This is a genomic window from Roseateles asaccharophilus (assembly GCF_004362405.1).
GTDB classification, from domain to species: Bacteria; Pseudomonadota; Gammaproteobacteria; order Burkholderiales; family Burkholderiaceae_C; genus Kinneretia; species Kinneretia asaccharophila.
Genome location: NZ_SNXE01000014.1, coordinates 1 through 55,793, shown reverse-complemented (window position 1 = coordinate 55,793; position 55,793 = coordinate 1). Strand labels below are relative to the sequence as shown.

Below are 55,793 nucleotides of genomic sequence, written 5' to 3'. Positions count from 1 at the left end.
GTGGGGCCGCCCAGGTCGGAGATGACGCCGGTGAAGCCCTTGACCTTGTCGCGGATCTCCTCGATCTCGCGGATCACGCTGTCTTCCGAGCGGCTCTGGATGATGCGGCCCTCGTGCTCGGTGATGGAGCAGAAGGTGCAGCCGCCGAAGCAGCCGCGCATGATGTTCACGCTGAAGCGGATCATCTCCCAGGCCGGGATCTTGGTGGCGCCGTCGTGGCTGCCCTGCGCGTCCGCATAGCTGGGGTGCGGCGAGCGGGCATAGGGCAGGTCGAACACATGGTCCATCTCGTTCGTGGAGAGCGGGATGGGCGGCGGGTTGACCCAGAGGTCGCGGTCGCCATGGGCCTGGACCAGGGCGCGGGCATTGCCGGGGTTGGTCTCCAGATGCAGCACGCGGTTGGCGTGGGCATAGAGCACCGGGTCGCTCTTGACCTGCTCATAGGACGGCAGGCGCAGCACGGTCTTCTCGCGCGGTGGCAGCGTGAGCTTGGCGCGCGGATGCAGGGTGATGGGCTTGGGCGCATCAGGCGCGGCAGGCTTCTCGCCCGCGGCGCAGCTGGCGCCTTTGTCGGCCGCGGTTTCCTCCACGGTCTGGTAGGGGCTGATCAGCTCGTCGATGCGACCCGGCGTGTCCACCGTCGTGGAGTCCATCTGGAACCATTCGTCCAGGCCGGTGTGGTCGTCGCGGCGCATGAAGGCGGTGCCGCGCACATCGGTGATCTGGGTCACGGGCTCGCGGCGCGCCAGGCGGTGGGCGATCTCCACGATGGCGCGCTCGGCATTGCCATAGACCAGCAGGTCGGCCTTGGCGTCCACCAGGATGGAGCGACGCACCTTGTCCTGCCAGTAGTCGTAGTGGGCGATGCGGCGCAGCGAGGCCTCGATGCCACCGATGATGACCGGCACATCGCTCCAGGCTTCCTTGCAGCGCTGGGTGTAGACCAGGGTGGCGCGATCGGGCCGCTTGCCGCCTTCGCCGCCGGGCGTGTAGGCATCGTCCGAGCGGATCTTCCGGTCGGCCGTGTAGCGGTTGATCATCGAATCCATATTGCCGGCCGCCACGCCGAAGAACAGATTGGGCTTGCCCAGGGCCTTGAAGGCCTCGGCGCTCTGCCAGTTAGGCTGGGCGATGATGCCCACGCGGAATCCCTGCGCCTCCAGGGTGCGCCCGATCACCGCCATGCCGAAGCTGGGGTGGTCCACATAGGCGTCACCGGTGACGATGATGATGTCGCAGCTGTCCCAGCCCAGCTGCTCCATCTCCTTGCGGCTCATGGGCAGGAAGGGCGCCGGGCCGAAGCGCTTGGCCCAGAAGGGCTTGTAGCCGGTCAGGGTCTTGGCGGGCTTGGGCGGGACGATGGTGGCGTGGGCGGACATGGGCGGGCTCGGGTGGCAATGCCTGGCGGGCAACCCGGTATTGTCCCTTGACCTGGGGCAAACCCGGGCTTTTTGCGTGCATGCCCGCGGTTCAAGCCGGGCTTTTTCCGCTGGACTGGCCGGGACAGAGCGGCAGCTGGCCCAGACGGGCCCGGTCGGCTGCGCTCATGGGGGGCAGGGTGTGGCCGGCGGGCATGAGGCTGTCCAGAAAGCCCTGAACCGCGGCCTGGCCCACGGCCAGCAGGTCAAAGGCCTCGGGCTCGGTGATCCATTGGTGCAGCAGGCCGTCCACCAGGCTGACCAGGGCCACGGCGGCGGTGGCCACATCCACCTGGGCTTCGAGCTGGCCCTGTTCCTGGGCATGACGCAGGCAGCGCAGGGTGAGCTCGCGCCAATCGCGGTGGGCACTGGCCTTGCGTTCGCGCAGGCCTTCCAGCTCGCCCGCGTACTCCACCTTGTGCATGGAGATCTCGAAGGCGCGATGCGTGCGCTCCTGGTTCACGGTGAGAAAGAAGATGTTCACCAGGCCCCAGCGCAGCTCGGAAAGATCCCGGGGGGCGGTGTCTTGGCTGCCCATGCCTTGCTCCATGGGCATGGTGGCGCGCTCCATGATGGCGTCGAAGAGCTGGCTCTTGTCCTCGAAGTGCCAGTAGATGGCGCCCCGGGTCAGCCCCGCCGCATCCGCGATCTGCTGCAGCGACGTGCGCGAGACACCCTGCCGCAGAAACAGGGTTTCTGCGGTGTCCAGGATCCGGTGGCGCGTTTCCTGCGCCTCTTGCTTGGTTCTGCGTACCATGACCCCACGATTTTAAGCTTTAATTTGCTTTACATACATCCATGTATGTATGTGTATATACTTCCGGCCAACCCTAGCTTCCGGCTCCATGGCCTGTGGCGACCTCCTTGTGATGAGGCGCTGTGGCGGTAGCCGTTTCTCAGAAAGGCTTCACACGTGATCTGCTCCGCAAAGGCTCATCAAGACGAATCCCCCGATACCGCAGCGCTCGGAATGGGCGCGCGGCTGTTGTACTTGGGGCCCCTGGCCGTGGCTCTGGCGGCTGTGCTGGCGGGCTGCTCCAAGGACGGCGCCGCGCCGGCCGGTCCGGCCGGTGGCGGCATGCCGCCTGCCCCTGTGGGCGTGGTGACGGTGGCCGAGCAGGCCGTGCCCCTGCAGACCGAGCTGCCGGGCCGCGTGGAGGCCCTGCGCACCGCCCAGGTCCGTGCCCGCGTCAACGGCGTGGTGCTGCAGCGCCTGTTCACCGAGGGCGCCGAGGTCAAGGCCGGACAGGCCCTGTTCCAGATCGACCCCGCGCCCTACCAGGCCCAGTTCGACAGCGCCCAGGCCACCCTGGCCAAGGCCCAGGCCAATCTGAGCCAGGCCGCGGCCCTGGCCGAGCGCAACAAGCCCCTGGTCGAGGCCAAGGCCATCAGCCAGCAGGAATACCTGCTGAGCGTGGCCAGCGCCAAGCAGGCCGAGGCCGATGTGGCCGCCGCCAAGGCCGCCATTGCCAGCGCCAAGCTGAATCTGGATTACGCCCGCGTCAGCGCGCCTATCTCGGGCCGCGTCGGTCGCGCCCTGGTGACCGAAGGCGCCCTGGTCAGCGCGGCCGAGGCCACCCAGCTGGCCCTGATCCAGCAGACCTCCAGCGTCTATGTGAACTTCACCCAGTCGGCCAACGAGGTGCAGCAGCTGCGCCGCGCCCTGGCCCAGGGCCAGATGCGCAGCGCCGGCAACAACGCCGCCCAGGTTCAGGTGCTGCTGGACGACGGCAGCAGCAAGCCGGGCAAGCTGCTCTTCACCGATCTGACGGTGGATGCCAGCTCGGGCCAGGTGGCCCTGCGCGCTGAGGTGCCCAATGCCGATGGTGCCCTGCTGCCGGGCCAGTATGTGCGCGTGCGCCTGGCCCAGGCCGAGCTGCCGGCCGCCATGCTGCTGCCTCAGCAAGCCGTGACCCGCGGCAGCGCCGGTGACACGGTGCTGGTGGTGGGCCCCGACAACAAGCCCCAGCCCCGCAAGATCAAGATCGGCGGCGCCCAGGGCAATCAGTGGGTGGTGCTGGAGGGTCTGAAGCCGGGCGAGCAGGTGATTGCCGACGGCTTCCAGAAGATGTTCGTGCCGGGGGCGCCGGTCAAGCCGGTGCCCTTTGTGGCCGGTGCCGCCAGCGCCGCCGCTGCGGGCGGCGCGCCGGCCTCGGCCCCGCAAGCCCCGGCCTCGGCCGCCAGCCGCTAAGCGCGAGAGGTCCGAGCCATGGCACGTTTCTTCATTGATCGACCCATCTTCGCGTGGGTGATCGCACTCTTCATCCTGGTGTTCGGTGGGGTGGCCGTCACCCAGCTGCCGGTGGCCCAGTACCCCACGGTGGCGCCGCCCTCGCTGTCCATCAACGTCGCCTACCCCGGCGCCTCGGCCAAGACCCTGGACGAGGCGGTGATCTCCGTCATCGAGCAGGAGCTCAATGGCGCGCCGGGACTGGCCTATATGGAATCGGTCAGCCAGGCCAATGGCACCGGAGCCATCACCGTGACCTTCGAGTCCGGCACCAATATCGACCTGGCCCAGGTCGAGGTGCAGAACCGCCTCTCGCGCGCCAGCCCGCGCCTGCCGGCGGCGGTGACACAGCAGGGCGTGCGCGTGGACAAGGCGCGCAACAACTTCCTGCTCTTCGTGATCCTGTCGTCCAAGGACGGCTCCATGGACCCGATCGCGCTGGGTGACTATGCGGCCCGCAATGTCGTGCCCGAGATCCAGCGCATTCCCGGCGTGGGTCAGGCCCAGCTCTTTGGTACCGAGCGCGCCATGCGCATCTGGCTGGATCCGGCCAAGATGCTGTCCTTCAACATCAGCCCGGCCGAGGTCAATGCCGCCATCGCGGCGCAGAACGCCCTGGTGCCCGCAGGCACGATGGGCGAACTGCCGAATCTCTCCAGCCAGACTATGTCGGCCACCGTGGTGGTCAAAGGCCAACTCGAGAACGTGGAGCAGTTCGGCCGGGTCGTGCTGCGCGCCAACCCGGACGGCTCCACCGTGCGCCTGAAGGACGTGGCCCGCCTTGAGCTGGGTGGCCAGAACTACGGCACCTACGCGCGCCTGAATGGCCAGCCCTCCACCGGCATCGGCGTGCAACTCTCCCCCAGCGGCAATGCCCTGGGTACGGCGACGGCGGTGAAGGAGCGGATGGCGCAGCTCCAGCAGTATTTCCCGGCCGGTGTCGAGTACAGCGTTCCCTACGACTCCTCCAAGTTCGTCAAGATCTCCATCACCCAGGTGGTCCACACCCTGATCGAGGCCGTGATCCTGGTGTTCCTGGTGATGTTCCTGTTCCTGCAGAACTGGCGCTACACCCTGATTCCTACCTTGGTGGTGCCGGTGGCCCTGCTGGGCACCTTTGCCATCATGCTGGGCCTGGGCTTCTCCATCAATGTGCTGACCCTGTTCGGCATGGTGCTGGCCATCGGCATCCTGGTGGACGATGCCATCGTGGTGGTGGAGAACGTCGAGCGCATCATGAGCGAGGAGGGGCTCTCGCCGCGTGAAGCTACGCGTAAGGCCATGGGCCAGATCTCGGGCGCCATCATCGGCATCACCCTGGTTCTGATCGCGGTGTTCGTGCCCATGGCCTTCTTCGCCGGCTCGGTGGGCAATATCTACCGGCAGTTCTCCCTGGCCATGGTGGCCTCGATGGCGCTCTCGGCCCTGATGGCCCTGACCCTGACCCCGGCTCTGTGCGCCACCCTGCTCAAGCCGGTGCAAGCCGGCCACCACCACGAGAAGCGCGGCTTCTTCGGCTGGTTCAACCGCGGTTTCGCCCGCACGGCCAAGGGCTACGAGGGCTGGGTCGCCAAGCTGCTCAAGCGCAGCCCCAGCATGATGGTGGCCTTCCTGGCCATCGTCGTGGCCGTGGGCTGGCTCTATGTGCGCATGCCCACCTCCTTCCTGCCCAATGAGGACCAGGGCTATCTGATCGTCAATGTGCAGCTGCCCCCGGGCGCCACGACCAACCGCACCGAAGCCGCGGTCAAGGCGGTCGAGGACTTCATGCACAAGCAGCCCGAGGTGGCCGACACCGTGGGCGTGATCGGCTTCTCCTTCTCGGGCCAGGGCCAGAACGCCGCCCTGGTGTTCGTGCCGCTCAAGCCCTGGGACGAGCGCAAGGGCCCCGAGCACAGCGCCGAGGCGCTGGCCAAGCGCACCATGGGCGCCATGATGTTTGGCGTGCGCGATGCCTTCATCTTCCCGCTCTCGCCCCCGCCCATTCCCGAGCTGGGCAATGCCACCGGCTTCGCCCTGCGCTTGCAGGACCGCGCTGGACTGGGCCATGAGGCCTTGCTGGCCGCCCGCAACCAGCTCATGGGCATGGCACGCGAGAGCAAGCTGATCACCGGCATGCGCCCGGACGGCCTGGAAGATGCGCCGCAGCTGCAGATCGATATCGACCGCGACAAGGCGCTGGCCCTGGGCGTGAACTTCGATGTGCTGGCGCGCGTGCTGGGCACCCAGCTGGGCTCGGCCTATGTGAATGATTTTCCGAGCAGCGGCCGCATGCAGCGCGTGGTGGTGCAGGCCGATGCCGTGGCCCGCATGACGCCGCAGGATCTGCTGGCCCTGAACGTCACCAACAATGTGGGCAAGAGCGTGCCGCTCTCGGCCTTTGCAAGCACGCGCTGGATCACGGGCCAGATGCAGGCCACGCGCTACAACGGCTATCCGGCCATGCGCCTGGCTGGCGATGCCGCCCCTGGCGCCTCCACCGGTGCGGCCATGGCCGAGCTGGAGTCCATGATGGCCAAGCTGCCCGCGGGCATTGGCTATGAATGGACGGGCCTGTCGCGCGAGGAAAAGCTCTCTGGCTCGCAGGCCACCATCCTGCTGGCCTTCTCGCTGTTGGCTGTGTTCCTGTGCCTGGCCGCGCTGTACGAGAGCTGGTCCATCCCGCTGTCGGTGATGCTGGTGGTGCCCCTGGGCCTGCTGGGTGCGCTGCTGGGCGCCACCTTCCGCGGCATGCCCAATGACGTGTACTTCAAGGTGGGCCTGATCACCATCATCGGCCTGTCGGCGAAGAACGCCATCCTGATCATCGAGTTCGCCAAGGATCTGCAGGCCCAGGGCAAGGGCCTGGTGGAGGCCATCCTCGAAGCGGCGCATCTGCGCTTCCGCCCGATCATCATGACCTCGATGGCCTTCATCCTGGGTGTGATGCCGCTGTTCTTCGCCTCGGGGGCGGGTTCGGCCAGCCAGCGTGCCATTGGCACCGGCGTGCTGTCCGGCATGATCACCGCTACCGTGCTGGCCGTGCTCTTCGTGCCGGTGTTCTTCCTGGTGGTGCGCCGCATCTTCAAGGGCAGCGAACGCCAGCGCAAGATGTATGCGCATGAGCTGGAAGCCAATCCGGTGCGTGACGCCGAAGGGGTTTGATCCATGAACAAGAGCTACAAGACCTTCTCCTCCCTGAGCGCCCTGGCCGCGGCCCTGCTGCTGGCCGGCTGCGCCAACCTCGCGCCCGATTACCAGCGCCCCGCCGCCCCGGTGGCGGGCGACTGGCCCAGCGCCGCCAAGCCGGCCGAGACCGCCCAGGCGCCCCAGGCCGCCGAGCTGCCCTGGCAGCAGTTCTATGCGGGCGACGCCCGTGTGCGGGCGCTCATCGAGCTGGCCCTGCTGAACAACCGCGATCTGCGCGTGGCCCTGCTGAATGTGGACAAGGCGCGCGCCCAGTACCGCATCAGCGATGCCGCGCGCTGGCCCACGGTCAGCGCCGGCCTGTCCGGGCAGCGCTCGCCCGCCAGCAATGGCAGCGGCACGATCAACAGCGTCTACCAGGCCGGTCTGCAGGTCACGGCCTATGAGCTGGACCTCTTCGGCAAGCTGAAGAACAACAGCGAGTCGGCGCTGGCCAGCTATCTGGCCACGGCCGAGGGCCAGCGCGCCGCCCGCCTGAGCCTGGTGGCCGGCGTGGCCGCGGCCCAGCTGAATCTGCAGGCCGCCGAAGAGCTGCTGACGCTCAGCCGCCAGACCCTGGCCACGCGCGAGGACAGCCTCAGGCTCAGCCGCACCAAGTTCGAGGTGGGCGCGGCCTCGCAGCTGGATCTCTCCAGCGCCGAGTCCGCGGCCGGTGCGGCCCGGGCCAGCCTGGCCGCCGCCCAGCGCGCGCGCGACGAGGCCGAGAACGCCCTGGTGCTGCTGGTGGGCCAGCCCCTGCCGGCCGGCCTGCCCGCGGCCCAGCCGCTGCAGGCCCTTCAGCTGCCGCGCGTGCCGGCGGGCCTGCCTTCCGAGGTGCTGGTCAGCCGTCCCGATGTGCTGCAGGCCGAGCAGCAGCTGCGCGCGGCCAACGCCAATATCGGCGCGGCGCGGGCGGCGGTCTTCCCGAGCATCACGCTCACCGCCAGTGCCGGCACGGCCAGCACCCAGCTCTCGGACCTGTTCCGCAACAGTGCCTGGAGCTTTGCCTCGCAGATCCTGATGCCCATCTTCGATGCGGGCCGCAACCAGGCCAATATCGAGGTGGCCAAGGCCAATCAGGGCATCGCCCTGGCGCAGTACGAGAAGACGGTGCAGACCGCCTTCCGCGAGGTGGCTGACGCCCTGGCCGGCCTGGCCACGCTGGACGAACAGCTCAGCGGCCAGGAGCAGCAGGCCCGCGCCGAGGCCCAGCGCCTGGCCCTGGTGGAGCTGCGCTTCGGCAACGGCGTGTCCAACTCCCTGGAGCTGCTGGATGCGCAGCGCGCCAGCTATGCGGCCCAGCAGGCCCTGCTGCAGGTGCGCCTGGCCAAGGCCCTGAACCGCGTGCAGCTCTACAAGGTGCTGGGCGGCGGCGCGGCCGACACGGCCAAGTCCTCCTGATCGAGCCCGGCGGCGTCTGCCGCCCATGAAAAAGGCGCCCCGCGGGGCGCCTTTGCTTTTGGGGTGATGGCCGCAGCCGGCTTCAGTGGGCCTGGACCCAGGCCAGGCCTTCGGCCTTGGCATAGCGCAGGGCGGCGCCCTGGCTGTCGAAGCGCGGCACGAAGCGCATGACGCGGTCATGGCTGGCCATGCCCCGGCCGGAGCGGATGGAGACCGCGGCGCTGAAGCCGCCGTCGGCATGAGGTTTGATCATCGGTGAGACAAGGTAACGCCCCACCTCAATGCTGTTTTTGTTACGCATGATGTGTTTGAGGTGTGCGCCTTGATCGGTGGCAACCGTCTTGGCGCGGTTCGGTAATTCGGCCCCCAGGGAGCGGGTCGGGTGGCCGGTCTGTGTGGCTGCTGATCTTCCGGGCATGAGGATGCCCGCGGTTCGCGCTGCTTCTTGTGGATGTGCTTCTTGCAGCGGGACGGCCGTATGTGCAGCGGCCTGTAGGACGAGAGGCAGGGTTGGGAACCTCTGCGCGGCAAGCCCTGTTGGCACAAGGCTACGGTTCGTCGTAAGTGGCGGATTATAGCGCAAGTCGGACCTGCCCCATTTTCCGGGGACGACGTCGACTCCGGCGCTGGGGCATGCTGCGCCCCTTGCCCCGTCACCACTGCGGTTCTGTGAAAGCTGTCGTCGCGCTCGCCCTGACCCTGCTGCCCTGGCTGGGCATGGCCGCGCCTGACGAGGACAGGCTGGGGCGGGCGTTGGGCTATCCCGTGGGCACGGCACACAACTGGTTCTGGCAGGAATCCGTGCGGGTGGGCTCCTTCACCCACCAGGCCGAGATCCGAGGGCTGGTGCGGGGCAAGCCCAATGCCATGGCGCCCGCGCCCATGCCCTTGGCCCTGCCGCGCGCGGCGCAGGAGCCGGCTTTCCGCTGGCGCATCGATGGCCAGGAGCTGGGCGTGGAGGACTATCTGGCCCGTCAGCGGGTGATGGGCTTGCTGGTGCTCAAGGACGGCGAGATCCAGCTGGAGCGCTATCAGTACGAGCGCGGCCCTGAGCACCGCTTCCTGTCCAACTCCATGTCCAAGTCCCTGGTGTCCCTGGCCGTGGGCCTGGCCTTGCAGGAAGGCTATCTGCGCTCACTGGATGACCGGGCCGACAGCTATGCGCCGCGCCTGGCGGGCACCTTGTACGGTGAGACCACCGTGCGCAATCTGCTGCGCATGGCCTCGGGGGCCCGCTTCGAGGAGCGCTACGACGGCCAGGACGATCTGGCGCGCTTTGGCGCGGCGGTACACCGCGGCGATCTGGAGAGCGCGGCGGCGGTGGTCAGCGAGCGAGTGGCCCCGCAGGGCCAGCGCTTCAACTACGCCAGCGCCGAGACGCCTATGCTGGCAGCGGTGCTTCGCGGTGCCACGGGACTGTCTCTGAGCGAGTATCTGCAGAGCCGGCTCTGGCAGCCCATGGGGGCGGAGAGCACGGCCTACTGGTGGAGTGACCGCAGCGGCCTGGAGGCCGCGGGGGGGAACTTCAACGCCACCTTGCGCGACTACGCCCGCCTGGGCTGGCTGCTGGCGAATGACGGGCGGCGCCCCGATACCGGGGTGCAGGTCCTGCCGCGGGACTATCTCCTGGAGGCGACCGATTGGCGGCGGCATCCGCTGGTTTTTCAGCCCGGACGCGCCACGCCTTACTTTGGCTATGGCTATCAGTTCTGGACCTTTCCCGGTCAGGCCCGGCGCTTTGCCTTGCTGGGTGTCTTTGGGCAGATGATCTTCGTGGACCCGCAGCTGCGTCTGGTGATGGTGCACACCGCCGTCAATGCCACGCCGCGCGCCGGACAGACCAGCATGGGCCGTGAGGCCGACGCGCTCTGGCGCGGCCTGGTGTCGCACTACGGCGGGCGCTGGGACCGTTAGGGGCTCAGGGCGCAGGCCCCTGCTGGCGCTGCAGATAGGCCAGCAGATCCGCGATCTTGCGCTCGTCGTAGCCGAAGCCCATGAAGCGCATCTTGGTGCCGGGGACGGTGCCGCTGGGGTCCTTGATGTACTTGTACAGGGTGGCCGCATCCCAGACCAGGCCCGACTTCCGCATGGCCTCGGAATAGGCATAGTCGCCAAGGCTTCCCGCACGCCGGCCCTGCAACTGGTTGAGGTGGGGACCGAAGCCATGGCGCGCCGCCGGCCCCACGGCATGGCAGCGGACGCAGGGGCCAAACGCCGCCCGGCCGGCCACGGGATCGCCCGCGGGCTGGCCCGCCGCCAGCAGGGGCTGGAGCAGGGCGACGACCCCGAGTAAGCGCTTGAGCAGGAGCTGAGACATCGCTGCGGATTGTGCGCTCCGTTCACCCTCCGCATGGTCGCAGGGGGCTCTTCATGGCTGCTTCATGGCTGCATGTCGACACTGCGCTCATCGTCACCAGAGCAGGGAGAAAGATGATGCGAACAAGCCAGCCCCCGATCCAGATCCACCGGCGTTTGGCCCTGGCCCACCTCGCCGGCCTGGGTCTGCTGCTCACGGGCTGCGGCGGGGGCAGCGATGAGGGCAATGTCTACAAGCTCGATGGTGTGCGGGTCAAGGCCACGGTGGACAAGCGCGGCAGCTATGACATCGAAGTCACCGGCGTGGACTGCGAGCTGACCGTGGCCTCGGACAACCGGGTGGGCCGCCTGCTGATCACCGGCGTCAGCAATCGGGTGGTGGTGCGCGAGGGCGTGACCCTCGATCTGATCGACTTCGCCGGCAACAGCAACCGGGTCGAGGTGCCCAAGGGGCTCAAGGTGCGGGTGGTGGACAGCGGGTCCGGCAACCGGGTGAATGAGCGCTGAGCGGCCTGGGCTTGAGCTCGCGCGGCGACAGACCATAGCGGCGCCTGAAGGCCGTCGCAAAATTGGCTGGGTTGTCATAGCCGGCCAGGGCAGCCGCGTCGATGACACGGCTGCCGCAGAGCAGGGCCGCATGGGCCCGCTCCAGCTTCAGCCCACGCAGGTACTGGCCGATGCTTTGGGCGTGGCGTTCGCGGAAGGCGCGCTGCAGCGTGGTGGTGTTGCTCGCAAGATGGCGAGCCATGCGCGCCACCGTCCAGTCATCCACGGCGCCTGCGTGCAGGAGCTCGGTCAGGGCTTCGATCTTGCCCGCTTGCGGGCCCGCCTCCATCGCCTGCGCGCAGCCGAGTGCGGGCAGGGCTTCAAGAATCAGCTGCAGTGCCAGCGCCTCGCGCTGCAATCTCTGGAAGGGCCGGGTGGCTTGGCAATGCGCCATCAGCGAGCGCCCCAAGGCCGTGGCGCGCCGGCCGTCGGGCAAGAGGGTCAGCGCCGCATGACGCTGGCAAAAGGTCTCGATCTGGCTGAAACCCGGCAGCTGATCCAGTCCTCCTTCTGAAAACCAGCGGGGGCCGATGTCCAGCACCAGCTGTTGCAGCGGACCGCTGCGGGGAATGCGTCGCCGCAGCCGCACCGGCTCACGCAGGGAGAGCAGCACGCATTGCGGCTTCTCCCCCGCCAGACGCTGCTCGAAGCCCTGGCCGGCAATTTCCATCTGCCCTTGCAGCATCACGATCAGCTTGAGCCCCGGCTCGATCAGCGAGCTCTGATCCGTGGCTCGAAGCACCTGCAACTCCGCGCCGTGAAGGCTCAGGCTGCCGCGTAGTGATTCGTGCAGGAAATGGCCGCGCAGGGCCAGTCTCTGCTCCTCGGGCACGGGGATGCGGATGTCAGGGGTGGGCGTTTCGCAAAGCATTTGTTGCGCGTCGCAAAGGACGGGCGGCTGGAGTGCAAAGATAATTAATGATAACGATTCGTATTCGTGAATCTGCCTTTGCAGTCCCCATTGCTCCACCGACCATGAAACGCTTGCCCCCGTTCCGCCTGAATCTTCTGCTGAGTCTGCTGCCTTTGTGTGCGTTGGTGCATGCCAAGGAGTCTCCCGCCCAGTTGCCCGTCGTCAAGGTCACGGCCCGCACCGCTACCCAAGACGACACCGTGACGCGCTCGCAGCTGGAGCTGCGCCAGGCGCGCGACCTGAGCGATGTCTACCGCGCCGATGCCGAAATCGCCGTGGGCGGTGGTGGCAGCGCCTTCGCGCAAAAGGTCTACATCCGGGGCATGGAGGAGTCCATGCTGAGCCTGAGCATCGACGGGGCCCAGCAAAACGGCAAGGTCTATCACCACCAGACCGCGCTGGTGATCGATCCGCAACTGATCCGCGCCATCGAGATCGAAAAGGGCACGGCTGCCGCCAGCGCCGGCCCCGGCGCCCTGGGCGGCGCCATCCGCCTCTACACCGTGGACGCGGCCGACTTGCTACGCCCCGGCCAGTCCTGGGGTGCCAGCGGCAGCGCCGGCGCCTACAACAACAAGGGCTGGCGCGGCAGCTTGAACGCCTATGGCCGAACCGAACAGCTGGACCTGCTGTTCGCCGCCAGCCGGGTGACGACCAAGAACTACCGCGATGGCCAGGGGCAGGTGGTGGCCGACTCCGCCAGCGAGCGCGAGCATTACCTGGGCAAGCTGGGTCTTGCACTCTCAGACAAGAGCCGTGTCGTGGCCAGCTGGCAGCGCAGCGTTGACGACGGTGTGCGCAATGCCCGCGCCAATATGGTGGCCTTCGCCCACCCGGTGGTGCCCAATGACCCCATCCCCCAAGAACTGGCGCGCGACACCGCCTCGCTGCGCTTTGAATCGGCCGACTGGTACGGCTTGGGCGCGCTGGAAACCCAGTTCTACCGCACCGAGGTGGGTACCGATCGCACGACAAAGGCCGGTCGCAACTACGGCGAGCGCCTGGACACCCAGGGCTTTGATCTGGGGCTCAAGCGTGGCTTTGGCCGACATGAGCTGAAGTACGGCCTCAACTGGCGCACCGACGAGACCGAAGCGCTCAAGATCCAAGACCGTTTCAAGAACACCGGCAGCGGGCGTGAGCGCTCGCACGTGGCGGGGGGCTATGCCGAAGGCTCCTTGGACCTGGGGCAGGTGGATGTGTCGGCCGGCGTTCGCTATGACAAGTACAGCTATACCGACAACCACAACCAGTCCTACCGCAGCAGCGGCCTGAGCCCGAGTGCCTCGCTGCGCTGGGAAGTGACGCAGGGCCTGGTGCTGAAGGCCGGCCACGCGCGGGCCCTGCGCGGCGTGGGCCTGAAGGAAGCCTTCATGCTGGATATCGCGCGCTGGAAGAACGCGGCCGAGATCAGTCCCGAGCGCGCCGCCAACAGCGAGGTCGGCTTCGAATACGGTGCTGCCGGATGGAACTTCAGCGGCAATGTCTATCGGCAGCAGATCCGGAACTTCATCACCACCTTCTCCTGCGACGCGCCAGGCGGCTGCCGTGGCAACGCCGGTACCGCCCATGTCAAGGGCTATGAACTGGCCTTGGGCTATGGCCGAGGGGTCTGGAGGGGCCGCGCGTCGGTGGCTGAGGCCAAGCCCGATTTGGAGGGGCGCGCACTGGGCGACGGTGACTTGGGCCTGGGTGTGCGCACCGGCCGTACCTGGACCGGGGCGCTGAACTACCGCATGCCGCAGCAGGGCCTGGAGCTGGGCTGGCAGGCTCGCCGGGTCGAGGCCCTGAGCTATCTGCCCACGGGCTCAGAGCAGATGGGGTTTAAGCCGGGCTATGTCGTGCATGACCTGCAGCTGGCTTGGCGTCCGATGCGCGACGAGCGCTTGCGCGTCAACGTCGCGCTGCGCAATCTCTTCGACAAGTTCTACTACGACCAGGCCACCTATGCCTTCAATGGCTGGCAGAACAAGACCCTGGGCTTTGCTGAGCCGGGCCGCGATCTGCGGGTGGAACTGAACTGGCGCTACTGAGCATGGGCATCCGCATGAGCTTCTTGTGGCGGGCTGCGGCCCTGGCGCTTGCCGTGGTGCTGGTGCCCGCGCAGGCTGCGATCACCGTGGTGGACCTGGCGGGTCGCAGCGTGACCCTGCCCGACAAGGTAGAGCGCATCATCCTCGGCGAGGGGCGCATGCTCTCGGCCCTGGCGGTTCTTGAGGGAAGTGCCTTGCCGGGTCGTGTGGTGGGCATGCTGGAGGACTTTGAGCGCCTGGATCCCACAGGCTACGAGCTCTATCGCCAGCGCTTTCCGGCCCTGCAGCAGGTTGCGCGCCTGGGGCGCGGTGGTGCGAGCTTCAGCGTGGAAGAGGCCATCAGCCTCAAGCCCGATGTGGCCATCTTCAGCCTGCGCGGCCATGGGCCCGACGTCAACGACGCGGCAACGCTGGGGCGGCTGCAGGCCGCGGGCATCAGCGTTGTCTACGTGGACTTCACCAAGAACCCGCTGGAAGACACGGCGCGCAGCATCGAGCTTCTGGGGCGTGTGCTGGGCCGCGAGGCTCAGGCCAAGGCCTATCTGGGCTGGCATCGCCTGGAGATGGACAAGGTGCAGAGCCGCCTTGCCCGGGTCAAGCAACGCCCCACGGTCTTTCTTGAAAGCCGGGTCGGCCTGGTGCCGGGCTGCTGCGAAACACTCACCCACGGCATGATGGGGCTGTTCGTGGAAGCAGCAGGCGGGCGCAATATCGCGGCCTCCCTGGTGCCGGGCGTGCATGGCACGGTGTCGCTGGAGTTCCTGCTCAAGGAACAGCCCGAGGTCTATATCGGCACCGGCATCGGCAACCCGGCCTCGCTGGCCAAGGGGGCTGCCAGCATTGCACTCGGCGCCGGTGTGGATGCCAGCGCCGCGGCAGACAGCCTGGCGCGCAGCCTGCGCCGTACCGGCATGGCCCAGTTGCAAGCCGTGCGTTCCGGGCGGGCTCATGCGGTGTGGCATCACTTCAACTACCTGGCCAGCAACCCGGCGGCCCTGCAGGCCATGGCCAAGTGGCTGCACCCGGCCCTGTTTGCGGATGTTGATCCCCAAGCCACCCTGGCCGACTTCTACCGCCGCTTTCAGCCCATACCGCTGACGGGCACTTACTGGACTTCGCTGCCGTGAGGGCGTCCGTGAGTGCGCCCCCGCTGGCCCTGCAGTACCGCCGACAGAACCAGCGCCGCTTGCTGCTCATCGTGCTGCTGCTGGCCGGCCTGCTGCTGAGCCTGTGTGCCGATATCGCCACCGGTCCGGCCGATCTGGGCCTTATGCAGGTGCTGCAGGGCCTGATGTGGCCCGAGACCCTGTCGCAGGGCGAGCAGGTCATCGTCTTCGATGTGCGCCTGCCCTATGCGCTGATGGCCCTGGCCGTGGGTGGTGCGCTGGGGCTGGGCGGGGCGCAGATGCAGACCGTGCTGAACAATCCGCTGGCCAGCCCCTTCACCCTGGGCTTGGCGGCGGCAGCCACTCTGGGCGCCTCCATCGGCATCGTGCTGCAGCCGCAGCTGCCGGGTTTGCCGACCCTGGCCACCGTGCCCCTGCTGGCCTTTGCCTGCGCCCTGTTGGTGACCTCGCTGACCCTGCTGCTGGCCCGCTGGCATGGCGGCGGTGGTCAGACCCTGGTGCTGTTCGGCATTGCCATGTTGTTTGCGCTGGAGGCCCTGGTCTGGTTGATGCAGTTCTTGGCCGACGCCAACACCCTGGATCAGCTGGTGTTCTGGTCCATGGGCAGCCTGAACCGCGCCAACTGGTGGCATGTGGGCCTGGTCAGCGCCGCCGCGCTGCTCGGCCTGCTTGCGGCCATGCGCCATGCCTGGGCCCTGACCTTGCTGCGCGGTGGCGAGGCGCATGCGGCCAGCCTGGGGGTGCAGGTCGAATCCCTGCGCTGGCGCGTGATGGTGGAGGTCAGCCTGCTCAGCGCACTGGCCCTGTGCTTTGTCGGCACCATCGGCTTTGTCGGCCTGGTCGGACCCCATATCGCGCGCCTGCTGGTCGGTGAGCAACATCGCTTCTTGCTGCCGGCCAGCATGCTGGCCGGGGCGTTGATGCTCTCGCTGGCCTCCATTGCCAGCAAGGCCATTGTGCCGGGCCTGGTCATTCCCATCGGTATCGTCACCGCCCTGGTCGGTGTGCCGGTGTTCATGGCGCTGCTGCTGCGCCAGCGGAGCTCCGCATGAGTTTGAAGATTCAAGCCCTGGCGGTGCGCCGTGGCGGGCGCACCATCATTGCCGGCTTGGACGCAGTGCCCTTCGAGCCCGGTAGCCTGACCGCCGTGCTGGGTCCCAATGGCGCCGGCAAGTCCACCCTGATTCAAGCCCTGGCCGGCTTGCTGGCTTCGAAAGGGAGCGTCGAGCTAGACGGGCAGAACCTGAATACCCTGGCGCCGCTGCATCGCAGCCACAAGGTCGGCCTGCTGCCGCAGAGCCTGCCCGAAGCCACCGGGCTAGTAGCCTATGAGCTGCTGCTGGGTGGTGTGCTGGCCAGCGGCGCGAGCCGCGCCGAGGCCGAACAGCGCATCGAGGAGGTGCTGGACCGTCTGGACCTCCGGGCCTTGGCAATGGCGCGGCTGGACACTCTCTCCGGCGGTCAGCGCCAGATGATGGCTCTGGCCCAGGTGCTGGCGCGGCGGCCGCGCCTGATGCTGCTGGACGAACCCACCAGCGCGCTGGACCTGTACTGGCAGCTGGCGGTGCTGGAGGCCGTGCGCGAGGACGCACGCCGGCGCGGCAGCATGGTGCTCATGGCCCTCCATGACCTGGACCTGGCCCTGCGGCATTGCGATCGGGTGCTGGTTCTCGCCAGCGGCGCGAAGCTGGTGGATGGCGCACCCAGGGAGGTGCTGACCCCGGATCTGCTGGCCCGTGTTTACGGCATCGACGCCCGGGTCGAAACCTGTTCCCACGGCAGGCCGCGTTTGCTGGTCGACGGTCTGCTCAACCCTTTGCAAGCCAAGCGGCCAGCCCCACAGCATTTCAATCCTGCCTAGCCCATGTTCACAGCCCAAAGCCATATCAGCACCGAGCGCGCCGACGCCTTCTTGTTCAAACTCTGCAAGCATTTTGGTCGCAAGGTACCGGTGCAGTTCGACGCCAGCCAGGGCGAGGTGCAGTTCGATGCCGGCCTGTGCCGCATGCAAAGCCAAGACGGTAGGCTGCTGTTCACCTGCAGCGCCACAGACCGGGACAGCGCGCTGATGCTGACCCGCATCATCGACGGCCATATGGCCATGCTGATGAAACAGCCCGATCTGAGCTTGGACTGGCAGTGGGGCAGCACCGACTCGCCAGCGGCGGCGGGCGCTTTCGTCCCGCGCTAAGGCGGTTTCGTCCGCCCGGGAGCAGCTTCGTCCCAAGCCCGCACCGGGCACGAGGTGGCTCGGGATACTGCGGCCCGCAGCCGGTCGCGGACCGGCCTCACCGGAGATCTGCGTGCCCCGTTATCTGCTGAACGTGAACGCCCGAGCTCGGGCGGTGGATGCGCCAGCCGACATGCCCTTGCTCTGGGCGCTGCGCGATGAGCTGCAGCTGTGTGGCACTAAGTACGGCTGTGGCAAGGGCCTGTGCGGCGCCTGTACCGTGCATGTGGACGGTCAGGCCGTGCGCAGCTGCCAGCAGCCGGTGTCCGGCGTGGCGGGGCGCAAGATCACCACCATCGAGGGCCTGGACCCGCAGGGGCGGCACCCGCTGCAACGTGCCTGGGTCAAGCTGGATGTGTCGCAGTGCGGTTACTGCCAGGCGGGCCAGATCATGCAGGCGGCGGCCCTGCTCAAGCAGCAGCCCCGCCCCAGCGCCGAGCAGATCGACGCGGCCATGGCCGGCAATCTCTGCCGTTGCGGCAGCTACATCCGCATTCGCGCGGCCATTGCCGAAGCAGCTTCCAAGGGAGGCGCAGCATGAGCGGTGCACTGAACCGGCGCGGATTTCTGCGCGTTACGGCGGTGGCCGGTGGCGGGTTCTTGATCGGCCTGGAGGCTTCGGCCAAGGCAGGGGCTTATCACTTCCAACCCCATCCGCTGATCCTGCTGGAGGCCAGCGGCCGGGTGCGCCTGCTGGCCAAGAACCCGGACATGGGCCAGGGCGTCAAGACCTCGCTGCCCATGCTGATCGCCGAGGAGATGGATCTGGAGCTGTCTCAGGTGCACATTGAGCAGGCAGGTGCTGATCCCAGGCTGGGGCCGCAGGGGGCAGGCGGCAGCCGCTCGGTGGGTTCTTCCTTTGAACCCCTGCGCCAAGCCGGGGCTACGGCACGCGCGATGCTGCTCACGGCCGCGTCCCAGCGCATGCAAGTGCCTCAGGCCGAACTGCGCACCGAGCGCGGCGAGGTGATTCACGAGGCCAGCGGACGCCGCCTGCGCTATGGCGAGTTGGCGGCCGCTGCGGCCCTGCTACCCATGCCGCCGGCGGACAGTGTCAAGCCGAAAGCCCGCAGCGAATGGCGGCTGCTGGGCCGCCGCCAGACCCAGGTAGATGCCGAGGCCTTCACCCGCGGGTCGCCGCTGTTCTGCCTGGATCACCAGCGCCCCGGCCAGGTCTATGCGATGGTGGAGAAGGCGCCCGAGTTCGGCATGGCGCCGCTCAAGACCAATGTGGAGGAAATTCGGCGCCTGCCCGGCATCGTGGATGCCTTCGTGATCGACGGCACGGTGGATGCGCTGCGCCGGCACCACAACTATCTGACCGGCTACTGCCCGGGTGTGGCCGTGGTGGGCCGCAACAGCTGGGCGGTCATACAGGCGCGGCGCCGTCTCAAGGTGGAGTGGGCACGCGGTGCGCATGCGCAGGAGCGCAGCGAAGATTGGCCAGCCAAGGCCGAGGCCTTGCTGGCAGCGCCCGGGGCGCAGGTCTGGCGCCAGGACGGCGACGCGCCGGCCGCCTTGCGTGGCGCTGCCCAGGTGTTGGAGGCGAGCTACGCTCTGCCCGTGCTGGCGCACATGACCATGGAGCCCATGAGCTGCTTGGCCGAGCCTCTGCCGGATGGCGGCCTGCGCCTGCTCACGCCCAGCCAGTTTCCGCAGGACATTCCGCAGGTCTTGGATCGGGTCTTGGGCATCCCTGCCCACAAAGTGCAGGTCCATATCCCGCGTCTGGGCGGCGGTTTCGGGCGTCGCTACGAGAACGACTTTGTGCTGGAGGCTGCCGTGATCGCCCAGCGCTTGCAGCGCCCGGTCAAGCTCTTCTACAGCCGCGAGGACGACACCCGGCACGATTACTACCGCCCCTTCGCCTGGTACCGATTGAGCGCTGGGCTGGATGCGAAAGGCCGCATCAGCGCATGGAAAGAACACCGCGTGGAGCATTCGCTTCGCAGCAGTCAGACGCCCAAGGAAGCGGCGTTTCAGTTCCCGGCCCGGCTGCTGGACCATTACTTGGTCGAGGCGACGGTGCTTGAGAGTGGCTTGCCGGAAGGGCCGTACCGAGCGCCTGGCGCCAACCAACGCGCCTTCGCGGTTGAGAGCTTCGTGGATGAGTTGGCGCATGCCGCGGGACAGGACCCGCTGGCGTTTCGCCTGAACTTGCTGGGCGAGGATCGGGAGCTTCAGAGGCCGGATTTCAGCACTGCCCGCATGAAGGCCGTGCTGCGCCTGGCGGCCGAACAGTCGGGCTGGGGGCAAGCCTTGCGTCAAGACCCGGGCGTGCGCAGGGCGCGCGGCATTGCGGGCTACTTCAGCTACCGGGGCTATGCCGCCCATGTGGTCGAGGTGGAGATCAGCCAGCGGGGCGAGCTGCGGGTGTTGAGCGTAACTTCGGCCGTCGATGCGGGCCCCATCATCAACCGCTCCGGCGCCGAGGCCCAGGTTCATAGCTGCGTGATCGACGCCCTGTCGTCCACCTTGTACCAGCGCATCACGCTACAGGACGGTGCGGTGGTGGAGGGCAGCTTCGACGATGTGCCGCATCTGCGCATCACCGAGGTGCCGACCCGCATCGATGTGCACTTCATCGAGCGCGATATCGCGCCCAGCGGCCTGGGCGAGCCGCCGCTACCTCCGGTGCCGCCGGCCCTGTGCAATGCCATCTTCGCGGCCTGCGGCAAGCGCATCCGCAGCCTGCCCGTGCGTCTGCACGATTTGTCCTGGAGCTGAACCCCCATGAAAGCCATCACCCTCTCGGCCGGCCTGCTGCTGGCGCTCGCCCTCTTGTCGGCACCCGTCCGTGCCGAGGAGCCCCTGCTGCCGCGGGGCTTCAAGCTGCCGGCGCCCCTGATCACCGAGCGCTTCGTGCTGCGCCCCCTGCAACTCGTCGACAGCGCGCTGGACCATGATCTGATCGCGAGCAGCGTGCGGCATCTGGATCAGGAGGTCTATCCCGGCGGCAGGTGGGCCGCCTCGATGACACCCTTGCGCGCTCAGGTCGAGGCCGGCTACTACCAGTTCCAGTTCGAGGGGCGGCGTGGCTTTGCCTATATGGTGATGGATCCGGCACAGCAGCGCTCCTTGGGTCGTGTCTACGTCTGGAAGTCCGAGAAACGTGGCCATGACGCCATGCTCAACTACTTCGTGCGTGAAAGCGAGCTGCCAGGCGGCCTGGCCGCCGAGCTGGATCGTGCGCTGCGCGACTGGCTGGCGCGCGACTGGCCTTTCAAGCAGGTGCTGCACTATCGCGAGCTGGGCAGCGCCGCCTACCGCGCGCTGCCGAACAAGCAGTGGGTCGAGCGGGCGCCGGAATCTTCAACGGCGCAGCCTTGATCAAGGGCGGGCTGGCTTCTGCCCGCCCATCTCACATCTGCTTGAACAGATGGGCGTAGCTTTCCGCCACCAGCAAGGTGTCCTCATGCTGCTTGAGCTTGACCTGCAGGCGGCCGCGGAAGTCGCGCACCACGCCGGCCACGGCCCCGGCATTGACCAGGGTGGAGCGATGGATCTGCCAGAACTGCTGCGGATCCAGTTCCTCCACCAGCTCCTTGAGCGGTTTGCGGATCAGGGCCTCGCCCTCGCGGGTGGCGACCCGGGTGTACTTGTTGTCGGACTGGAAGTACAGCACCTCGTCCACCGTGATCAGCTTCAGCGTCTGCCCCACCGAGGCATTGATCCAGCGCAGAAAGCCCTGGCCCGCCGAGCCGGCAGACGCGGCGGGCCGCTGGCCCAGCTGACCCAGCACCGTGCCCAGCTCTGCCGGCGGGCCCGCCAGGCGCTGCTTGATGCGGCCTATGGCGGTAAACAGGCGCGAGGCCTGCAGCGGCTTGAGCAGATAGTCCACCGCACCCTGATCAAAGGCGGCCACGGCATGCTGGTCATAGGCCGTGACGAAGACCACATGGGCGCGCCCGGCGACTTGCTGCGCCACCTCCAGGCCGGTGGCGCCGGGCATCTGGATGTCCAGAAAGAGCACATCGGGGCGGTGCCGATCCAGCAGGCGCAGCGCCTCGATGCCGTCCGCCGCTTCGCCCACGACGGACAGCTCGGGCCAGAGCCGGTTCAGATGTTCGACCAGCTCCTGGCGCAGGGTGGCCTCGTCCTCGGCCACCACGGCGGTCGGCGCGCTCAGGCTTCTCATGAAGTCAACTCCAGGGTGAAGAGGGTGGCATCCTCGCTGCTGCGGCAACGCAGCTCGGCAGGGCCACCGACCAGGGCGCGCAGGCGCTCGGCCAGGGCTTGCAGCTCGGCATCGTCGCCGCACAGCCCCGGTAGGTCCAGGGCCAGCAGCAGGCGCAGGCCTCGGCCGTCCTCCAGCGTTTCCAGCGTGAAGCTGCAGTGCCGCGGCAGGCGCGGGGTGGCCTTGCGCAGGGCGCGCTGCAGCAGGGGCAAAAGCAGCATGGGGGGCAGGGGCGTGTCGCGCAGGGACTCGGGGCAGTGGTGGCTGAACTGCAGCGCCTGCTGCTGGCGCCCGGCCAGCACGGCCAGATAGCTGTGCAGCAGCTCGGCCTCATGGGCCGGGCTCACATGGGGCTCGCGCAGGCGGGGCAGGGCCACGCGCAGATGGTGGATCAGGCGCTCCATCTGCGGCGCGGCCTCGGGCCGGCCCTGGGCATAGGCCTGCTCGATCTCTACCAGGGTGTCGAAGAGGAACTGCGGCTCCACCTGGGCCTGCAGGGCCGCCAAGCGGTTGGCCAGGGCACGGCGTGCCAGCTGCTGCTGCTCATGCTGCAGCCGGGCCAGGCTGGCCTCGGCGCGGCGGCGGCGGCGCTGCCACTCGATCAGGCCGACCGCCAGCATGGCCAGAATGAAGATCTGCAGGGTTTGCCCCAGAAAGCCCAGGGTTGGCGAGGTCGGACGCTTGGCCTTGCCTTTTTGCGCGTTCAGCAGTTCGTCCACCGAGGGCCAGTCCAGCACACCGACCAGGCCACGCAATGCCAGCTGAGTCAGCAGGGTACCGATCAGCGTGGCCAGGGCCAGGCGCAGCAGCCGCTGCGGGTGATCCGGCTGGCGGTTCAGGGGGGGCAGCACGCACAACATCATCAGCAGGGTGACGATCACCGGCAGAAAGAGCTGGCGGCACAGGGCGGCCAGCCAGTGGGGATCCTCGCCGATGTCGATATAGCCGCCCAGATCCACCAGTGCGCTGAGGTCGATCAGGCCAAAGCCCAGGGCCAGAAGCATCAGCCCCATGAACTCGCTGCGGCTCAGGGAACGCCAGTCGCGCCAGAGCCGGCGCAAGGGTGCGGCCAGACCGGCGACCGCGCCCGCTGCTGCGCCGGCTTCGGCGCTCATCTGCCGGCTCATGTCGCGGCCCCGCTCACGGGCTTGGGCGCCGGCAGAGGCAGGCGCAGGCGCGCCACCACGCCGCGTGGCTGGGCGGCCTCCAGCTCCAGGCTGGCGCGGTCGCCGAACAGGGCCGCCAGCCTCGCCCGGGTGTTGGCCAGCCCGACGCCCGAGCCGCCGCTGGCGGCAAAGCCCTGGCCGTTGTCATGGACCTCCAGCAGCAGGCCAGCCTCGTGGTGGCGTGCCCGGATGTGGATGGTGCCGCCCTCGGGCAGGGGCGAGAGCCCGTGCTTGATCGCGTTTTCCACCAGGGTGGGCAGGACCATGGGTGGCAGGCTGGTGTCCATCAGCTGGGGCTCGGCCTCGATCTCGAAGCGCAGGCGCGCGCCCATGCGCATCTGCAGGATGCTCAGGTAGTTGCGCACCAGCTCCAGCTCCTGGCCCAGGGTGGACTCGCCGCGGCGCATGCTGGGCAGGGCTGCACGCAGATAGGCGATCAGGCTCAGCAGCATGTCGCGGCCGCGTTCGGGCGCGGTCTCGTACAGGCGCTTCACATTGGCCAGGGTGTTGAAGAGGAAGTGGGGCTCGATCTGCGCATTCAGGGCTGAGAGCTGGGCCTGCAGCTGCTGGGCTTGCAGGGCCTCCTGGCTGCGGGCGGCCTCTTGCAGCTGCTGGCGGGCCAGGCGCTCGGCGCGGGCGGCCTGCCAGAGGCTGTAGGCCACGCCGCCCAGCAGGGTCCAGAGCAGGCAGGTGGAGAGGGCCCAGCCCCATTTCCAGTGCACATTGCCCTCGCTCAGGCGCACCAGCAGATGGCGGGCGACCGTGCCGAACGCGGCCCCCAGAAACAGGGCCAGGGCGCGCAGCAGGGCGTGCCGGCCCGGCGAGGCGCCCGGCCGGGCCAGCCAGGCCTCCACCAGGGCCACGGCCGCCAGCAGGCTCATGCCGGTGATCAGGCTTTGGCGGGTGAAGCGCACGGTCGTGTACAGCCACTCCGACAGCGGGGCCCCGGGCACATACCAGCCCAGGGCGCGCGACAGGGCCATGCCCAGGCAGAGGTAGAAGACGAGGGCGATGGTCCGCAGATTGAAGATCTGCACCAGGGCCAGGCGGGAGGAGGGTGGCATGGCGCGGATTCTCGCGTGCCGGACCGTTGCGGGGTGGGGCATGCGACGGACCCGGTTTACAGGGCGACGAAACCCGTCTGCGGGCAACCCGGTCTGGCCGATACTTGCCGGCTGGTCAGCAGGAGTCTGGGAAATGAGGATTGATATCGGCGGCGGTGTGCGCCTCTTTGTGGATGTGCAGGGGCCGGGCCTGGTGCCCGACGGGGTGCGGATGCGCGAGAAGCCCACCCTGATCTGCATGCATGGCGGCCCGGGTTTTGACCACAGCGCCTTCAAGCCCGGCTTTGACGCCCTGGCCGACATCGCCCAGATCGTCTACTACGACCACCGCGGCCATGGCCGCAGCGATGCCCGCCCGAGCGAGGAATGGACCCTGGACACCTGGGCCGACGACATCGTGCGCCTCAGCGATGCCCTGGGCATCGAGAAGCCCATCGTGCTGGGCCAGAGTTTTGGCGGCTTTGTGGCCCAGCGCTACATCGCCCGCCACCCCGGACATGCGGCCAAGGTCATCCTCTCCAGCACCTCCCACCATATGGGGCTGGAGCGCAAGCTGGACTGGTTTGGTCGGCTGGGTGGCCCCGAGGCCCGCGCCGCGGCCGAGGCCTTCTGGAGCCGGCCCGACCCGCAGACCTGGGCGGCCTACTGGAGCCGCTGCCGCAGCCTCTACAACACCCAGCCGCCGCTGGATCCGCAGGCCGGTGAGCGCACCCTGGCGCGCACCGAAATCCTGCTGCACTTCGTGGCGCATGAGAAGCAGGGCCTGGACCTGCTGCCGGGCCTGGCGCGTGCGGCCTGCCCGGTGCTGGTGCTGACGGGCGACCAGGATCCTGTCTGCCCCATCGAGGACGCGCGCGAGATCGCCGCTGCCCTGCCCGAGCGCTGGCGCCATTTCGCCTGCGTGCAGGGCGCCGGTCACGGCACCTGGCGCGATAAGCCGCAGGAGGCTTACGCCGTCCTGCGGAACTTTCTGCTGGCCTGAGGCCGGCAGCGGCTTACTTCTTGTCCTGTTCGCGGCGGCGCTTGGCCGCCCAGAGCAGGGCCAGGCCGGCCGTCATCAGGGCATAGGTCTCGGGCTCGGGCACGGCGGCCAGGGCGGCCACGCCGGTGGCGGTGAAGTCGGTGAAGACACCGTCCACGCCCAGCTTCAGATAGGCCTCGATCTCGGACTTGCCATCGGAAAAGCCCAGCAGGCCGCCGTCATCACGCATGGTCCAGGTGTGGACGAAGAGGCCGTTCTTGTGGGCGGCCTCGATCACACCGGTGCTGCCGACCACCAGGCGGTCCTTGCCGTTGACCACGCCGTCGCCGTTGCGGTCCACGCCATCGGCCACGGTCTTGAGCAGATAGGGCTTCCAGGGGCCAATGCCGTCGGCATAGGTCTTGACGAAGGACAAGCCAACATTGCTCACCAGGTCTGCAAAGCTCAGCAGGCCGCCATTGGCCTTCACATCGGCGGGTTGGTCATAAGGAGCGGCCAGGGACAGGGAGCCGTCGGGCTTCACGTCATCGGCATCCACCAGCTGCACCAGCTTGATGTCGGTGCGTGTGTTGAGGTACTGCAGATTGCCCACCTCGAAGCTCTGGATGAAGACCGGCGCATTGCGGTCATTGCCATAGGCGGCGTGCAGGGTGGAGACCAGCTTGTCCTCGAAGTAGGTCTTGGAGAAGCCTAGGCCCTGGGACACGCCCTGCATATAGGTGGAGTGCTTGAGCTCGGGATAGATGCCGATGGTGCGGCCGGTCTCCAGGCTCTTTTGCTTGGCCAGGGCGATCACCTCGTCCAGCGTGGGAACCTGGAACTGACCGTTGTACTGCTGCGGGCGGTTGGCACGGGGCTGCACCGCGCGCAGGGTCTTGAGTTCGGCCAGGGTGAAGTCTTCGACATACCAGTCGCTGCTGGTGACCCCGTCCACGGTCTTGATTCTCTTGCGGTCGGCAAAGGCGGCGATGCTGGCCACATTGGTGGTGGCACCGATGGTGGGTTCGTGGCGGGCCACCAGCACGCCGTCCTTGGTCATGACCAGGTCGGGCTCGATGTAGTTGGCGCCCAGCTCGATGGCCTTGGCATAGGCCTCCAGCGTGTGCTCGGGCAAAAGGCCCGAGGCGCCGCGGTGGGCGATGATCAGCGGCGCCTTGCCGTCCAGGGTATTCCAGGCCAGGGCGGCGGGCGCCGCGGCAGACAGCAGCAGTGCGGCTGCCAGTGCCGGCAGGGTCAGGGTACGTTGCATGAGGACTCCTCCTGAGTGTTGTCAGGAATCATCGAAGGCTTACATGAAGCTTCGATGTTCCGGGAGGAGTTTTTGTAGTCCGTTCGGCCTAAGGTCGAACCTGGGGCAAGACCTGCCCCTAGTTTGAAGCGATCAAGGCCTTGAGCTCCCGCTCCAGCAGATGCGCGTCACCCAGATTGATCTCCAGCAGGCGCCGCAGATGGGTGATGCTCTCGATGTCGATGCTGCGGCACAGCATGCCCACGCGCTTGCCGTCCAGCTCCATATGCGCCACCTCGCCGGCCATGGAGATGCCGGCTTCCAGCTCGGCCAGTTCCACCGAGAGCAGGCAGGGATCACCCGGTTTGAGCGAGGCGCGCTCGGGCAGCTGCAGGAGCGCGCCCTTCAGGGAAAGATCAATCACCCTGACGGCCAGCCGCTCGCTGGTGGTGGTCAGATGGGCCTTGGCGTCAAAGGCGACGCGGGCGAATTGACGGCGTTCGGTGCTGATGGCGATCTCCCGGTGGCGCGCCCTGATGCTAGCACCGCGCCGCGGCGCGCGGGAGCCCCGCAGCGCGGCGCGGGACGCGCTCAGAAGTCTTCGTGGGCGTAGATGGTGCTCAGCTCGATGGCATCCCGCAGGCGCATGGGGGCGGCACCCTCCAGGCCTATGGATTCCAGCAGATAGAAGCAGGCGCGCAGAAAGGCCTCGGTTTCCTGCCGTGCCTTGTCGTGGGCCAGGCCGCTGAGTTCGCCGGCCCGGCTCAAGGCCGCATGGCCTTGACGGGCTTGCACATGCCCCGAGACCTCGTGGCGCGGCGCGGCGTAGCGTTCGGCCAAGCGCTGCAGCAGGCCCTGCAGCTCGTCACCGGGCTCCTGCTCGCCCAGCATACGGCAGAGGTCGCCCAGCAGGCGCTCCGCAGCGGCGGCCAGCAGGCGGGCTGCGTGGTCGCTGCCGCCCGCCAGATACAGCGCCGCACCCATGTCCACATATTCCAGGGCCAGGGCCAGACGGGGCAGATCGCTGTCCTTCTTGTTCGTCATGGGTGAATGAGGGGCGTCGAGATGTGAGGCTGGGGTATCCGGCTGTCGCGCCTGGGGCTGCGCCGGTGAGTCTGGCCCGAGTGTAGGGGCAGCTGGCATCGAGCCACAGGGGCTTCACCCTTTGGTGGGTGGGGCGGGAGCCTGGTTTTCTCTTTGTTACCTTGGGGCGAGGGTGGGCGGCATGCGCCTGCCGCTTGCGGTCAAAATCCGTGAACTACCGTGCAGCGCCAGGAGCCATGTCATGAATGAGAACGCCCACCCCGATCGACGCGAGCTGCTGCTGCGCCTGGGCGCCGCGGGTCTGGGACTCGCGCCGCTGGGGCTGCAGGCCAAGGAAGACGGCAAGAACACCTATGACGAAGAGTCCATCCTCAAGGCTGCCACGGACTTCTTCGGCAACACCACCGAAGGTCTGGCCAAGGTGATCGAGAAGGCCTTCAAGGAACAGGGGCGTCCCAACGCCTATATCAAGGGCGAGGAGGCCAGCGCGGCCCTGACCATAGGCCTGCGCTATGGCGAGGGCCAGCTGGTGATGAAGGGCGGTGGCGGTGCCCGCGTGTTCTGGGCCGGTCCGTCCATAGGCTTCGATGCCGGCGCCAATGCCTCCAAGGTCTTCACCCTGGTCTACCGACTGCCCAATAGCGCCGCCATCTACCAGCGCTTTCCGGCCGTGGATGGCAGTGCCTACTACGTCGGCGGGGCGGGCATCAACTACCAGCGCCTGGACAACATCACCCTGGCGCCCATACGCCTGGGCGTGGGCCTGCGTGCGGGCGTCAGCCTGGGCTATGTGCACTACCGGCGCGAGAAGAGCTTCAACCCCTTCTGAGTCGGGGGCGGGCCGGGCTCGGCGGCCGCCAGGCGCGTAGTCCAAACGGCAGGGTTGGCTCCACGAGGCCGACATCGGCGCTCCAGAGAATGCAGGCGTGCTGCGGAAATCGCAGCGGCCCGCCATCTGTGGAGTGACCATGAGCCAGCCCCTTGCCCCTCTCAAAGACTTTTCCCCCTCGCGTCGCGGCCTGCTGCGCAGCGCCTCAGCCGCGGCAGCCCTGCCCTTTGTCGCCAGCTTGGGCGCCCTGCAGGCCCGGCAGGCCCATGCCGCCGGCACCTCGTCCCTGGTGCTGGGCCCCTATGGCCCCATCGCCCCGGTCAATGACCTGAGCACCGGCCTGCCGCTGCTGCAGCTGCCCGCGGGCTTCAGCTACAAGAGCTATGGCTGGTCCGGCGACGCCATGAGCAATGGCAAGCCCACGCCGCGCGCCCACGACGGCATGGCCGTGGTGCAGAGCCGCCGCGTCGGCCGCAGCACCGAGCTGGTCCTGATCCGCAATCACGAGGTCTCGACCGGCCCCGACGCCAGCTACTTCGGCGCCCCCGCCGTCTACGACACCGGCATGTCCGGCAGCAGCTACTTCAACGGCGGCACCACCAATCTGGTCTTCCGCGACGGCAACTGGATCCGTACCGACGCCAATCTGGGCGGCACCCGGACCAACTGCGCCGGCGGCCCCACCCCCTGGGGCACCTGGCTGAGCTGCGAGGAAGTCAGCTCCGACAGCGTCAGCACCCAGGGCAAGAAGCACGGCTATGTGTTCGAGTGCGCGGCCGACCCCAGCCAGACCACCGGCCAGCCCATCGTGGGCATGGGCCGCTTCGGCCATGAGGCGGTGGCCATCGACCCCGCCTCGGGCATTGCCTATCTGACCGAAGACCTGTCCGGCAAATCGGGCTTCTACCGCTACATCCCCGATGTGCTGCCGGGTCGACTGGGCAGCTTGGCCCAGGGCGGCAAGCTGCAGATGGCCAAGGTCAAGGGACAGAACAACGTCAATATCGCTCCGGCCGAGCTGGACCAGACCTATGAGCTGGAGTGGGTGGACATTGCCAACCCCGATCAGGACCGCGGCACGGCCGTGGCCGTCAACGGCTCGACCATCAGCAATTGCGCCGGTCCCTTTGTGCAGGGCTGGGCCCAGGGCGCGCTGCGCATGAACCGGGGCGAAGGCATCTGGTACCACGCCGGCAAGGTCTATGTGATGGACACCGCGGGCGGTCCGGTCAGCCGCGGCGCCATCTGGGAGCTGGACCTGGCCAGCCAGGAGATGCTGTGCATCTTTGCCAGCGGCTCCGAGCTCTCGGGCGACAACGGCGACAACCTCTGCGTCAGCCCGCGCGGCGGCATCGTGATCTGCGAGGACGGCGGCGGTGCTACCGACGGCTATGGCTTCGGCACCCGTCTCATGGGCCTGAGTGCCGAGGGCGAGACCTTCATCTTTGCCAAGAACAACGTCAACCTCAGCGCTGCCCAGCTCAGTGCCGCGGGCAAGCTCAGCAGCCTGGCCGGCGATCGCCGCAGCGCCGAATTCTGCGGCGCCTGTTTCGACCCCACGGGGCGCTACCTCTTCGTCAATATCCAGACGCCCGGCATCACCTTCGCGATCAGCGGCCCCTGGGCCAAGGGCCCGTTCTGAGCCCCGCCCCCTCGTCGCATCGCCCTCAGTCTGCAAGGAATCCCGTCATGAAATTCAGCAAGACCCTGATCTGCGCCGCCCTGCTGGGCCTGGGCGCCCAAGCCCAGGCCGCCCAGTATCTGGGCGCCACCGGCACCGGCGTGACCGTTGCCGACCTCTCCAGCCCCGGCCTGCTGGGCTTTGACCTCGACTTTGCCCAGCGCAGCCAGGTGAGCCTGAGCTTTGCCATCGAGGCGCAAGATCTGGCCCCGGGCGCCCTGAGCTTCAACGCCCTGGTGCGCAACCTCAGCGGCCTGGGCTTCGAGGGCGTGAGCCTGCGCCTGGACGGCGCGCGTTTTGCCCTGCCCGCCGGCAGCCTGGCCACCGACGGCTTCCAGGCCGTGGCGCAAAGCGGCCATGGTGTCGACCGCCTCTGGGCCAAGTTCAGCGAGCCTGGACTCACCACTGAGTTCTACATCGGCAACCCTCTGGCCAGCGTGGGTGCCCGTGACTGGACCCTGGACCTGTCCGGCCAGCAGGTCGGTGACACCTTCCGCATCACCGTGGCCGTGCCCGAGCCCGGCACCTATGCCCTGATGCTGGCCGGCCTGGCCGCCGTGGGCTTTGTGGCGCGTCGCCGCAAGCCGTTCTGAATCTCTTCCATGCCAATCACCATGAAACTCACCTCTGCTTCCAAAGCCCTGAGCGCCCTGGCCTTGCTGGCGCCCCTGTATGCCCAGGCCAATGTGCCGCAGCAGACCCTGAGCTTCCAGCAAGGCCTCAATGGCTATGCCGGCACCCAGGACACCATGATCCGCAGCAACGAGACCGCCACCGGCGCGGGTCAGAGCAGCAGCGGTGACTCGCGCGGCCGCAATTTCGGCGGCGTGGACTTTCTGAGCGTCGATGGCGACGACGGCAGCCCGGGCAACAAGCCCAACCAGGGCCTGATCCGCTTCGACAGCCTCTTTGGCACCGGCGCCCAGCAGATCAAGTCCACGGACAAGATCGTCTCGGCCACGCTCAAGCTGAACGTCTTTGATACCGGCAGCGGCTTCAGCCTGCATCAGATGCTGCAGACCTGGCAGCAAGGCACGGTCACCTGGAACAGCATGGCCAATGGCGTGCAGACCAATGGTGTTGAGGCCGCAGCCAACGCCCTGGTCAGCGTGGGCTCGAATAACAGCAGCGGCAATGTCGCGACCGGCTGGCTCAGCCTGGATGTCACGGCCTCGCTGCAGCAGATGCAGTCGGGCCAGTTGGCCAACCACGGCTGGCTGCTGCAACCTTTTGTCTCGGGCACCAATGGTGTGGACATTCGCAGCAGCGAGTTCGCCACCCAGTCCTTGCGCCCGCTGCTGGAGGTGCAGGTCTCGGCCGTTCCCGAGCCGGGCAGCTACGCGCTGATGGCCCTGGGTCTGGTCGCACTGGGCTTGCGCGCGCGCCGTCGCGTCTGAGCCGGGCGGGGGAGCGGCAGCCTTCGCGCCGCGTCCGGGGGCGGATCAGTGACGGCCGTCAAGCGGGCTTGTTCGATGAGCGGGATCAAGGTCGGCTGACTAAGATGGCCTGAAGATCCCTCACCCGCCAGTTCCGGCGGGTTCGGCTTTCGCACAGGAGTCCGTCCCCATGTCCGCCCCCTCGCTCGACCCCTCTCTTTCTCCCCTGTCGCCGGCCAGCTCGGCGGCGCTTCCGGCCCAGGAAATCAGTGCCGAGGTGCTGCAGGAGAAGTACGCAAAGGGCGAGGAGCGGGCGCTGGACGAGGTCCGGCTGCGCGTGGCGCGGGCCCTGGCCGAGGTGGAAGCGCCGGACCAGCGCGCGGCCTGGACGGCGCGCTTTCTGGACGCCCAGCGCCGCGGCTTCATCCCGGCCGGCCGCATTCTCTCGGCGGCCGGCACCGAGCTGGCCGCCACCCTGATCAACTGCTTTGTGCAGCCGGTGGGCGACTCGATTGCCACGAATGAGGATGGCGTTCCGGGCATCTACACCGCCCTGACCGAGGCGGCCGAGACCATGCGCCGTGGCGGCGGCGTGGGCTATGACTTCAGCCGCATCCGCCCCAAGGGCGCCTGGGTGGGCTCCACCCGCAGCCATGCCTCCGGCCCGGTGAGCTATATGCGGGTCTTTGACCGCAGCTGCGAGACCGTGGAGAGTGCCGGGGCGCGACGCGGCGCCCAGATGGGCGTGCTGCGCTGCGACCACCCGGATATCGAGGAATTCATCCACGCCAAGGACCAGGGCGATCTGCGCAATTTCAATATCTCGGTGGGCGTGACGGATGCCTTCATGCATGCGGTGCTGGAAGGGGCCTCGGTCGAGCTGGTGCATGCGGCCACGCCCAGCGAGGCTCAGAAGGCGGCCGGCGCCTATCAGCGTGCCGATGGCCTGTGGGTCTATCGCAAGACCCCGGCGCGCGAGCTCTGGGACCAGATCATGCGCAGCACCTATGACCACGCCGAGCCCGGCGTGCTCTTTCTGGACCGCATCAACAACGACAACAACCTCTACTACTGCGAAACCATCGCGGCCACCAACCCCTGCGCCGAGCAGCCGCTGCCGCCCTATGGCTGCTGCTGTCTGGGCTCGGTGAACCTCACGCTCTTCGTGCGCGAGCCCTTCACGCCCCAGGCCCGTTTTGACGAGGCCGAGTTCGCCGAGGTCTGCGCCGTGGCCACCCGCATGCTGGACAATGTGCTGGAGGCCACGCCCTGGCCCCTGCCGGCCCAGGGCCTGGAGGCGCGCAACAAGCGCCGCATCGGCCTGGGCTTCACCGGCCTGGGGGATGCCCTGGTCATGCTGAACCTGCGCTACGACAGCGAGCCCGCGCGCGAGCAGGCGCGCCGCATCAGCGAGCTCATGCGCGATGCGGCCTACGGCGCCTCGGCCGATCTGGCCCAGGAGAAGGGCGCCTTCCCGCTCTTCAACGCCGATCTCTATCTCTCGGGCGGCAACTTCGCCTCGCGCCTGCCCCAGGGCCTGAAGGACAAGATCCGCGCCCAGGGCCTGCGCAACTCCCACCTGCTCTCCATCGCGCCCACCGGCACCATCAGCCTGGCTTTTGCCGACAACGCCAGCAATGGCATCGAGCCTGCCTTCAGCTGGGCCTACACGCGCAAGAAGCGCCTGGGCCAGGCCGAGGGCGGCGGCTTCAAGGAATACCAGGTCGAGGACCATGCCTGGCGCCTCTTCCGCCATCTCTATGGCGAGCAGGCCCCGCTGTCCGAGGCCTTTGTCACCGCGCTGGAGCTGCGTGCGGCCGATCACGCGGCCATGGTGGCCGCGGTGGCGCCCTATATCGACACCTCGATCTCCAAGACGGTCAACGTACCGGCCGACTACCCCTATGCCGACTTCCAGGACCTCTACACCCAGGCCTGGAAGAGCGGGCTCAAGGGCCTGGCCACCTACCGGCCCAATAGCGTGCTGGGCTCGGTGCTCAGCGTGGAGCCGGCGGCCGTGCCCGAGCCGCTCAAGCCGGTGGCCGAGGCGGGCGCCGGCAGCAACCAGCGCCTGCGCGTGGAGCGCCTGCCCAAGCAGGTCATGGCCTCGCTGCGCTGGCCCAGCCGGCCCGATCTGCCCGGCGGCAATCCGGCCTGGAGCTATATGATCCGCCACCCGCATGGCGACTTCGCGCTCTTTGTGGGCGAGTTGCCGGCGGAGGGGCCGGATGCCGGTCTCTTTGGCAAGACCCTGCCCTTCGAGGTCTGGGTCAATGGGGCCGAGCAGCCCCGTGGCCTGGCGGCTGTGGCCAAGACCCTGTCCATGGATCTTCGGACCAACGACGCGGCTTGGCTGCGCCTCAAGCTCGATGCCCTGGCCACCGTGGCCGAGGAGCGGGCCTTCGAGATGCCCATGCCGCCCAGCGGCGAGTCGCGGCTCTTCCCCGGCGTGGTGGCCGCCACGGCCGCGGTGATCCGCTGGCGCGCCGAGCAGCTGGGCGCCTTGCAGGAGGGTGGGCCCACGCCCGTGATCGACGCCATGTTCAGCCGCGAGGAGCCCCGCACCAGCACCATGGGCACCCTGGCCTGGGCGGTGGATGTGGACAACCCCGCCACGGGCGAGCTGTTCACGCTCACGCTCAAGGAGGTGAGCCTGCCCACGCCCGAGGGCGGCACCGTGACCCGCCCCTGCGCCATGGGCTTCTCGGGCAACTATCCCAAGGCCCTGGACGGCATGGCCCGTCTGCTCTCGCTGGACATGCGGGTCATGGACCCCGCCTGGATCGGCATGAAGCTGCGCAAGCTGCTGAATGTGGGCGAGCCCCTGGGCCACTTCATGGCGCCGGTGCCCAATCTCTGCGGCGAGCGGCGCCAGCAGATCTGGCCCTCCACCGTGGCCTATGTGGCGCGGCTCGTCATCCACCGCTATGCCATGCTGGGCATCCTGGACGAGCAAGGCCTACCCCTGGTGGAGATGGGCCTGCTGCAGTCGCCGCTGGCGCCCAAGAGCGCCCCGGGGCTGGCCGTGCAGGCGCAGGCCGGCAAGCCCTGCCCGGAATGCGGCAACACCACCATGATCCACAAGGACGGCTGCGACTTCTGCACCGCCTGTGGCTATGTGGGGCAGTGCGGCTGAGGGCGGGACAGTCGCTCTCCACAGCTCGATGCGCGCCGAGCACCCAGCGCCGGGCGCGCCATCGCTCGGCAGCGTTGCCACGCTTTTGCCTTGACCGGCTTGCGCTGGGGCGGATACCCTCGCGCCCGAGAGCGTCGGCCGCAAGATCCGGCGCCGGCCACCCATCGGCCTGCGGCAAGCCATGCCCTGCCGAGCACCCCATCCCCCCAGCAGGAAACCTCATGAAGCCCGTGACTCTCCAAACCATGGCCGCGCTGCCCCTGACCCTTGCCTTGTGCGCCGCCCTGCCGGCCCAGGCCCAGCAGGCCCGTGGTGTGAATCCCGCCGAGATCGACAGCCGCTTCGACGTCATCGTCAAGCATGTGGGCCTGGAGCCCGACGGCAAATCGCAGAGCCTGACGCTCAAGTACGACTACAAGCTCAACCAGCAGTGGGGCCTGAACTTCGAGCTGCCGGTCTACACCCGGATTTCCCAGCCCGGCTTCAGCAGCAGTGGCAGCGGTGATCTCTTCGCCCGCGCGCGCTGGATCGTGCCGGACGGCGCCTGGACCTATGGCGCGTCCATGGAGACCGTGCTGCCCATTGCCAGCCGTGATGCCCTGGGCACGGGCCGTTACCAGCTCAACGCCGGCCTGCTGGCGGTGCGTGCCTTCTCGCCCAGCTTCCTTGCGGCCGCCGTGATCAAGCAGACCACCTCGGTGGGCGGCGACAGCGATCGCGCCAAGTTCAGCAACACCGATGTGCGCGTGGTGCCCGTCTTCATCCTGCCCCAGGGCTGGGCCATCACGGGCGAGTTGCGCCAGACCTGGGAGCATCGCGGGGCCGAGGCCAATTGGCAGCGTGCCGAGATCACCCTGAACAAGCAGTTCGATCAGAACTGGGCGGGCTCGCTCTCGGCGGGCCGCGACTTTGGCGACCGCAAGGATCGCGGCGCCATCTCGGCCGCCGTGAAGTACTTCTTCTGAAACCTGCGCTCAGGGCCGAGCGGCCGGTTCCGGCCGGCGCCGGTGTATCCAGCCGCCCAGACCGGGCAGCCCCAGCAGCTGCAGGTTCAGATCCATTGTGGCGCGGTCCTCAGGCCGGCTTGGCGCGCAGGGCCTGGCCGGCTTGCGCCAGGGCCGCGGCGATGGCCTGCAGATGCCCGGCATCGGGTTCGGGCCAGTCCTGGCCCGGCCCGTGCAGACGGGCCAGGGCGGCCGGGTCCAGCAGGGCCTCGCGGCGGAACTCCAGCTGCAGCGCGCCGATCTGGGCCTGGCCCAGGGGGCGCAGCAGGGCGCCGAAATGCTGGGTTTCGTACGCGCCCTTGTAGGGCTTGTTGAGCCGGATTGCGCGCTGGCCCTCCTCCTCGCTCAGCCCCAGGGCCTGGGCCCAGGCCGCAGCGATGCGGCGCAGCTCGGCGCCCGACAGGCTCAGGGGCTCACCGGCTTCGTCGCCTTGCTCGTCGCCGCGGTTGCCCAGATTCATCCAGTCCGGCAGGCGGTCCTCGGCCGGGCGTTCCACCACGATGGCGCCATCGGCGCGCATCTTGGTGTTCATGGTGTCGTGCAGGCTGATCACGCGCAGCGGGGCGCCGGGCGGGCGCTTTTCCACCAGCAGTTCCAGCACCTGCTCGCAGCAGGCGCGGTAGACCGCCACCGTGCGCTCCGCCGCCTCCCGCAGCACTTCGCCCAGGGCCTGCCACTCAGCGGGCGAGGTGGGTTCCAGCAGCACGTCCTCACCGCTGAAGGTGATGGGCCGTATCGCGTCCACCCCGCCGAAGCCCGCGGGCTCGCCAGAGCGCTGGCGGGCCAGGCGGCGGAAGAACTCCTGCAGGCCACCCAGGGCGTCGGCCGGCGGAGCACGGTTGGCGTCCTGCACCAGGCGCGACACCGGGTTCTCGATATAGACCACACCCGCATCCGCCGCCGCCCAGGCGCGGCCCAGTGTGGACGTGAGGCAGTCCGAGTAGTCGCACTGCTTGCGCAGGCTCAGGGCCGGCGCGATGTGCGGGCGCAGCTCCGCGGGGAAGGCGGCGCTGGCATGCGGGCCCAGGACCAGGGTGTCCACACCCTCAGCCACCTCGCTCAGGGCCTGGCGGCCGCGGGCCTGCCAGAACACCAGCTCTTCGGGGCGGAAGCGCCGCCCGGCTTCTATCCACAGCAGATCCTTGGACATCGATGCCTCACTTCAGTGACGCCAGCAGCAGGCCGACCCCGACCGACACGGCGGTAAAGATCAGCGTAGGCAGCAAGAAGGAATGGTTGATCACGGCCGCGCCGATGCGGGTGCTGCCGGTGCGGTCCAGCTCCACCGTGGCGATCTGCGAGCCATTGGTGGGCAGCAGAAAGACCCCCACCACGGCGGGCCACATGGCGGCCAGGGTGGCGGGTGAGAGCCCCAGGGCGATGCCGATGGGGATGATGGAGAAGGTGGCACTGGACTGGCTGGTGGTGATGGCCGCCACCGCAAACAGGGCCACGGCAATCATGATGGGCGCCTGCTTGGCCAGCTCGCCCAGACCGCCCACGATCACGGCTTCATTGGCGGCGATGAAGGTATTGGCCATCCAGGCCACGCCGAACAGGGCCACCACGGCCACCATGCCCGAGTCGAACAGCGGGCTCTTGACGATGTCGCCGGCCTTGATGCGGCACAGGGCCGTGATCAGGGCGGCCACGGTGAACATGGTGATCTGGATCAGCTGCGAGAGATCCACCTCCATGAGCTTGCCCTTGGCGTTCACCAGGGGGCGCAGCTCCTCGAAGATGCCGGCGCAGACGATGAAGGCCACACCGGCCAGGAAGATCAGGGCCGAGCGCTTGCCCTCGGCCGTCACCGGCTTGGCCTGGGCTTCGCTGCTGGGCGGCTGGAGCTCGCCCGAGGCCAGGCGGGCCTGGTACTCGGGGTCGTCTTCCAGCTCCTTGCCGCGGCGGTTCATTACGAAGGCGCCCACGATGATGGCCAGGATGGAGGCCGGCACGGTGATGGACAGGATGTCGGTGATCTTGAAGCCCAGCGGCGCCAGCAGGCCCACCATGGCGGCCGTGGCCGCCGACACCGGGCTGGAGGTGATGGCCAGCTGGCCCGCCGTGGCCGCCAGGGCCAGGGGCCGCTCGGGCCGCACCTTGTTTGCGTAGGACACCTCGTAGATCACGGGCATCAGGGAGTAGTAGATATTGCCCGTGCCCGCGCCCATGCAGAAGCCATAGGTGGTGAGCGGCGCGACGAAGGTGATCTGGCGCGGGAAGCGCCGGATCAGCTTTTGCGCCAGGCTGACCAGGTAGTCGATGCCGCCGGCCAACTGCATGGCGCCGGCCGCGGTCACCACGCTCATGATGATGAGCATGGCGCTCACCGGCACGCTGCCCGGGGCGATCTTGAACAGCAGCACAAAGGCCAGCACGCCCACGGCGCCGAACAGGCCGATGGCCATGCCTTTGTAGTGCACCCCCACCGCGATCAGACCTATCACCATCAGGCCCTGTATCAGGATCAGAAGCATGTCCATGGTTTCTCCGCTGTCTATGTTTGTCCGGCGGCCCCAGTTCCCTGGCGCGGGTGCCGCCCTGTATCGCCACGCCCGGCGTTGTGCTGCTTGTACCGTTTCTCAGGAGGACTCGGGCGGGCGCGCGGGCGCCTTGTACCAGTCGCTCTTGGGCACCACGACCGCCTGGCTGGGCTGGCCCAGGAAGTGCGGCGACATGATCTGAACTCCGTGCTCGTTGAACACGTCCTGGATGGTGGCATGCAGGGCCGACTGTATGGGCACCCGCTGCATGGCGCCATCAATGCCCACAAAGAGCTCGTACTCCACATAGAAGTCGGAGAGTGCGCGCTGGTAGACATAGGGTGCCGGACTCTTGAGCACGCGCGGTGTGCGCTGCGCGGCCTCTTCCAGCATGGCGTGTACCTGGCGCCAGGGCACGTCATAGCCGATGGTGACCTTGGCCGTGAGCAGGGTGCCGTGGGTGTGCGAGAGCTTGGAGTAGTTGTGGATGGGGCTGGCCACCAGCACCGCATTCGGGATGGTGATCTCCTCGTTGCGTATGCTGATCATCTTGATGGCCAGGGACGACACCTCGGTGACCACGCCCTCGATGCCGTTGACGACGATGAAGTCGCCCTTGCGCAGGGCCCGCGAGTACACCAGCACCAGGCCGCTCATGGCCTGGTTGACCACGCCCGAGGAGCCCAGGGTCAGCATGAGGCCGAAGAGCACCGACAGGCCCTTGAAGGCCTCGCTGCTGGAGCCGGGCAGATAGGGGTAGGCAATGGCGATGCCCAGGCCCCAGACCATGAGGGTGACGATGCGCCGCGTGGCGGTGGTCGTCTCCTGGTGCAGAAAGGGCAGCTGCAGCCGGCCCTGCTGCACGGCGTTGAAGAAGTAGCCCAGCACATCGGCCACCGCGCGCGTGAGCAGCAGCACGATCAGCACCGTGGCCAGGCCGGGAATGCCCTCCAGCGCGCCCTCGGCCACCCAGGCCAGCTTGTCCAGCAGCCAGCCATCCAGCTCATGCGCCAGCGGCTGGGTGGCCACAAAGCTGGCCAGGGCCAGACGGGTCCAGACATAGGCAAAGAGCAGCAGCACCAGCCACAGAATGATCTGGGTGGTGCCAATGGCCAGGCGGGCCAGCAGCTCACGCCAGTCCACGCCCACCTGGCGGGCCGCCATGCGATCACGCAGGGCCTCCAGGCGCTGCAGGCTGCGGCGGTAGAAGGCCAGGGCCAGGGCCACCAGGGCGGCAAAGCCGGCCGTGACGGCCACGGCCTTGAGCAGGCCCATCAGCAGCAGGGGGCGGTCATTGGCCGCGTGCCAGGCCTTGCGCGCCTGCTCCAGCCGCGCCAGCGTCTGGCGGCTCAGGCTTTCCAGGCTCTCGCCGCGCGCGCTGTCGGCGTCCCCCTCCACCACCGAGAACAGATTGGTATCGCCCAGCATGAACTGGGTGCCGGGCGTCTTCTGGAACTCAAAGGGCAGGGCCTGCAGGGGCAGGTCCATGGAGGACTCGGGCAGGGCCTTGATGCGTTCCAGCGCGATGTCCACCCGGCGCTGCGGCGTGGCGCCCGCGATCACGGCGCGCAGGGTGACGATGTCGCGGTTGAGCAGTCGCAGCGTGGCCGGCTGCGGCGCGTCCTTGTCGCCGGCGGCGCCTTCCACGCGCTGAGCGCCTGCCTCCAGGGCCAGGGCCAGCCCGGCACACAGACAGAGCAGCAGGGCCAGCAGCAGGTGGCTCAGCAGGCTGGCGGCTCGCCGAGCGGGGAGGGGTGAGGCAGCGGTAGGGGATGACATGGCGTGACTCAGGGGTGCAAAGTGGGCAGGGCGGCCTGGGCCGCACGGGCGCGCCGCTCGGCGTCATGGCGCAGGGCGCTGAGGGCTTGCCACAGGGCCTGGCCCCGCCAGGGGCCGGCCTCGGCGGGCCGGGCGGCGAAGCGCAGTCGCTCCAACTGCTCCAGGGCCTGGGCCAGGGCGGCGTCCTGGCGCCAGAGAGACGCTTCCGCCGGTGGCAGGCCTTGCAGCCAGGCCGCCAGGCTGGTTTCCGCCTCATCGGCCAGGCCCCGCCGGCAGGCCCGGCGCAGGCGTCGCCACAGCCGGGACGGCTCCGGGACGCCCTGGATGGGGGCCGGGTCTTGCCCATGCCGGTGGCGCCGCCGGGCCAGCGCCGCCGCGGTGGCGGCTGCCAGCAGGGCGGCCAGGCCCAGGGCCGGCATCAGGGCGTTCGCCACGGCGCCGGATTCGGGCTCGGAGGCTGGCTCGGCACTGGGCAGGGCAAAGGGATCGGCGCGCTCCTGGGCGGCGCGCACCGCCAGCACGCGCCCCTCCAGCCGGCTGACGCGGCGCCGCCGCGCCTGCAGATCCCACCACACCAGCTCCACCGCCGGCAGCTCGATGCGCCCGGCCTGCTCCAGGGTGTAGACGCCCTCGTGGCGCAGCGTCAGCAGGGCATTGGCGGCCGCATGGGCGCGCTGCTCCTGCACGCTGGCGGCCTGCACATGCAGGCGGGTGCCGGTGGCGGGGCCGAAGTCCGGCGTCGGCAACAGGGGGGAGCTGCTGTCGGTCAGCAGCACGATCTCGCGGCGCAGCAGATCGCCTACCTGCAGGTCCTGGGCGGGTGTGTCCTCGGGCCACCAGCGCTGGCGCAGCTCCAGCCGCCGTGCCGCGACAAAGGGCTGGATGTCCTCGGCCCCGGCCGGCACCCGCACCTGCAGAGTCAAGGGCGCGGGCGGGGGCAGGCGCTGCGGCTGGCCGCCGCCGGGATGCACCAAGAGGGGCTCCCCCAGGCTCACGCGGATCTCGCCCGGCTGCACCGGCAAGAGTCGGTAGCGGCGTATCAGGCCGGTCCAGCGCCGGCCGCCCAGCTCTTCGAAGCGGGAGTCGGGCGAGCCGCCCACCAGCTCAACCAGGGCGCCCTCGGCCGCCAGCGTGGTGGGAAACTCCACCGGGGCCTGGAACCAGCTGCTGACCCAGACCTCCAGGCTCAGCATCAGCACCTCACCCACCTCCAGTCCCTGGCTGCGCCCCTCCAGGCGCCAGCGCAGGCGCGCGGCGGGGGCGGCCTGGGCGCGGGCGGGCAGGGCTGGCAGTGCCAAGGGGCTCAGGCCGGCAGCCAGCAGGGTCAGCAGGCGGCGGCGTTGCAGCCGCAGGGGCGTGCTTGTGCGGCCACGGCTCATGGGCTGACCTCCTGGCGTGGTGGCGCGGTCTCGCGGGCCTGGATCTCGAACTTGCGCCGCAGAAAGCCCGCCGGGCTGGTGTCCAGGCGCTGCAGCCAGAGGCTGTTGATCTCGGCCTCGGTGAGCCGGCGCGGCGGCCCGGGCTTGCGGGCGCTGCGCTGGCCCGGCTCCTTGCCCTCGCGTTCGCCCTCGCCGGCCTGGGCGTCGCCATCGGGCGGAAGCTTGGGCTCGGGCGGGATCAGTCCGCGCACCCGTTCCCGGTCCTGCAGGGCCTCGGCCCAGCCGGGCAGGCGCAGCAAGGCCTGGTCGTAGGCGGCCACGGCCTCTTCATACAGGCCCTGGCGGGCCAGGGCCTGGGCCTGGTTGAACCAGGCAGCGGCCGAGTCCACGCGGGCGAAGTCTTGCGCGGCCTGGGCCCACTGGCCGGCGCGCGCGTGGGCCAGACCGCGCCAGAAGGGATCGGTGAAATGCCGGGCCGCCCGCGCCGGGTCTCCGCGCTCCAGCCACCAGCGGCCCTGCTGGTCGGGCGTGAGCCACCAGCTCATGAAGCGCTGGCTCCAGCTCGATGTGTTCGGGGCCTGGGCCCAGGCCGGCGAGGGCTGGCCACCCAGCACCAGCAGCAGGGCTAGCAGCCAGGCGGCCTGCGCCTGCAGCACCCAGCCGCGGCGCAGCGAGAACAGCAGGGCAAGCAGTCCCGGCCAGATGAACCAGGGCCCGCGGTCCAGCCAGCGCCGCGAGCTGTCCTCCTCCTGGGCCTGGGCGCGGTGGCTGGCGATCAGGGCCTGGATGCGCTGCAGATCGGTATCGTCCTGGCTGAGGCTGATCAGGGCGGCGCCGCTGCGCTCGCGCAGGGCCTTGAGCCCCGCCACATCCAGCCGCGCGCTGCGCGAGCGGCCCTGGGCATCGGTGATGAGCCGCCCCTCCTCGTCGCGCAGCGGTCCGCCCTCGGCTGTGCCCAGGGCCCAGACCAGCAGGCGCTGGCGCGAGCCCTGGATCAGCTGGGCCGCGGGGGCCAGATCGCTGGCCGGCCAGTCGGCGGTCAGAAAGAGCACGCTGCCCGGCACCGGGCTGCGCTCCAGCCACTGCAGGGCCAGGGCCAGGGCCCGTGCCGGGGCCTGGCCCGGCGTGGGCATCAGGGGCGTGGACAGGGCGTCCAGATAGTCCAGCAGCACCTGCCGGTCCTTGGTGGGCGGCAGCACCAGATGGGCGCTGCCGGCATAGACCAGCAGGCCGGTGGGTGCATCGCCGCGCTGGGCCAGCAGCTGGCGCAGCTTGTCGCGCGCCCGGTCCAGGCGCCGCGGCGGCAGGTCCACCGCGTCCATGGCCTCGGACAGGTCCAGCGCGATCATCAGCGGGGCCGCCTCCTGGGCAAAGGGCGCGGGCTCGCGCTCCCAGGCCGGCCCGGCCCAGGCGATGCAGAAACAGGCCAGGGCCAGGGCCAGGGTGTCGGCCGGGCGCAGCCAGGCGCGGCGCCCGCCGCGCAGCAGCAGATGCGGCAGCAGATGCTCGGCAATCACGCCGCGCGGCACGGCGCTGGCGGATTCGCGCCGGCCCCATAGGGGCAGCAGCAGGATGGGCAGCAGGGCCCACAAGGCCTCGGGACGCAGCCAGTGCAGGGGCAGCAGGGCTCCGAACATCTCAGCCATGGGCCAGCTCCCGGCGCTCGCGGCGCGCCGCCCAGGCGCTGGCAATCAGGCTCTGCAGCACATGGGCGCCCAGCAGCAGCAGCGCGGCGCCCAGGGGCCAGTGGAACAGGGGGCGGCGTGGCCGGGCCGACAGAGTCTCGTGATCGCGCGGTTCCAGCGCATCCAGCTCGGCATAGATGGCGCGCAGGCCCTCGCGGTCGCTGGCCTGGTAGGCCTTGCCGCCGGTGGCCTCGGCCCAGGCGCGCAGGCCGGCCAGATCGGCCTCTTCGCCGGCCTTGGCCGCGGCGCTGCCTATGGCCACGGTGTAGAGGCGCACGCCGCGCTGGGCCGCGATCTCGGCGGCCTTGGCCGGGGGCACGCGGCTGCCGGTATCGCGCCCATCGGTCAGCAGCACCAGGGTGCGCTGCCGGGCCTGCGATTCCTCGAACACCCGCAGGGCGAGGCCGATGGCGTCGCCAATCATGGTGCGCGAGCCGGCCATGCCGATGCGCGATTCGGCCAGCAGGGCCCGCACCGTGTCGTGGTCCAGGGTGAAGGGAACCTGCACATAGGCCTGCTGCCCGAAGACCAGCAGGCCGATGCGATCGGCGCTGCGACGCTGCAGAAACTCCTCGCTCACCTCCCGCAGCACGCTCAGCCGGTCCTGGGGGCGGCCCTGGGCATCGCGGAAGTCGGTGGTTCGCATGGAGGGCGAGAGGTCCACGGCCAGCAGCCAGTCGCGGGTGGGCTTGGTGCGGGTGATGGGCGGCTCCACCCACTGCGGCTGCATGGCGGCCAGCACCGCGGCCGTCCAGGCCAGGCCCAGCAGCAGCCAGGCCGCGAGGCCATGGGGCAGCACCACGGCGCCGCTGCGCGGCTTCTGGCCGCTGCCCTGCACCGCCAGTTCGAAGAAGGGCACGCGCAGGGCCGTGCGGCGGCTGCGATGCGGCGGCAGCAAGGGCATCAGCAGGCCCAGGGGCCAGAGCAGGGCGGCCCAGGGCAGGGCCCACTCCAGCTGGCTCAGCAGGCCCAGCAGCTCGGCCGGGCTGAAGCTGGTGGGCAGGCTCATGCGGCGGGCTCCGGCGGCCGGTGCTCGTGGATCCAGCGCTCGATCAGGGCCAGCAGCCCGTCCAGCTCCGGCCAGGGCAGGGCGCTCTCGGGCAGATAGGCCCAGTCACCCAGACGGCGGCCGGCGCCGCGCTCGAAGGCCGCGTCGGCGCCGGGCAGGCTGCGGTCCAGCCAGCGCGCCCAGTCCGGCCCTTGCAGCGGCGCGATCTGCTCGCGCGGCGCGTGGGCCAGGGCCAGGCGCCGCACCAGGGCGGGCAGTTCGCGGGCGGCAGCCAGGCGCTGCGCGGGCGCGGTCTGGCCGGACTTCAGCAGCACGCGCAGCTGCTGCAGGCGTCTTGCCGCGAGACGGCGGTAACGGCGCGCCTGCCAGCGCTGCCAGGCCCGCCAGCCCAGCCAGGCGCCCAGCAGGAGCAGGGCCGCGGCCAGCACGGCCCAGCCCACGGTCTGGGGCATCCAGCTCGGGGGTGCGGGCTCCAGCAGGGGGTGCAGCTTCTCCAGGGCCGCGGAGGCGGCGGCTTCGGCGGGGGCGGGCAGGGGGGCACGCGCGGACGTCATGGGCAGGCGGGCATTCCTCAGAGCCGCGCCGCCGAGGGCGGGGTCTTGTCCAGGCCGCGCGCCAGCTGCAGCAGGGCGGGCTCGGTATTGAGCAGGGGCAGAACGGCGCAGCCCAGCTCGGCGCGCAGGCCGCGCAGGCGTTCGCTGCGCTCCCGGGCCAGGGTGGCCAGGCCCTCGATGACGCGGCGGTCGCCATGGTCTATGGGCAGCTGGGCCTGGCCGTCGCTGACCACCAGGCGCACGCCTTGCGTGGTGGTGCTGGCGTCTTCCCAGATGGGCAGCAGCACCAGATCGTTGTGACGGGCCAGTTCCAGCAGCAGGGAGCGGCTGCGCTCGCCCAGGCCGTCAAAGTCGGAAAAGATCGCGATCACCGCGTCGCGCGGCGCCTGCTGCACCAGGCGCTGCAGGGCGGCATCCAGCTGGGCGGGGGCGGGCGGCACCGGGCTGTCGGCCCGCAGGGCATGGTTGCGGCTGCGCAGGCGTTCCAGAAACTGCAGCAGGGAGCGCCGCCCGCGGCCGGGCATGACCTCGTCCAGGCCGTCGTCGGCGATCACCAGTCCGCCCACGCGATCGCCGCCGGCCAGGGCGCGCCAGCCCCAGACGGCGGCGGCCTCGGCCGCCACCACGGAGCGCAGCGAGCCGCGGCGGGCGAAGAACATGGAGATGCGCTGATCCGCCACCAGCCAGGTGGGGCGGTCACGCTCCTCGGCATAGACCCGCACATGGGTGCGGCCGGTGCGGGCGCTGGCGCGCCAGTCTATGGTGCGGGTGTCGTCGCCGGGCTGGTACTGGCGCAGCTCGATGAAGTCCAGGCCGCGGCCGCGCACACGCGAGCGGTGCCGGCCGGCCAGGAGGCTACGGGCCGAGGCCTGCTGCGGCGGCCAGCGCACCCGGCGCGCCGCGAACTCCAGACCCAGCAGCTGCTGCCAGTCCAGATAGACGCCCGCGGCTGCGGGAGCGGGTTCGGCCGCGCTGGTGCGGCGCCAGGGCCAGAAGCTGCGCGGGCCGGCCATGGCGCCCTCGCTCATGGTGCGGCGACGGCGGCCAGCAGGCGGTCCACCACCTGATCGGCCTGCACGCCGGCCGCCAGGGCCTCGTGGCTGAGCAGCAGGCGGTGGCGCAGACAGGCGTGGGCCACGGCGCGCACATTGTCCGGGCCGACGAAGTCGCGACCCTGCAGCCAGGCATGGGCGCGGGCACAGCGGTCCAGGGCGATGGTGCCGCGCGGGCTGGCGCCCACCTCGATCCAGCGCCCCACATCCTCGCCCACGCTGGCGGGTTCGCGCGTGGCCTGGACCAGGTCCACGATATAGCGCTCGATGGCCTCGGCCACATGCATGGCATGCACGCCGCGGCGGGCCTGGGCCAGATGATCCAGGGCCGAACCCTGGGCCTGCGGCGCGGGCGCGGGGCTGGAAGTCGGGCCGGTAGGGCCGGCGGGTGCGGCCGCCAGCTTGGCCCCCTCCTCGGCGCGCACCAGGCGCATGATGTCGCCCTCGGCCTCGCGGCCGGCGTAGCCGATCACCACCTTCATCAGGAAGCGGTCTGTCTGCGCCTCGGGCAGGGGGTAGGTGCCCTCCTGCTCGATGGGGTTCTGCGTGGCCATGACCAGAAAGGGCTGGGGCAGGCGGTGGGTCTGGCCCGCCACCGTGACCTGGCGCTCTTCCATGGCCTCCAGCAGGGCGGACTGCACCTTGGCCGGGGCGCGGTTGATCTCGTCGGCCAGCACCAGGGGCGCAAAGACCGGGCCGGGCTGGAACACGAAGCGCGAGCCCTCGGGGCCGCCCTGGTGGTAGACCTCGGCGCCCACCAGATCGGAGGGCAGCAGGTCCGGCGTGAACTGGATGCGTGCCAGCGGCGCACGCAGCTCACGACCCAGGGCCTTGATGGCCCGGGTCTTGGCCAGGCCCGGCAGGCCTTCGAGCAGCACATGGCCGTCGGCCAGCAGGGCCATCAGCAGGGCCTCGATGACCGCCGGCTGGCCGATCACCGCCTCGCCCAGCCGCTCACGCAGCTGGGCGAACGCCGCCTTGGCGTCCTGACTCAATCCAGGCCTCGCGTATCACCCATGCGCAGGGTGCCGCTCTTCTGGCGCGGCTTGCACTCCTGGAAGCTGGCCATATGGGCGCCCACGGTGTCCTGGATCAGGCCACCCAGGGCCACGCCCATCTTCATGGCCAGGTCGTTGCTCTTCTGGCCGCCATGGCGCTCGAAGGGGTCCATGCGCAGGTTGTAGACCAGGGAGCTGGGCTTGTGATAGTCGAAGAAGCCCTCGCGGGTCTGGAAGTGCGACTTCCAGGGGCCCACGCGCACCGCGGTCATATTGTTCTCGTCGTAATAGATCAGGGAGTTGCGGGCCGAGGGCACGTTGCCTGTCCAGTGGGCGAGGTTGTCCACGCCGTCGATGCAGACCTTGTCGCGGGCCTTGAGCTTGCCGCGCACATCGCCATAGCCGGCCGCGGCGGCCAGGGTGGTGAACATGTCCTCATGGGTCTGGATGCCGTTGGACACCTTGCCCTTGGGAATCTTGGCCGGCCAGCGCACCAGCATGGGCACGCGCACGCCGCCCTCCCAGGTGCTGGCCTTTTCGCCGCGGAAGGGGGTGGAGCCGGCGTCCGGCCACCAGGAGACCATGGCGCCGTTGTCGGTGGTGTAGACCACGATGGTGTTCTCGGCGATCTTCAAATCGTCCAGATGCTTGAGCAGCTGACCCACATGGCCGTCATGCTCCATCAGGCCGCTGCCATAGACATCGAACTCGCTGGAGATGTCGCTGGCCAGGTGCTTGGAGCCCGGCTTCAGATGGGTGTAGATGTGCATGCGGCTGGGATTGAACCAGGCCAGGAAGGGCTGCTTGGCCTGGGTCGCATTGCTGATGAACTTCTTGGTGCGGTCCAGGAATTCCTCGTCCACGGTCTCCATGCGCTGGGTGGTCAGCGGGCCGGTGTCCTTGACCTTCTGCTTGCCCACCTTGCCGAAGCGCGGATCGACCGTGGCATCGTCTTCCTGCGTGGCCACGGAGTCGATCACGCCGCGCGGACGGTAGCGCTGGTTGAAGCCGGGGTCCTTGTTCCACATGCGCAGCTCGGGCTCTTCTTCCGAGTTGAGGTGGTAGAGGTTGCCGTAGAACTCGTCAAAGCCATTGACCGTGGGCAGGTGGCTGTTGCGGTCGCCCAGATGGTTCTTGCCGAACTGGCCGGTGCGGTAGCCCAGCTCCTTGAGCACCTTGCCCAGGGTGGGGTCGCGCTGGTCTATGCCCACGGGCGAGCCCGGCAGGCCCACGGTGGTCATGCCGGTGCGGATGGGCAGCTGGCCGGTGATGAAGGCCGCACGACCCGCGGTGGAGCTGGGGTGGGCGTAGTGATCGGTGAAGAGGATGCCCTCGCGCGCGATGCGGTCGATATTGGGCGTGGGCACCATCATGCCGTGGCTGTAGGCGCCCACGTTCCAGTAGCCCACATCGTCGGCCATGATGACCAGGATGTTGGGGCGCTGAGCGTTCTGCTGCGCCAGTGCCGGCGCGGCGATGCCCGCACTGCTGGCGGCGACGGCCGCCGCGATTGCGGCACGGCGCCATTGGGGACGGTTCTGGGTCATGCGGGCCTCCTATCGGTGTGGTGATGCATGGGTTGTAGTGCTGTCAGCGGCCCAGCCGCTGACGTATGACAGGCATGTCCTTCTGGACCTGGGCGTAGAAGCGCTTGAGCCCTTCGCAGAGGTAGTTCAGGCCAGCTGTGCCATCCGGGGTGGTGATCAATCGGTTCTTGGGGCACTCGCCCCAGCACAGGGCGAGCTGGGGGCAGCCGCGGCAGTAGTCGGGCAGGGTGTCGCGCTTGGCCAGGCCAAAGGCGATCTGCTTCTTGGAGAAAGCCAGATCGCCCTCGTGGGTGTCGCGGATATTGCCCAGCTTGTACTCGGGGTAGACGAAGTGGTCGCAGCTGTAGAGGCTGCCGTCATGTTCCAGGGCCATGCCCTTGCCGCAGATGGGCGCGCTGGTGCACATCTGGGCCGGCAGGCCCAGGGACTGGGCCACGGCGCTCTCGAACACATTCACATGCACGCGGCCGAAGTCGCGGGCCAGCCACTCGCGCCAGATGCTGCAGAGGAACTCGCCGTAGTCGCGCGCATCCACCGACCATTCGGTGACGATGGACAGGGGATGGTCGGGCCGGGTGCGCGGGCTGCCCAGGCGCGGGGCCGCGGCGTCCTTGAGCGCGGGGCCCTGCTGCTTGAAGCTGCGCGGCTCCACGCAGGGCGTGAACTGGATGCGGTAGGTGCCGGGCACGCTGCTCAGAAAACGCCAGACCTCCAGGGGTTGGCGCGCCACATCGCGGTTGACCACGCAGAGCAGGGCAAAGGGCACCTCGTGCTCGGCCAGCAGGCGTGCGGCCTGCATGACCTTGTCGAAGGTGGGCGTGCCGCCCTTGGTGGGGCGGTACTTGTCGTGCAGTGCCTGCGGCCCGTCCAGGCTCAGGCCCACATGAAAGCCATGCTGCTTGAGAAAGCGCGCCCAGCTCTCGTCCAGCAGGGTGCCGTTGGTCTGCAGATCGTTCTCGATGCGCTGGCCCGGCTTGCGAAAGCGCGCCTGCAGGGCCACGACCTTCTCGAAGAAGCCCAGGCCCATGACCGTGGGCTCGCCGCCCTGCCAGGAGAAGACCACCTCGTCCCCGGTCTGGGCCTCGATGTACTGGCGGATGTGCTGCTCCAGCAGGTCCGCGGCCATGCGGGCATTGGGCTCATGGCCCAGCAGCTCGGTCTTGTGCAGATAGAAGCAGTAGGGGCAGTCCAGATTGCACAGCGCCCCCGCCGGCTTGATCATGGTGTGGAAGCGGTACTGCCGGCCCGCCGGTAGCGGCGGTAGCTGGCACTGCGGCCCCGCCGCCTTCTGTTCTTCAATGGAAAGAGATTCAGCCACGCGCCCACACCTGTACCGTTGCGCGCTCCTTGGCGCCCAAGGGGGTCTTGTACCAAAAAATGATGCTGTCTATGAAACGGCGCTCGCCCGGCAGATCGATGATGCGGGTCGCACCACCGCGCTCGATGAACTGGCGCACCTCGATCTCGCGGGTCTCGCCATTACGGAAGCGGATGCGCAGATTGAGCATCTCCACCGGCGCGTTGAAGACGCGCAGCCGGATGGCGCTATAGGCCCGGTCGGCGCGCACGCGGATCTCGTCGCGATCGACGGCGCGACGCGCCTGTGTCTCAGCCAGCTTGCGCCAGCCGCGGCCGGGGCGGCCACCGATGCGAAAGCCCTCGTCATCGTCATCGGCCCAGGCGCCCAGGGGCAGGAGCAGGCCGGCGCTCAGGCCGAGCAGGCAATGGCGACGCGTAGGGCCACCCATGGTGGCCCCGGGTGCTGACACGCGCTGGGGCATGGGCTTGCTCCTTTTGTCTTGGGGACGGTAAAGGGAGGCGCGCGGCGCGCCTCCTCAGTAGCTCGCCGTCAGACCCAGGCCCAGCGTGGTCCAGTTGCTGGTGCCCTGTGGGGCAATGGCCTTGAGGCCGGCGCCCGGCATATTGCGGGCGGCAAAGGCGGTGAGCACCAGCTTGGGCGTGAAGAGGTGGACGTACTGCAGGTAGAGCTCGTTGGAGAGCTTTTTGTGCGGCACGCCCACCAGCAGGCCGGTGTTGGTGAAGCGAACGCCCTGGCCGAACTGCACCGCGCTGTTGAGCTGGTCGGCCGAGGCGCGCACGTACTGCAGCTGCACGATGTCCTGCTGGGACAGGTAGGCGTCGATGATGAAGCGCTGGGCGCGCAGATTGGCGTTCAGCCAGGAGTAGGCGCCGTTGGCACCGAACCACCAGTTGTCCAGACCATTGCCCCAGAACATGGGGTCGAAGCGCTCGTAGGTCTGGGTGCCCGGCTTGTCGCCCGAGAAGCGCGCCACGTGGTAGCTGAACTTGGGTGCGAAGGGCAAGGTCTGACCCCACCAGCTGGCGCCCAGCAGCCAGGCCTCGGCCCGCATGGGGTCGCGGCGGCCGTTGGCGCGGGTGATGGTGTTGCGCTGCTGCGCAAACTCGGCACGCAGACCCAGGGTCGGGATGCCCGGCACCAGACCGGTGATGTCGGCCCAGCCATGCCAGGTGTCCAGATCCTTGCGGCCGTTCTCGATGAAGGCCAGCGGTGCCAGATCACCCGGGTAGATGGAGGTGGAGCGGGGCACGGTGAACCAGGACAGCCCGGCCTTGCCCATCTTCGGGCGGGCCCACTCCAGGGCCAGGCCCTGCACACGGGTGTCGGTCCTGGCCTCGGGCGCCTCGTCGGGCTCCAGCGAGAAGGCCGTGCCGGTGAACTCGCCGTAGCCGGCCTTTGCCAGCAGGCTGCGGCCCCAGACCTTGCGGGGGGTGGAGGCGCCCGCGCCCCAGGAGAAGCCGTTGGCAGAGCCAGCCGTGAGCAGCATGCCGGTGCCCAGGGTGTAGGGCTGGCGACCGATGGAGAGGTCGTAGCGCAGGCCCTCACTCTGGCCGCGCAAGCCGACCATGGCCGAGCCAAAGCGCACCGCGCCCTGGTCCTTGTAGTCGAAGGCATCGGCATCGAGGGTCTGGCTGGCCCCCACGGAGAGGGCGCCGTAAAGCTCGGCACCGCCGCCCAGCTTGCTGCGGCCGTTGAGCTTGGGCTGCACCCACAACTCGCCGAAGCCGCGCTTCTTGTCAAAAGAGGGGGCGGAGCTGGCGGCCAGATTCCACCAGGTGCCGCTCATGGAGTAGTAGAAGAGGTTGGCATCGATCCCGGCCTCCAGCGAGCTCTCGCCGGACTGCCAGGACCAGGCGGGCGGAGTCTGCTGGGCCTGGCTGGCCTGGCTGAACGCCAGCGCGGCCAGGGCCAGGGTCAGTGCCGTGCGGCGGGTGGGAGTGCGGAGCATCTTCATCATCCAGGTTCGCGATCAAACAGGGGCACGTTAGTGCATGCCATCACCCTTGCCTAGCCCTGCTACGCAAGGATGATGGAAACGCTACAGAGCAATCCCTAGGATTGGAGCCGCCGCTTGCGCGCCCGAGATGCCGGTGCCAGCGGGCTTCCGGCGTTCCACACCGGCCTGGCTTCATCAGGCTGAGGCCGGCGAGGGCTCATGCTTACCCTCCAAGGAGGGAGGGGGCGGCACGCGATTCGTTGTTCGATATCCACAGCGTTGCGGTCTCAAAGACCTCAGCGGCTTTATGGGGTCAGGACTTGCCCGGATTCACGCGGCCAGGCGCGGGCTGGTGCGGGGGCGCACCGGCAGACTCTGGGCGTCCACCAGCCCCGTGTAGATGTTTTCCAGGGTGGCCACGATGCTGGACCAGGAGAGCTGCTCGGCGCGCTGGCGGGCCGCCACACCCATGGCCCGCAGGCCGCCGATATCGCCCGCCATCAGGCGCGCCAGACGCTGGAACTCCGCGGCATTGCCCAGGGGCGCGCGCCAGCCGTTCACGCCATTGCTCAGCAGCTGGCTGGCAGCGGCATAGTCGTAGGCCAGCACGGTCAGGCCGCTGGCCAGGGCCTCGGCCGTGACATTGCCGTAGGTCTCGGTGAGGCTGGGAAAGATGAAGAGATCGCCGCTGGCGTAGTGCGCGGCCAGGTCCTCGCCATGGCGCATGCCGGCAAAGATGGCGTCGGGCACCCGGGCCTGCAGCTCGCCACGCGAGGGGCCGTCGCCCACCAGGACCAGACGGGCGCGCGGCTGCACCTGGCGCAGCGCCTCGAAGGCCTCGATGAGGGCGGTCAGATTCTTCTCGGGGGCCAGCCGGCCCACATGCACGACCACCGGGTCCTGATCGGCCACGCCCCAGGCCGCGCGCAGGGCCGGGTTGCGGCGCTGCGGGCTGAAGAGCTGGGTGTCCACGCCCCGCGCCAGCACGCGCACGCCGTGAAAGCCCAGGCCTTCCAGTTCCTGGCGCAGGCCCGCGTCGGGCACCATGGTGCACTGGGTCTTGTTGTGGAACTTGCGCAGATAGACCAGGATGGGCTTGTTCAGCCAGCCTATGCCGTAGTGCTTGCTGTAGGCGTGGAAATTGGTGCGGAAGTCCGAGCAGATGGGCAGCTTCAGATAGCTGGCGGCCTGCAGCGCGCTCCATCCCAGCGGGCCCTCGGTGGCGATGTGAACCACGTCCGGCCGGCGCAGGGTCCAGAGCTGTACCAGGCTGCGCTTGGAGGCCACGCCCATGCGCAGATGCGGATAGCGCGGGATGGGCAGGCCGCGCATCAGCACCTCCTGGAAATCGGCGCCTGCCTCCCCGCTTTCCAGCGCGCCCTGCTCGCCGGGCCGCTGACGCGGGCGCAGCAGCTGCACCGCATGGTTGCGTTCGCGCAGGCCCTCCACCACGCAGGCCACGGTGCGCGCGACGCCATTGACCTCGGGCGGATAGGTTTCGCTGACCATGGCCACGCGCAGGGAGCGCCGCAGCGGCGGGATCTCGTCGACCTCGACCTCGATCTCGGGGGACTGGGCAAGCGGCTTCATGCCTGCATGCTCGCAAGCGAATAAGGCAATACGGTGACGGCGCGGGCCTGGTCCCCGCGTCACCGTTGCGTCATGCTGGCGCTTCACCATCCGGTCACGGGTGGCAAGCCCGGTCAGGCTTTCGGCTCGGCTCATCGGCCGGTGTGTAGGTGTGACCGTCGCTGCCTGCCTCCTGCTACTTGTCTGTGCCAACTCTCAGGAGCCCATGTGAAGACGGACTTTCTGCAAGCGCTCGCCATCCAGCGCTGGGACGATCACCGCTATTACCACCACAGCCGCATCAACCAGAGCCTGCACCTGCTCAGCGCCATCAGCTTTGTGGTGGCTTATGGCCTGCTGTTCATCGACCCGCCCCTGGCCGCCCTGCTGGCCTGGCTGGTCTCCATGAGCAGCCGCCAGGCCGGCCACTTCTTCTTCGAGCCCAAGGGCTATGACCATGTGAACCAGGCCACCCACGAGCACAAGGAAGAGATCAAGGTGGGCTACAACCTGCGCCGCAAGGTGGTGCTGATGGCCCTGTGGGCCGGCTCGCCCCTGCTGCTGCTGGCCCAGCCCACGCTGTTCGGCGCCTTTGCAGCGCCGGCCGCCAACCTGATGGAGTTTGCCCGCCAGGTGGGCTGGATGTGGCTGTGGCTGGGCGTGGCCGGCCTGCTGTTCCGCACCGTGCATCTGTTCTTTCTGCAGGGCGTGCAGACCGGCCTGGTGTGGATGAGCAAGATCCTCACCGACCCCTTCCATGACATCATGCTCTACTACCGCGCACCCCTGCACCTGCTGCGCGGCGAACTGATCGACCCCATGGGGCATGTGCAGGCCCATTGAGACCTGAGCCGCGGCGAGTTGAAGCTGCCGCCCTGCCAAGCCCGCCTGCACGGCGGGCTTTCCTTTTTTCTTCTTTGCACCGGGCGCGACTGCTTGCAGCGCGCCCCAGTCTTGAGGTCCGCAACGCGACACATGGACATCCGCCACGCCACCCCTGAGGACCTGCCAGCCCTGAGTGAGCTGCGCAACTGGTACATCGCCAATTCCAATGCGACCTTCGATGTGGCGCCCCTGTCGGCCGAGGCCATGCAAGCCTGGTTCTCGCAGTTCGGGCGTGGCCCGCATCGCCTTCTAGTGGCCGAACAGGCGGGCGGGCTGTTGGGCTATTGCAGCAGCCAGCGCTATCGCGCCCATCAGGCCTTTGACACCACGGTAGAGACCAGCATCTACGCCCATCCCCAGGCGGCGCGCCGCGGCGTCGGATCGGCGCTCTACCAGGCCCTGTTCGAGGGTCTGGCCGGGCAGGGCCTGCATCGCGCCGTTGTCGGCATTGCCTTGCCCAACGCCGCCTCGCTGCGCCTGCACGAGAAGTTCGGCTTCCGGCCCGTGGGCGTCTTCAGCGAATACGCAACCAAGCACGGGCAATTCATCAGCTCGCAGTGGTTGGAGCGCGGCCTGTCGGCCTGAGTGCGACGGGCGAGGAGCCCATAGGAGCGACTCAACAAGCCAAACCCTTCGGCACAGGGGCCAGCATGTCCAGCGGGCTGCGCACGGCGCCGCCGCCCAGCTTGAGCACATGGGTGTAGATCGTGGTGGTGACCATATTCGAATGCCCCAGCAGCCGGCTCAGCCCTTCGACCGACGGCACGACGGGCAAGCGCCGCAGGGGGCGCGGGCGCCCGATCTCCTGCATCCAGGGCAGGTTGATGCCCAGCACCTTGCCGTAGAGAAAGCGCAGGGCCGACAGCGCCTGCTTGTGGGTGGACGGCGCCAGCCCGCGCTCGGCGGCCAGGTAGGACAGAAAGGCCTCCGCCTCCGGCCCGCCCATCTCGGCCGGGTGGCGCAAGCCATGCCGGCGAATGAAGGCACGGCACCAGAGAACGTAGACATCTTCGGTGCGGCGGCTGTAGTGCAGATAGCGTATGCGCTCGCGCAGCTGGTCCAGCAGCCGAACGGCCTGCAGCGGCGGCAGCTTGAGGGCGGAGCCCGCGGCCGCGGGCGGGCGCAGGGTGCCGCGCGCTGGAAAAGGGCCAGGAACTGATGGCAACATAGGGCCCTCCTGCACTCCGGCGAACACCAAGGCTGATGTAACAAGCTGCCGGACTTGCAGGCAAATTTAGTGCTGTATGAACATACAGCCAAATCCAGGGGGAACGTTTTGCATCAAGCACTTAGGGGCACGCCCGTGCCCGACGTTATGCAGCACTCGCCGACGTTAGGGCGCAGTGCCTGTCGCCCCATATCACGTTAGAGCGCAATACCCGTGAAACACAGAATCGCCGCTGGTGTGATCGTTGAAAACGAAGGGCGCATATTGCTTGTCCGCCATCAGAAGGTTGGCGAGTACGACTTTTGGGTTGCCCCCGGAGGTGGGGCATCGGACGGAGAAGACCTATTCGCCACAGCCAAGCGCGAGGCGTTTGAAGAATGTGGCTTACACGTCGAGCCGTTGCAGCTTGCGTACATCGAAGAGTTCTTCAACCCAAACACTCGGGAGTGCAAGGTTTGGTTTACCGGGCGCTTGGTCGGCGGCAGCCTTAACTGTTCGGCTCACGAAGCGGTTCGTGAACACATCGTTGAGGCGGCTTGGCTTTCCCGTTCAGAGTTGGCGGGTCGAACGGTTTTCCCGCCAATGCTCCATCATGAATACTGGCAAGACAAAGAACGGGGATTCGTTACTCCCCGTTACGTCGGCCTACGTGAAATGGCGTTTTACTGATGCAGTTCCTTTTCACCGCGCGCTCTAACAAGTCCGTCAACGGGACGCCAAAATGCTGCGCATTTTGGTTCCCTCCGCTGCGCTCCGGCGCCCGTTACGTCCAACGTTAGCCATTTCCCATGACACCGGAGCAAGAAGTTGCGAGAAAAAAGCGGGCTGTAAGGGCAGCGCAGCGAATGCTTACCGCTGAACTCGGCCTAGTCTATGGAGCCAAGCGGGTGCGAGAAGCCTTGTTTCATCTTGGAAGCGATGTCCCGAAGCGGTTTCCGGCCTTTGATTCCTTCTTGGATGCGATTCCTCTGGCGACTCCACTCGGGGAGCTTCGTCTCCTTTGCCAAGAAGCACTATTGCTCTCCAGCGATCGGATTCTCGCCGCCGTGGAGGCTGAATACAGGCAGTCATTGCTGCGGGAGTGCCTATCTGTGATCAATGTCTACGAATCTAGCGGCAAGCAAAATGTGCTTGCAGCAGAGGATTAGCGCTGCGAGTCATCAAATGGCTAACCCATCTTTCAACCGGACATGCTCCGGCGTGGCACCGCCGGGCGTCATTTCATTCTTGCCCGGCGGCGTCACTCTGTCGCCTGCCGGTTAACTCAAACGTTAGGCCTCTCATGTGCAATTCAGCCGAGTTTTGGTCCACTCTGCTTCTAGTGCCGCTGCTCGGCTGTTTCGCTCTCAACGTCGTGCTGCA

General features: G+C 68.5%; 50 protein-coding genes (1 of these 50 running past the window's edge). 24 read left to right on the top strand and 26 right to left on the bottom strand.

All coding sequences use genetic code 11. From position 1 onward, the window contains the following. Both DFR39_RS19515 and DFR39_RS19510 read right to left on the bottom strand, forming a co-directional pair. Positions 1-1,379 carry the 5' portion of a YgiQ family radical SAM protein gene (locus tag DFR39_RS19515; protein WP_133605519.1) on the bottom strand. Its footprint begins 961 nt before the window's first position, so the window shows 1,379 of its 2,340 coding nt (coding positions 1-1,379); it begins with the start codon at positions 1,377-1,379; its stop codon lies off the left edge, out of view. 91 nt (positions 1,380-1,470) lie between these two features. Further along, positions 1,471-2,175: a TetR family transcriptional regulator gene (locus DFR39_RS19510; protein ID WP_133605518.1), complete on the bottom strand. Its 705-nt coding sequence runs from the start codon at positions 2,173-2,175 to the stop codon at positions 1,471-1,473. Between the two features lie 213 nt (positions 2,176-2,388). Between DFR39_RS19510 and DFR39_RS19505 the strand changes: the two genes are divergently transcribed. Genes DFR39_RS19505 through DFR39_RS19495 form a run of 3 tightly spaced genes read left to right on the top strand, consistent with a single transcriptional unit; the run spans position 2,389 to position 8,214 of the window. Continuing rightward, a complete protein-coding gene (locus tag DFR39_RS19505) occupies positions 2,389-3,609 on the top strand; it encodes an efflux RND transporter periplasmic adaptor subunit (protein ID WP_133605517.1) in 1,221 nt (406 codons plus the stop codon). A gap of 18 nt (positions 3,610-3,627) precedes the next feature. Then, positions 3,628-6,792 carry an efflux RND transporter permease subunit gene (locus tag DFR39_RS19500; RefSeq protein WP_133605516.1) on the top strand — a complete coding sequence of 1,055 codons (3,165 nt, stop codon included), beginning with the start codon at positions 3,628-3,630 and terminating at the stop codon, positions 6,790-6,792. Positions 6,793-6,795: 3 nt separating this feature from the next. Next, positions 6,796-8,214 carry an efflux transporter outer membrane subunit gene (locus DFR39_RS19495; protein ID WP_133605515.1) on the top strand — a complete coding sequence of 473 codons (1,419 nt, stop codon included), beginning with the start codon at positions 6,796-6,798 and terminating at the stop codon, positions 8,212-8,214. A gap of 82 nt (positions 8,215-8,296) precedes the next feature. Here the strand turns inward: DFR39_RS19495 and DFR39_RS19490 are convergent, their stop codons facing one another. Then, positions 8,297-8,467, bottom strand: coding sequence for a hypothetical protein (locus DFR39_RS19490; RefSeq protein ID WP_336622263.1), 171 nt, complete (start codon positions 8,465-8,467; stop codon positions 8,297-8,299). Between the two features lie 416 nt (positions 8,468-8,883). Here DFR39_RS19490 and DFR39_RS19485 point away from each other — a divergent pair, with 416 nt between their 5' ends. Further along, the gene (locus DFR39_RS19485; RefSeq protein WP_162849599.1) at positions 8,884-10,128 is read left to right on the top strand and encodes a serine hydrolase domain-containing protein; all 1,245 of its coding nucleotides are present in this window, start codon (positions 8,884-8,886) and stop codon (positions 10,126-10,128) included. A gap of 4 nt (positions 10,129-10,132) precedes the next feature. Here DFR39_RS19485 and DFR39_RS19480 read toward each other — a convergent pair whose 3' ends face one another. After that, complete coding sequence (locus tag DFR39_RS19480) at positions 10,133-10,531, bottom strand: c-type cytochrome (RefSeq protein ID WP_211343919.1); 399 nt, start codon at positions 10,529-10,531, stop codon at positions 10,133-10,135. 116 nt (positions 10,532-10,647) lie between these two features. Between DFR39_RS19480 and DFR39_RS19475 the strand changes: the two genes are divergently transcribed. Beyond that, positions 10,648-11,037 (top strand): DUF3060 domain-containing protein, encoded by a 390-nt coding sequence (locus tag DFR39_RS19475; RefSeq protein WP_162849598.1) that lies wholly within the window; start codon positions 10,648-10,650, stop codon positions 11,035-11,037. Here DFR39_RS19475 and DFR39_RS19470 read toward each other — a convergent pair. Further along, entirely contained in the window at positions 10,985-11,947 is a 963-nt protein-coding gene (locus tag DFR39_RS19470; RefSeq protein ID WP_133605512.1) for a helix-turn-helix transcriptional regulator, read from the bottom strand. The genes DFR39_RS19475 and DFR39_RS19470 overlap by 53 nt on opposite strands. 104 nt (positions 11,948-12,051) lie before the next feature. Here DFR39_RS19470 and DFR39_RS19465 point away from each other — a divergent pair, with 104 nt between their 5' ends. The 8 genes from DFR39_RS19465 to DFR39_RS19430 all read left to right on the top strand — a co-directional run bounded on the left by DFR39_RS19465 (position 12,052) and on the right by DFR39_RS19430 (position 20,709). Beyond that, positions 12,052-14,022, top strand: coding sequence for a TonB-dependent receptor domain-containing protein (locus DFR39_RS19465; RefSeq protein WP_162849597.1), 1,971 nt, complete (start codon positions 12,052-12,054; stop codon positions 14,020-14,022). 14 nt (positions 14,023-14,036) lie between these two features. Then, positions 14,037-15,149 (top strand): ABC transporter substrate-binding protein, encoded by a 1,113-nt coding sequence (locus DFR39_RS19460; protein WP_133605510.1) that lies wholly within the window; start codon positions 14,037-14,039, stop codon positions 15,147-15,149. Positions 15,150-15,157: 8 nt separating this feature from the next. Then, entirely contained in the window at positions 15,158-16,201 is a 1,044-nt protein-coding gene (locus tag DFR39_RS19455) for a FecCD family ABC transporter permease (RefSeq protein WP_133605509.1), read from the top strand. Then, a complete protein-coding gene (locus DFR39_RS19450; RefSeq protein ID WP_133605508.1) occupies positions 16,198-17,010 on the top strand; it encodes an ABC transporter ATP-binding protein in 813 nt (270 codons plus the stop codon). The genes DFR39_RS19455 and DFR39_RS19450 overlap by 4 nt, the downstream gene beginning before the upstream one ends. A gap of 3 nt (positions 17,011-17,013) precedes the next feature. After that, on the top strand, positions 17,014-17,340 hold the full coding sequence (locus tag DFR39_RS19445; RefSeq protein ID WP_133605507.1) for a DUF2218 domain-containing protein: 327 nt from the start codon (positions 17,014-17,016) through the stop codon (positions 17,338-17,340). Positions 17,341-17,452: 112 nt separating this feature from the next. Continuing rightward, positions 17,453-17,920 carry a (2Fe-2S)-binding protein gene (locus tag DFR39_RS19440; protein ID WP_133605506.1) on the top strand — a complete coding sequence of 156 codons (468 nt, stop codon included), beginning with the start codon at positions 17,453-17,455 and terminating at the stop codon, positions 17,918-17,920. Then, positions 17,917-20,106, top strand: coding sequence for a xanthine dehydrogenase family protein molybdopterin-binding subunit (locus tag DFR39_RS19435; RefSeq protein ID WP_133605505.1), 2,190 nt, complete (start codon positions 17,917-17,919; stop codon positions 20,104-20,106). The genes DFR39_RS19440 and DFR39_RS19435 overlap by 4 nt, the downstream gene beginning before the upstream one ends. Positions 20,107-20,112: 6 nt before the next feature. After that, on the top strand, positions 20,113-20,709 hold the full coding sequence (locus tag DFR39_RS19430) for a GNAT family N-acetyltransferase (RefSeq protein WP_133605504.1): 597 nt from the start codon (positions 20,113-20,115) through the stop codon (positions 20,707-20,709). Between the two features lie 31 nt (positions 20,710-20,740). Here the strand turns inward: DFR39_RS19430 and DFR39_RS19425 are convergent, their stop codons facing one another. From DFR39_RS19425 to DFR39_RS19415, 3 genes are read right to left on the bottom strand one after another with little or no spacing between them, the layout of a single operon-like run. Further along, on the bottom strand, positions 20,741-21,517 hold the full coding sequence (locus tag DFR39_RS19425; protein WP_133605503.1) for a LytR/AlgR family response regulator transcription factor: 777 nt from the start codon (positions 21,515-21,517) through the stop codon (positions 20,741-20,743). Continuing rightward, positions 21,514-22,671, bottom strand: a complete 1,158-nt coding sequence (locus DFR39_RS19420; protein ID WP_162849596.1) for a histidine kinase — start codon at positions 22,669-22,671, stop codon at positions 21,514-21,516. Before DFR39_RS19420 ends, DFR39_RS19425 begins: the two co-directional genes overlap by 4 nt. Before the next feature lie 8 nt (positions 22,672-22,679). Next, positions 22,680-23,786, bottom strand: coding sequence for a sensor histidine kinase (locus DFR39_RS19415; protein ID WP_162849595.1), 1,107 nt, complete (start codon positions 23,784-23,786; stop codon positions 22,680-22,682). Positions 23,787-23,919: 133 nt separating this feature from the next. Between DFR39_RS19415 and DFR39_RS19410 the strand changes: the two genes are divergently transcribed. Beyond that, positions 23,920-24,768 (top strand): alpha/beta fold hydrolase, encoded by an 849-nt coding sequence (locus DFR39_RS19410; RefSeq protein ID WP_133605500.1) that lies wholly within the window; start codon positions 23,920-23,922, stop codon positions 24,766-24,768. Positions 24,769-24,781: 13 nt separating this feature from the next. Here the strand turns inward: DFR39_RS19410 and DFR39_RS19405 are convergent, their stop codons facing one another. The 3 genes from DFR39_RS19405 to DFR39_RS19395 form a co-directional block, all read right to left on the bottom strand. Then, complete coding sequence (locus tag DFR39_RS19405) at positions 24,782-26,017, bottom strand: glycerophosphodiester phosphodiesterase family protein (RefSeq protein WP_133605499.1); 1,236 nt, start codon at positions 26,015-26,017, stop codon at positions 24,782-24,784. Positions 26,018-26,135: 118 nt separating this feature from the next. Then, entirely contained in the window at positions 26,136-26,507 is a 372-nt protein-coding gene (locus DFR39_RS19400; RefSeq protein ID WP_133605498.1) for a PilZ domain-containing protein, read from the bottom strand. An 80-nt stretch (positions 26,508-26,587) separates the two neighbouring features. Beyond that, the gene (locus DFR39_RS19395; RefSeq protein WP_133605497.1) at positions 26,588-27,040 is read right to left on the bottom strand and encodes a hypothetical protein; all 453 of its coding nucleotides are present in this window, start codon (positions 27,038-27,040) and stop codon (positions 26,588-26,590) included. Positions 27,041-27,281: 241 nt separating this feature from the next. Between DFR39_RS19395 and DFR39_RS19390 the strand changes: the two genes are divergently transcribed. From DFR39_RS19390 to DFR39_RS19365, 6 genes are all read left to right on the top strand, one after another. Next, a complete protein-coding gene (locus tag DFR39_RS19390; protein ID WP_133605496.1) occupies positions 27,282-27,869 on the top strand; it encodes a DUF1134 domain-containing protein in 588 nt (195 codons plus the stop codon). A gap of 139 nt (positions 27,870-28,008) precedes the next feature. Further along, positions 28,009-29,511: a PhoX family protein gene (locus tag DFR39_RS19385; RefSeq protein ID WP_133605495.1), complete on the top strand. Its 1,503-nt coding sequence runs from the start codon at positions 28,009-28,011 to the stop codon at positions 29,509-29,511. 47 nt (positions 29,512-29,558) lie between these two features. Beyond that, on the top strand, positions 29,559-30,143 hold the full coding sequence (locus DFR39_RS20320; RefSeq protein ID WP_246030907.1) for a PEP-CTERM sorting domain-containing protein: 585 nt from the start codon (positions 29,559-29,561) through the stop codon (positions 30,141-30,143). Between the two features lie 21 nt (positions 30,144-30,164). After that, complete coding sequence (locus DFR39_RS20315; RefSeq protein ID WP_162849594.1) at positions 30,165-30,947, top strand: DNRLRE domain-containing protein; 783 nt, start codon at positions 30,165-30,167, stop codon at positions 30,945-30,947. 169 nt (positions 30,948-31,116) lie between these two features. Continuing rightward, on the top strand, positions 31,117-34,062 hold the full coding sequence (locus tag DFR39_RS19370) for an adenosylcobalamin-dependent ribonucleoside-diphosphate reductase (RefSeq protein ID WP_133605493.1): 2,946 nt from the start codon (positions 31,117-31,119) through the stop codon (positions 34,060-34,062). A gap of 221 nt (positions 34,063-34,283) precedes the next feature. Further along, a complete protein-coding gene (locus DFR39_RS19365; RefSeq protein ID WP_133605492.1) occupies positions 34,284-35,027 on the top strand; it encodes a hypothetical protein in 744 nt (247 codons plus the stop codon). Between the two features lie 109 nt (positions 35,028-35,136). Here DFR39_RS19365 and DFR39_RS19360 read toward each other — a convergent pair whose 3' ends face one another. The 14 genes from DFR39_RS19360 to DFR39_RS19295 all read right to left on the bottom strand — a co-directional run bounded on the left by DFR39_RS19360 (position 35,137) and on the right by DFR39_RS19295 (position 52,399). Next, a complete protein-coding gene (locus DFR39_RS19360) occupies positions 35,137-36,216 on the bottom strand; it encodes an N-formylglutamate amidohydrolase (RefSeq protein WP_133605491.1) in 1,080 nt (359 codons plus the stop codon). A gap of 7 nt (positions 36,217-36,223) precedes the next feature. Beyond that, the gene (locus DFR39_RS19355) at positions 36,224-37,549 is read right to left on the bottom strand and encodes an anaerobic C4-dicarboxylate transporter family protein (protein WP_133605490.1); all 1,326 of its coding nucleotides are present in this window, start codon (positions 37,547-37,549) and stop codon (positions 36,224-36,226) included. Positions 37,550-37,648: 99 nt separating this feature from the next. Beyond that, positions 37,649-39,328 (bottom strand): mechanosensitive ion channel family protein, encoded by a 1,680-nt coding sequence (locus tag DFR39_RS19350; RefSeq protein ID WP_133605489.1) that lies wholly within the window; start codon positions 39,326-39,328, stop codon positions 37,649-37,651. 8 nt (positions 39,329-39,336) lie between these two features. Beyond that, positions 39,337-40,707 (bottom strand): BatD family protein, encoded by a 1,371-nt coding sequence (locus tag DFR39_RS19345; protein ID WP_133605488.1) that lies wholly within the window; start codon positions 40,705-40,707, stop codon positions 39,337-39,339. Continuing rightward, positions 40,704-42,353: a VWA domain-containing protein gene (locus DFR39_RS20440; protein ID WP_133605487.1), complete on the bottom strand. Its 1,650-nt coding sequence runs from the start codon at positions 42,351-42,353 to the stop codon at positions 40,704-40,706. The genes DFR39_RS19345 and DFR39_RS20440 overlap by 4 nt, the downstream gene beginning before the upstream one ends. Further along, positions 42,346-43,401 (bottom strand): VWA domain-containing protein, encoded by a 1,056-nt coding sequence (locus tag DFR39_RS19335; protein ID WP_133605486.1) that lies wholly within the window; start codon positions 43,399-43,401, stop codon positions 42,346-42,348. Before DFR39_RS19335 ends, DFR39_RS20440 begins: the two co-directional genes overlap by 8 nt. Beyond that, positions 43,398-43,955: a DUF4381 domain-containing protein gene (locus tag DFR39_RS19330; protein ID WP_133605485.1), complete on the bottom strand. Its 558-nt coding sequence runs from the start codon at positions 43,953-43,955 to the stop codon at positions 43,398-43,400. The genes DFR39_RS19335 and DFR39_RS19330 overlap by 4 nt, the downstream gene beginning before the upstream one ends. Before the next feature lie 17 nt (positions 43,956-43,972). Beyond that, positions 43,973-44,983, bottom strand: coding sequence for a DUF58 domain-containing protein (locus DFR39_RS19325; RefSeq protein WP_133605484.1), 1,011 nt, complete (start codon positions 44,981-44,983; stop codon positions 43,973-43,975). Then, complete coding sequence (locus DFR39_RS19320) at positions 44,980-46,002, bottom strand: AAA family ATPase (protein ID WP_246030906.1); 1,023 nt, start codon at positions 46,000-46,002, stop codon at positions 44,980-44,982. Before DFR39_RS19320 ends, DFR39_RS19325 begins: the two co-directional genes overlap by 4 nt. Then, the gene (locus tag DFR39_RS19315) at positions 45,999-47,552 is read right to left on the bottom strand and encodes an arylsulfatase (protein ID WP_133605483.1); all 1,554 of its coding nucleotides are present in this window, start codon (positions 47,550-47,552) and stop codon (positions 45,999-46,001) included. The genes DFR39_RS19320 and DFR39_RS19315 overlap by 4 nt, the downstream gene beginning before the upstream one ends. A 43-nt stretch (positions 47,553-47,595) precedes the next feature. After that, entirely contained in the window at positions 47,596-48,870 is a 1,275-nt protein-coding gene (locus DFR39_RS19310; RefSeq protein WP_246030905.1) for an anaerobic sulfatase maturase, read from the bottom strand. Then, positions 48,863-49,333, bottom strand: coding sequence for a DUF2541 family protein (locus DFR39_RS19305; RefSeq protein ID WP_133605482.1), 471 nt, complete (start codon positions 49,331-49,333; stop codon positions 48,863-48,865). Before DFR39_RS19305 ends, DFR39_RS19310 begins: the two co-directional genes overlap by 8 nt. A gap of 54 nt (positions 49,334-49,387) precedes the next feature. After that, on the bottom strand, positions 49,388-50,821 hold the full coding sequence (locus tag DFR39_RS19300) for a hypothetical protein (protein WP_133605481.1): 1,434 nt from the start codon (positions 50,819-50,821) through the stop codon (positions 49,388-49,390). 318 nt (positions 50,822-51,139) lie between these two features. Next, a complete protein-coding gene (locus DFR39_RS19295; RefSeq protein ID WP_133605480.1) occupies positions 51,140-52,399 on the bottom strand; it encodes a glycosyltransferase family 4 protein in 1,260 nt (419 codons plus the stop codon). 207 nt (positions 52,400-52,606) lie between these two features. Between DFR39_RS19295 and DFR39_RS19290 the strand changes: the two genes are divergently transcribed. Both DFR39_RS19290 and DFR39_RS19285 read left to right on the top strand, forming a co-directional pair. After that, on the top strand, positions 52,607-53,221 hold the full coding sequence (locus DFR39_RS19290; protein ID WP_133605479.1) for a hypothetical protein: 615 nt from the start codon (positions 52,607-52,609) through the stop codon (positions 53,219-53,221). A 132-nt stretch (positions 53,222-53,353) separates the two neighbouring features. Further along, the gene (locus DFR39_RS19285) at positions 53,354-53,848 is read left to right on the top strand and encodes a GNAT family N-acetyltransferase (RefSeq protein ID WP_133605478.1); all 495 of its coding nucleotides are present in this window, start codon (positions 53,354-53,356) and stop codon (positions 53,846-53,848) included. A 31-nt stretch (positions 53,849-53,879) separates the two neighbouring features. On the opposite strand, the gene DFR39_RS20475 is transcribed toward DFR39_RS19285, so the two are convergent. Next, positions 53,880-54,431: a phage integrase N-terminal SAM-like domain-containing protein gene (locus DFR39_RS20475; RefSeq protein ID WP_133605477.1), complete on the bottom strand. Its 552-nt coding sequence runs from the start codon at positions 54,429-54,431 to the stop codon at positions 53,880-53,882. 213 nt (positions 54,432-54,644) lie between these two features. On the opposite strand from DFR39_RS20475, the gene DFR39_RS19275 reads away from it, so the two are divergent. Both DFR39_RS19275 and DFR39_RS19270 read left to right on the top strand, forming a co-directional pair. After that, positions 54,645-55,100: an NUDIX domain-containing protein gene (locus tag DFR39_RS19275; RefSeq protein WP_162849593.1), complete on the top strand. Its 456-nt coding sequence runs from the start codon at positions 54,645-54,647 to the stop codon at positions 55,098-55,100. A gap of 119 nt (positions 55,101-55,219) precedes the next feature. Beyond that, positions 55,220-55,579 carry a hypothetical protein gene (locus DFR39_RS19270; RefSeq protein WP_133605475.1) on the top strand — a complete coding sequence of 120 codons (360 nt, stop codon included), beginning with the start codon at positions 55,220-55,222 and terminating at the stop codon, positions 55,577-55,579. The last annotated feature ends 214 nt before the right edge of the window (positions 55,580-55,793 follow it).

Excerpts from the sequence above, each read along its gene's own strand:
- DFR39_RS19510 (WP_133605518.1), bottom strand. The coding sequence starts at position 2,175 with ATGGTACGCAGAACCAAGCAAGAGGCGCAGGAAACGCGCCACCGGATC.
- DFR39_RS19505 (WP_133605517.1), top strand. The coding sequence starts at position 2,389 with ATGGGCGCGCGGCTGTTGTACTTGGGGCCCCTGGCCGTGGCTCTGGCG.
- DFR39_RS19500 (WP_133605516.1), top strand. The coding sequence starts at position 3,628 with ATGGCACGTTTCTTCATTGATCGACCCATCTTCGCGTGGGTGATCGCA.
- DFR39_RS19495 (WP_133605515.1), top strand. The coding sequence starts at position 6,796 with ATGAACAAGAGCTACAAGACCTTCTCCTCCCTGAGCGCCCTGGCCGCG.
- DFR39_RS19490 (WP_336622263.1), bottom strand. The coding sequence starts at position 8,467 with ATGATCAAACCTCATGCCGACGGCGGCTTCAGCGCCGCGGTCTCCATC.
- DFR39_RS19480 (WP_211343919.1), bottom strand. The coding sequence starts at position 10,531 with ATGTCTCAGCTCCTGCTCAAGCGCTTACTCGGGGTCGTCGCCCTGCTC.
- DFR39_RS19475 (WP_162849598.1), top strand. The coding sequence starts at position 10,648 with ATGCGAACAAGCCAGCCCCCGATCCAGATCCACCGGCGTTTGGCCCTG.
- DFR39_RS19470 (WP_133605512.1), bottom strand. The coding sequence starts at position 11,947 with ATGCTTTGCGAAACGCCCACCCCTGACATCCGCATCCCCGTGCCCGAG.
- DFR39_RS19465 (WP_162849597.1), top strand. The coding sequence starts at position 12,052 with ATGAAACGCTTGCCCCCGTTCCGCCTGAATCTTCTGCTGAGTCTGCTG.
- DFR39_RS19460 (WP_133605510.1), top strand. The coding sequence starts at position 14,037 with ATGAGCTTCTTGTGGCGGGCTGCGGCCCTGGCGCTTGCCGTGGTGCTG.
- DFR39_RS19450 (WP_133605508.1), top strand. The coding sequence starts at position 16,198 with ATGAGTTTGAAGATTCAAGCCCTGGCGGTGCGCCGTGGCGGGCGCACC.
- DFR39_RS19445 (WP_133605507.1), top strand. The coding sequence starts at position 17,014 with ATGTTCACAGCCCAAAGCCATATCAGCACCGAGCGCGCCGACGCCTTC.
- DFR39_RS19435 (WP_133605505.1), top strand. The coding sequence starts at position 17,917 with ATGAGCGGTGCACTGAACCGGCGCGGATTTCTGCGCGTTACGGCGGTG.
- DFR39_RS19430 (WP_133605504.1), top strand. The coding sequence starts at position 20,113 with ATGAAAGCCATCACCCTCTCGGCCGGCCTGCTGCTGGCGCTCGCCCTC.
- DFR39_RS19425 (WP_133605503.1), bottom strand. The coding sequence starts at position 21,517 with ATGAGAAGCCTGAGCGCGCCGACCGCCGTGGTGGCCGAGGACGAGGCC.
- DFR39_RS19420 (WP_162849596.1), bottom strand. The coding sequence starts at position 22,671 with ATGAGCGCCGAAGCCGGCGCAGCAGCGGGCGCGGTCGCCGGTCTGGCC.
- DFR39_RS19415 (WP_162849595.1), bottom strand. The coding sequence starts at position 23,786 with ATGCCACCCTCCTCCCGCCTGGCCCTGGTGCAGATCTTCAATCTGCGG.
- DFR39_RS19410 (WP_133605500.1), top strand. The coding sequence starts at position 23,920 with ATGAGGATTGATATCGGCGGCGGTGTGCGCCTCTTTGTGGATGTGCAG.
- DFR39_RS19405 (WP_133605499.1), bottom strand. The coding sequence starts at position 26,017 with ATGCAACGTACCCTGACCCTGCCGGCACTGGCAGCCGCACTGCTGCTG.
- DFR39_RS19395 (WP_133605497.1), bottom strand. The coding sequence starts at position 27,040 with ATGACGAACAAGAAGGACAGCGATCTGCCCCGTCTGGCCCTGGCCCTG.
- DFR39_RS19390 (WP_133605496.1), top strand. The coding sequence starts at position 27,282 with ATGAATGAGAACGCCCACCCCGATCGACGCGAGCTGCTGCTGCGCCTG.
- DFR39_RS19385 (WP_133605495.1), top strand. The coding sequence starts at position 28,009 with ATGAGCCAGCCCCTTGCCCCTCTCAAAGACTTTTCCCCCTCGCGTCGC.
- DFR39_RS20320 (WP_246030907.1), top strand. The coding sequence starts at position 29,559 with ATGAAATTCAGCAAGACCCTGATCTGCGCCGCCCTGCTGGGCCTGGGC.
- DFR39_RS20315 (WP_162849594.1), top strand. The coding sequence starts at position 30,165 with ATGAAACTCACCTCTGCTTCCAAAGCCCTGAGCGCCCTGGCCTTGCTG.
- DFR39_RS19370 (WP_133605493.1), top strand. The coding sequence starts at position 31,117 with ATGTCCGCCCCCTCGCTCGACCCCTCTCTTTCTCCCCTGTCGCCGGCC.
- DFR39_RS19365 (WP_133605492.1), top strand. The coding sequence starts at position 34,284 with ATGAAGCCCGTGACTCTCCAAACCATGGCCGCGCTGCCCCTGACCCTT.
- DFR39_RS19360 (WP_133605491.1), bottom strand. The coding sequence starts at position 36,216 with ATGTCCAAGGATCTGCTGTGGATAGAAGCCGGGCGGCGCTTCCGCCCC.
- DFR39_RS19355 (WP_133605490.1), bottom strand. The coding sequence starts at position 37,549 with ATGGACATGCTTCTGATCCTGATACAGGGCCTGATGGTGATAGGTCTG.
- DFR39_RS19350 (WP_133605489.1), bottom strand. The coding sequence starts at position 39,328 with ATGTCATCCCCTACCGCTGCCTCACCCCTCCCCGCTCGGCGAGCCGCC.
- DFR39_RS19345 (WP_133605488.1), bottom strand. The coding sequence starts at position 40,707 with ATGAGCCGTGGCCGCACAAGCACGCCCCTGCGGCTGCAACGCCGCCGC.
- DFR39_RS20440 (WP_133605487.1), bottom strand. The coding sequence starts at position 42,353 with ATGGCTGAGATGTTCGGAGCCCTGCTGCCCCTGCACTGGCTGCGTCCC.
- DFR39_RS19335 (WP_133605486.1), bottom strand. The coding sequence starts at position 43,401 with ATGAGCCTGCCCACCAGCTTCAGCCCGGCCGAGCTGCTGGGCCTGCTG.
- DFR39_RS19330 (WP_133605485.1), bottom strand. The coding sequence starts at position 43,955 with ATGACGTCCGCGCGTGCCCCCCTGCCCGCCCCCGCCGAAGCCGCCGCC.
- DFR39_RS19325 (WP_133605484.1), bottom strand. The coding sequence starts at position 44,983 with ATGAGCGAGGGCGCCATGGCCGGCCCGCGCAGCTTCTGGCCCTGGCGC.
- DFR39_RS19315 (WP_133605483.1), bottom strand. The coding sequence starts at position 47,552 with ATGACCCAGAACCGTCCCCAATGGCGCCGTGCCGCAATCGCGGCGGCC.
- DFR39_RS19305 (WP_133605482.1), bottom strand. The coding sequence starts at position 49,333 with ATGCCCCAGCGCGTGTCAGCACCCGGGGCCACCATGGGTGGCCCTACG.
- DFR39_RS19300 (WP_133605481.1), bottom strand. The coding sequence starts at position 50,821 with ATGCTCCGCACTCCCACCCGCCGCACGGCACTGACCCTGGCCCTGGCC.
- DFR39_RS19295 (WP_133605480.1), bottom strand. The coding sequence starts at position 52,399 with ATGAAGCCGCTTGCCCAGTCCCCCGAGATCGAGGTCGAGGTCGACGAG.
- DFR39_RS19285 (WP_133605478.1), top strand. The coding sequence starts at position 53,354 with ATGGACATCCGCCACGCCACCCCTGAGGACCTGCCAGCCCTGAGTGAG.
- DFR39_RS20475 (WP_133605477.1), bottom strand. The coding sequence starts at position 54,431 with ATGTTGCCATCAGTTCCTGGCCCTTTTCCAGCGCGCGGCACCCTGCGC.
- DFR39_RS19270 (WP_133605475.1), top strand. The coding sequence starts at position 55,220 with ATGACACCGGAGCAAGAAGTTGCGAGAAAAAAGCGGGCTGTAAGGGCA.